Source organism: Streptomyces sp. NPDC004629, from assembly GCF_042873595.1.
GTDB lineage: Bacteria > Actinomycetota > Actinomycetes > Streptomycetales > Streptomycetaceae > Streptomyces.
On record NZ_JBIALO010000019.1, the window covers coordinates 1 to 56,778 of the forward strand.

General features: G+C 70.4%; 51 protein-coding genes, 1 tRNA gene and 1 pseudogene. 43 read left to right on the forward strand and 10 right to left on the reverse strand.

Annotated elements, in window-relative coordinates; genetic code table 11:
* The first annotated feature begins 835 nt into the window (after positions 1 to 835).
* Together ACFYTE_RS26660 and ACFYTE_RS26665 are read left to right on the forward strand one after the other, a co-directional pair.
* Positions 836 to 2,008: a DNA cytosine methyltransferase gene (locus ACFYTE_RS26660; RefSeq protein ID WP_388715305.1), complete on the forward strand. Its 1,173-nt coding sequence runs from the start codon at positions 836 to 838 to the stop codon at positions 2,006 to 2,008.
* Positions 2,009 to 2,031: 23 nt separating this feature from the next.
* Complete coding sequence (locus ACFYTE_RS26665) at positions 2,032 to 3,114, forward strand: restriction endonuclease, SacI family (protein ID WP_388715308.1); 1,083 nt, start codon at positions 2,032 to 2,034, stop codon at positions 3,112 to 3,114.
* A gap of 210 nt (positions 3,115 to 3,324) precedes the next feature.
* Here ACFYTE_RS26665 and ACFYTE_RS26670 read toward each other — a convergent pair whose 3' ends face one another.
* Positions 3,325 to 4,422 carry a DUF1152 domain-containing protein gene (locus tag ACFYTE_RS26670; RefSeq protein WP_388715311.1) on the reverse strand — a complete coding sequence of 366 codons (1,098 nt, stop codon included), beginning with the start codon at positions 4,420 to 4,422 and terminating at the stop codon, positions 3,325 to 3,327.
* 80 nt (positions 4,423 to 4,502) lie between these two features.
* On the opposite strand from ACFYTE_RS26670, the gene ACFYTE_RS26675 reads away from it, so the two are divergent.
* From ACFYTE_RS26675 to ACFYTE_RS26740, 14 genes are all read left to right on the forward strand, one after another.
* Positions 4,503 to 5,243, forward strand: coding sequence for a GntR family transcriptional regulator (locus tag ACFYTE_RS26675; protein WP_388715314.1), 741 nt, complete (start codon positions 4,503 to 4,505; stop codon positions 5,241 to 5,243).
* Between the two features lie 276 nt (positions 5,244 to 5,519).
* On the forward strand, positions 5,520 to 5,957 hold the full coding sequence (locus ACFYTE_RS26680) for an ATP-binding protein (RefSeq protein WP_388715316.1): 438 nt from the start codon (positions 5,520 to 5,522) through the stop codon (positions 5,955 to 5,957).
* Positions 5,958 to 6,046: 89 nt separating this feature from the next.
* Complete coding sequence (locus ACFYTE_RS26685; RefSeq protein WP_388715319.1) at positions 6,047 to 6,775, forward strand: GntR family transcriptional regulator; 729 nt, start codon at positions 6,047 to 6,049, stop codon at positions 6,773 to 6,775.
* A 125-nt stretch (positions 6,776 to 6,900) separates the two neighbouring features.
* On the forward strand, positions 6,901 to 7,251 hold the full coding sequence (locus ACFYTE_RS26690) for a hypothetical protein (RefSeq protein WP_388715322.1): 351 nt from the start codon (positions 6,901 to 6,903) through the stop codon (positions 7,249 to 7,251).
* A 5-nt stretch (positions 7,252 to 7,256) separates the two neighbouring features.
* Complete coding sequence (locus ACFYTE_RS26695; protein WP_388715324.1) at positions 7,257 to 8,630, forward strand: FtsK/SpoIIIE domain-containing protein; 1,374 nt, start codon at positions 7,257 to 7,259, stop codon at positions 8,628 to 8,630.
* Between the two features lie 84 nt (positions 8,631 to 8,714).
* Entirely contained in the window at positions 8,715 to 8,921 is a 207-nt protein-coding gene (locus ACFYTE_RS26700; protein WP_388715327.1) for a hypothetical protein, read from the forward strand.
* Positions 8,921 to 9,556, forward strand: coding sequence for a DUF2637 domain-containing protein (locus ACFYTE_RS26705; RefSeq protein ID WP_388715330.1), 636 nt, complete (start codon positions 8,921 to 8,923; stop codon positions 9,554 to 9,556). Before ACFYTE_RS26700 ends, ACFYTE_RS26705 begins: the two co-directional genes overlap by 1 nt.
* A gap of 20 nt (positions 9,557 to 9,576) precedes the next feature.
* Positions 9,577 to 9,771 carry a hypothetical protein gene (locus ACFYTE_RS26710; RefSeq protein WP_388715333.1) on the forward strand — a complete coding sequence of 65 codons (195 nt, stop codon included), beginning with the start codon at positions 9,577 to 9,579 and terminating at the stop codon, positions 9,769 to 9,771.
* Positions 9,771 to 9,962: a mobile element transfer protein gene (locus ACFYTE_RS26715; RefSeq protein ID WP_388715336.1), complete on the forward strand. Its 192-nt coding sequence runs from the start codon at positions 9,771 to 9,773 to the stop codon at positions 9,960 to 9,962. The genes ACFYTE_RS26710 and ACFYTE_RS26715 overlap by 1 nt, the downstream gene beginning before the upstream one ends.
* 9 nt (positions 9,963 to 9,971) lie before the next feature.
* Positions 9,972 to 10,166, forward strand: coding sequence for a hypothetical protein (locus ACFYTE_RS26720; RefSeq protein ID WP_388715339.1), 195 nt, complete (start codon positions 9,972 to 9,974; stop codon positions 10,164 to 10,166).
* A gap of 14 nt (positions 10,167 to 10,180) precedes the next feature.
* The gene (locus ACFYTE_RS26725; protein WP_388715342.1) at positions 10,181 to 10,426 is read left to right on the forward strand and encodes a SpdD protein; all 246 of its coding nucleotides are present in this window, start codon (positions 10,181 to 10,183) and stop codon (positions 10,424 to 10,426) included.
* Positions 10,427 to 10,556: 130 nt separating this feature from the next.
* Entirely contained in the window at positions 10,557 to 11,858 is a 1,302-nt protein-coding gene (locus ACFYTE_RS26730; RefSeq protein ID WP_388715344.1) for a replication initiator, read from the forward strand.
* Entirely contained in the window at positions 11,855 to 12,070 is a 216-nt protein-coding gene (locus ACFYTE_RS26735; RefSeq protein WP_388715346.1) for an excisionase family DNA-binding protein, read from the forward strand. Before ACFYTE_RS26730 ends, ACFYTE_RS26735 begins: the two co-directional genes overlap by 4 nt.
* Complete coding sequence (locus ACFYTE_RS26740; protein ID WP_388715349.1) at positions 12,070 to 13,236, forward strand: tyrosine-type recombinase/integrase; 1,167 nt, start codon at positions 12,070 to 12,072, stop codon at positions 13,234 to 13,236. The genes ACFYTE_RS26735 and ACFYTE_RS26740 overlap by 1 nt, the downstream gene beginning before the upstream one ends.
* A gap of 89 nt (positions 13,237 to 13,325) precedes the next feature.
* Here the strand turns inward: ACFYTE_RS26740 and ACFYTE_RS26745 are convergent.
* Positions 13,326 to 13,399: transfer RNA gene (locus ACFYTE_RS26745), tRNA-Gly, on the reverse strand.
* A gap of 636 nt (positions 13,400 to 14,035) precedes the next feature.
* On the opposite strand from ACFYTE_RS26745, the gene dcd reads away from it, so the two are divergent.
* Positions 14,036 to 14,611: a dCTP deaminase gene (dcd, locus tag ACFYTE_RS26750; RefSeq protein WP_388715351.1), complete on the forward strand. Its 576-nt coding sequence runs from the start codon at positions 14,036 to 14,038 to the stop codon at positions 14,609 to 14,611.
* Positions 14,612 to 14,616: 5 nt separating this feature from the next.
* Entirely contained in the window at positions 14,617 to 15,114 is a 498-nt protein-coding gene (locus ACFYTE_RS26755) for a phosphoribosyltransferase (RefSeq protein WP_388715354.1), read from the forward strand.
* 98 nt (positions 15,115 to 15,212) lie between these two features.
* Here the strand turns inward: ACFYTE_RS26755 and ACFYTE_RS26760 are convergent, their stop codons facing one another.
* From ACFYTE_RS26760 to ACFYTE_RS26770, 3 genes are all read right to left on the reverse strand, one after another.
* A complete protein-coding gene (locus tag ACFYTE_RS26760) occupies positions 15,213 to 16,238 on the reverse strand; it encodes a Yip1 family protein (RefSeq protein ID WP_388715357.1) in 1,026 nt (341 codons plus the stop codon).
* Between the two features lie 162 nt (positions 16,239 to 16,400).
* Positions 16,401 to 17,699, reverse strand: a complete 1,299-nt coding sequence (locus ACFYTE_RS26765; RefSeq protein WP_388715360.1) for an FG-GAP repeat domain-containing protein — start codon at positions 17,697 to 17,699, stop codon at positions 16,401 to 16,403.
* Positions 17,700 to 17,830: 131 nt separating this feature from the next.
* A complete protein-coding gene (locus tag ACFYTE_RS26770) occupies positions 17,831 to 20,098 on the reverse strand; it encodes a (Fe-S)-binding protein (RefSeq protein WP_388715363.1) in 2,268 nt (755 codons plus the stop codon).
* Between the two features lie 393 nt (positions 20,099 to 20,491).
* Here ACFYTE_RS26770 and ACFYTE_RS26775 point away from each other — a divergent pair, with 393 nt between their 5' ends.
* The 7 genes from ACFYTE_RS26775 (at position 20,492) to ACFYTE_RS26805 (ending at position 28,662) form a co-directional block, all read left to right on the forward strand.
* Positions 20,492 to 21,511, forward strand: a complete 1,020-nt coding sequence (locus tag ACFYTE_RS26775; RefSeq protein ID WP_388715692.1) for an MraY family glycosyltransferase — start codon at positions 20,492 to 20,494, stop codon at positions 21,509 to 21,511.
* A 94-nt stretch (positions 21,512 to 21,605) separates the two neighbouring features.
* Complete coding sequence (gene dnaK / locus ACFYTE_RS26780) at positions 21,606 to 23,462, forward strand: molecular chaperone DnaK (protein ID WP_388715365.1); 1,857 nt, start codon at positions 21,606 to 21,608, stop codon at positions 23,460 to 23,462.
* Positions 23,459 to 24,148, forward strand: coding sequence for a nucleotide exchange factor GrpE (grpE, locus tag ACFYTE_RS26785; protein ID WP_388715368.1), 690 nt, complete (start codon positions 23,459 to 23,461; stop codon positions 24,146 to 24,148). Before dnaK ends, grpE begins: the two co-directional genes overlap by 4 nt.
* A gap of 33 nt (positions 24,149 to 24,181) precedes the next feature.
* Positions 24,182 to 25,351 carry a molecular chaperone DnaJ gene (gene dnaJ / locus ACFYTE_RS26790; RefSeq protein ID WP_388715370.1) on the forward strand — a complete coding sequence of 390 codons (1,170 nt, stop codon included), beginning with the start codon at positions 24,182 to 24,184 and terminating at the stop codon, positions 25,349 to 25,351.
* A gap of 5 nt (positions 25,352 to 25,356) precedes the next feature.
* Positions 25,357 to 25,806 (forward strand): heat shock protein transcriptional repressor HspR, encoded by a 450-nt coding sequence (locus tag ACFYTE_RS26795; RefSeq protein ID WP_121891550.1) that lies wholly within the window; start codon positions 25,357 to 25,359, stop codon positions 25,804 to 25,806.
* Positions 25,807 to 26,015: 209 nt separating this feature from the next.
* Positions 26,016 to 27,122, forward strand: a complete 1,107-nt coding sequence (locus ACFYTE_RS26800) for a sugar ABC transporter substrate-binding protein (RefSeq protein ID WP_388715695.1) — start codon at positions 26,016 to 26,018, stop codon at positions 27,120 to 27,122.
* Positions 27,123 to 27,615: 493 nt separating this feature from the next.
* Entirely contained in the window at positions 27,616 to 28,662 is a 1,047-nt protein-coding gene (locus ACFYTE_RS26805) for a LuxR C-terminal-related transcriptional regulator (RefSeq protein WP_388715374.1), read from the forward strand.
* Here the strand turns inward: ACFYTE_RS26805 and ACFYTE_RS26810 are convergent.
* Positions 28,625 to 29,635: a helix-turn-helix transcriptional regulator gene (locus ACFYTE_RS26810; RefSeq protein WP_388715377.1), complete on the reverse strand. Its 1,011-nt coding sequence runs from the start codon at positions 29,633 to 29,635 to the stop codon at positions 28,625 to 28,627. The two genes, ACFYTE_RS26805 and ACFYTE_RS26810, sit on opposite strands and share 38 nt — an antisense overlap.
* Positions 29,636 to 29,739: 104 nt before the next feature.
* Here ACFYTE_RS26810 and ACFYTE_RS26815 point away from each other — a divergent pair, with 104 nt between their 5' ends.
* Both ACFYTE_RS26815 and ACFYTE_RS26820 read left to right on the forward strand, forming a co-directional pair.
* On the forward strand, positions 29,740 to 29,925 hold the full coding sequence (locus ACFYTE_RS26815; RefSeq protein ID WP_388715380.1) for a hypothetical protein: 186 nt from the start codon (positions 29,740 to 29,742) through the stop codon (positions 29,923 to 29,925).
* A gap of 40 nt (positions 29,926 to 29,965) precedes the next feature.
* Positions 29,966 to 30,262, forward strand: a complete 297-nt coding sequence (locus ACFYTE_RS26820) for a (2Fe-2S)-binding protein (RefSeq protein WP_388715698.1) — start codon at positions 29,966 to 29,968, stop codon at positions 30,260 to 30,262.
* Positions 30,263 to 30,872: 610 nt separating this feature from the next.
* Here the strand turns inward: ACFYTE_RS26820 and ACFYTE_RS26825 are convergent.
* On the reverse strand, positions 30,873 to 31,298 hold the full coding sequence (locus ACFYTE_RS26825) for a pyridoxamine 5'-phosphate oxidase family protein (RefSeq protein ID WP_388715383.1): 426 nt from the start codon (positions 31,296 to 31,298) through the stop codon (positions 30,873 to 30,875).
* Positions 31,299 to 31,428: 130 nt separating this feature from the next.
* On the opposite strand from ACFYTE_RS26825, the gene clpB reads away from it, so the two are divergent.
* From clpB to ACFYTE_RS26840, 3 genes are all read left to right on the forward strand, one after another.
* On the forward strand, positions 31,429 to 34,026 hold the full coding sequence (clpB, locus tag ACFYTE_RS26830) for an ATP-dependent chaperone ClpB (RefSeq protein ID WP_388715386.1): 2,598 nt from the start codon (positions 31,429 to 31,431) through the stop codon (positions 34,024 to 34,026).
* 136 nt (positions 34,027 to 34,162) lie between these two features.
* The gene (locus tag ACFYTE_RS26835) at positions 34,163 to 35,824 is read left to right on the forward strand and encodes an IS1182 family transposase (protein ID WP_388715389.1); all 1,662 of its coding nucleotides are present in this window, start codon (positions 34,163 to 34,165) and stop codon (positions 35,822 to 35,824) included.
* 483 nt (positions 35,825 to 36,307) lie between these two features.
* A complete protein-coding gene (locus ACFYTE_RS26840) occupies positions 36,308 to 36,835 on the forward strand; it encodes a YbjN domain-containing protein (RefSeq protein WP_351731306.1) in 528 nt (175 codons plus the stop codon).
* 39 nt (positions 36,836 to 36,874) lie between these two features.
* Here ACFYTE_RS26840 and ACFYTE_RS26845 read toward each other — a convergent pair whose 3' ends face one another.
* Complete coding sequence (locus tag ACFYTE_RS26845; RefSeq protein WP_388715392.1) at positions 36,875 to 38,089, reverse strand: hypothetical protein; 1,215 nt, start codon at positions 38,087 to 38,089, stop codon at positions 36,875 to 36,877.
* A gap of 130 nt (positions 38,090 to 38,219) precedes the next feature.
* On the reverse strand, positions 38,220 to 39,404 hold the full coding sequence (locus ACFYTE_RS26850; RefSeq protein ID WP_388715395.1) for a pyridoxal phosphate-dependent aminotransferase: 1,185 nt from the start codon (positions 39,402 to 39,404) through the stop codon (positions 38,220 to 38,222).
* 922 nt (positions 39,405 to 40,326) lie between these two features.
* Between ACFYTE_RS26850 and ACFYTE_RS26855 the strand changes: the two genes are divergently transcribed.
* From ACFYTE_RS26855 to ACFYTE_RS26885, 7 genes are all read left to right on the forward strand, one after another.
* Positions 40,327 to 40,884: a DUF2617 family protein gene (locus ACFYTE_RS26855; protein WP_388715398.1), complete on the forward strand. Its 558-nt coding sequence runs from the start codon at positions 40,327 to 40,329 to the stop codon at positions 40,882 to 40,884.
* Positions 40,885 to 40,963: 79 nt separating this feature from the next.
* Entirely contained in the window at positions 40,964 to 42,604 is a 1,641-nt protein-coding gene (locus ACFYTE_RS26860; RefSeq protein ID WP_388715401.1) for a polyamine aminopropyltransferase, read from the forward strand.
* 58 nt (positions 42,605 to 42,662) lie between these two features.
* Positions 42,663 to 43,571, forward strand: a complete 909-nt coding sequence (locus ACFYTE_RS26865) for an SRPBCC domain-containing protein (protein ID WP_388715404.1) — start codon at positions 42,663 to 42,665, stop codon at positions 43,569 to 43,571.
* A 306-nt stretch (positions 43,572 to 43,877) separates the two neighbouring features.
* A complete protein-coding gene (locus ACFYTE_RS26870) occupies positions 43,878 to 44,666 on the forward strand; it encodes an aldose 1-epimerase (RefSeq protein ID WP_388715407.1) in 789 nt (262 codons plus the stop codon).
* A gap of 10 nt (positions 44,667 to 44,676) precedes the next feature.
* Positions 44,677 to 45,225 carry an orotate phosphoribosyltransferase gene (gene pyrE, locus ACFYTE_RS26875; RefSeq protein ID WP_388715410.1) on the forward strand — a complete coding sequence of 183 codons (549 nt, stop codon included), beginning with the start codon at positions 44,677 to 44,679 and terminating at the stop codon, positions 45,223 to 45,225.
* A gap of 156 nt (positions 45,226 to 45,381) precedes the next feature.
* The gene (gene fbaA / locus ACFYTE_RS26880; protein WP_388715413.1) at positions 45,382 to 46,413 is read left to right on the forward strand and encodes a class II fructose-bisphosphate aldolase; all 1,032 of its coding nucleotides are present in this window, start codon (positions 45,382 to 45,384) and stop codon (positions 46,411 to 46,413) included.
* A gap of 102 nt (positions 46,414 to 46,515) precedes the next feature.
* The gene (locus tag ACFYTE_RS26885; protein WP_388715416.1) at positions 46,516 to 48,156 is read left to right on the forward strand and encodes an MFS transporter; all 1,641 of its coding nucleotides are present in this window, start codon (positions 46,516 to 46,518) and stop codon (positions 48,154 to 48,156) included.
* Between the two features lie 242 nt (positions 48,157 to 48,398).
* On the opposite strand, the gene ACFYTE_RS26890 is transcribed toward ACFYTE_RS26885, so the two are convergent.
* Entirely contained in the window at positions 48,399 to 48,818 is a 420-nt protein-coding gene (locus ACFYTE_RS26890; protein WP_388715419.1) for a DUF3151 domain-containing protein, read from the reverse strand.
* 1,114 nt (positions 48,819 to 49,932) lie between these two features.
* Between ACFYTE_RS26890 and ACFYTE_RS26895 the strand changes: the two genes are divergently transcribed.
* From ACFYTE_RS26895 to ACFYTE_RS26920, 6 genes and pseudogenes are all read left to right on the forward strand, one after another.
* On the forward strand, positions 49,933 to 50,781 hold the full coding sequence (locus ACFYTE_RS26895; protein WP_388715421.1) for a tryptophan 2,3-dioxygenase family protein: 849 nt from the start codon (positions 49,933 to 49,935) through the stop codon (positions 50,779 to 50,781).
* Positions 50,774 to 51,994, forward strand: coding sequence for a kynureninase (gene kynU, locus ACFYTE_RS26900; RefSeq protein ID WP_388715424.1), 1,221 nt, complete (start codon positions 50,774 to 50,776; stop codon positions 51,992 to 51,994). The genes ACFYTE_RS26895 and kynU overlap by 8 nt, the downstream gene beginning before the upstream one ends.
* 603 nt (positions 51,995 to 52,597) lie before the next feature.
* Complete coding sequence (locus ACFYTE_RS26905; RefSeq protein WP_388715428.1) at positions 52,598 to 53,509, forward strand: alpha/beta hydrolase; 912 nt, start codon at positions 52,598 to 52,600, stop codon at positions 53,507 to 53,509.
* A 593-nt stretch (positions 53,510 to 54,102) separates the two neighbouring features.
* Positions 54,103 to 55,008 carry an alpha/beta hydrolase gene (locus ACFYTE_RS26910; protein WP_388715701.1) on the forward strand — a complete coding sequence of 302 codons (906 nt, stop codon included), beginning with the start codon at positions 54,103 to 54,105 and terminating at the stop codon, positions 55,006 to 55,008.
* Positions 55,001 to 56,215: an acyltransferase gene (locus ACFYTE_RS26915; RefSeq protein ID WP_388715431.1), complete on the forward strand. Its 1,215-nt coding sequence runs from the start codon at positions 55,001 to 55,003 to the stop codon at positions 56,213 to 56,215. The genes ACFYTE_RS26910 and ACFYTE_RS26915 overlap by 8 nt, the downstream gene beginning before the upstream one ends.
* Positions 56,216 to 56,303: 88 nt before the next feature.
* Positions 56,304 to 56,681: pseudogene (locus ACFYTE_RS26920) on the forward strand (LuxR C-terminal-related transcriptional regulator); the annotation flags it as partial.
* Positions 56,682 to 56,778 lie beyond the last annotated feature (97 nt).

Genomic DNA, 56,778 nt, shown 5'->3' on the forward strand with positions numbered 1-56,778 from the left:
CCGCCGCTGCCTCAAGCGCTACCTCGCCCGACGCCTCTACCGCCACCTCAACGCCGCCGCGGCTGAGTTGGGGGTTGACGGGACATAGAAGCTTCATTTGATCCGTAGCTTTGTAGAGATCGGTCAACGAGGGTCATACAGGCGGGAATTCGGTCTCTCAGGGTGGCTGCCGGTCATGGTCGGTTGCTGGGGTTGCTGTACTTCACTGCTGTACGCGACCCCGGCCTGCTCGCCTGTAGGGATGCCGCACACGGAAGCGCGTGACAGACGGCGGGCACCTTCGATGTGACCCATCCGAACCTCAGCCGACGACAGTCAGCCACGACGGCGGGTGCGCCGCCCGATCAGGCGCGCGTATGTCTCGCTGCACCCTCGCTGGCCTCAGCCACGCTGCCATGTCGTCGACCAGAGAAAGTTGCGTCGGCGGAAGCGCGGCGGTGAGACCTTGGGCGATGACCTCTTCGTCCCAAAGCAACTTGTGCAGGGCTACGGCCTTGGGCTGGTGTGCCTCTCACCTGTGCTGACGTCCATGCTCGTCCGCCGTTGTTCGTCGGTGTTGTCACGCAGTTAGACACTCACCTGGTGTGGATCTCGGTGAGCCGGATCAGCGCACGTCAGCTCAGTTCTCCGGGCGCAGCCGTAACCCTCCCAGTGTCACAGATCAACTCCAGTAGCCCAGGTCACAGCGGGGTGGGGGTGGTCACCTGTGGGTGCCGACCGTCAGCGTTGGTCAGATTCGCACGGCCCAGGGATGGCCCAAGCCCCACCTGGCTGATGCATTCCAAGCATCCCCACAGCCTCGGGACACGCAACAAGGTTGCGCTACTGTGGCGCGGTGAATCTCGAGTTGCCTGTGATCAGTCTCTTCTCCGGTGCGGGTGGCTTGGACTGCGCCGTGGAGCGCTGCGCCGAGCCGCCACTAACCCATGATGGCAGCGGATCACCACTTCGTGTTGCCGTGGCAACGGACTACGACGAGACAGCTCTGCAAACGCTCGCCCGAAACTTTCCTCACACTAAGGCGTTGTGCGGAGACATCCAGACCATGCCAACTCAAGAGATCTTGGAAGCAGGCGGACTGCAGCGTGGCGATGCCGCCCTGCTGATTGGCGGCCCTCCATGCACACCGTTCAGCAAGTCTGGCTTCTGGATTGAAGAGAAGCGGAACAGTGCCGACCCAAACGCCTCCCTGCTTGACGAATACGTTCGGGTGGTTCGTGAGAGTAAGCCTGAAGCGTTCATTCTAGAGAATGTTCAAGGGCTCACCTACAAGACACATAAAGCTCAGTTTGATCGCCTCATTGAGGGGTTGCGAGACGCAGGCTACAACCCTGCGTACAAGATCCTTCTTGCCGCAGAGCATGGCGTCCCTCAGCTCCGTCGAAGGGTTTTTGTCGTAGGGCGCAGGGATGGAAAAGAATTCCGCTTTCCTCAACCCACGCATTCCGGCGAATCAGAACGCGATCGTGTCGTCGATCATTCGAAGATCCCATTCGTCGGACTAAGGCAAGCATTCCAAGGGCTACCGAAAGAGCCAATCGACCTGAGCGATATCGTGGAAGGCACGTACGCCGATCTGGCTGCCGAAGTACCGCCGGGACAGAATTACCTATGGCACACTGACCGCTACGATGGACACAATGTCTTCAAGTGGCGGAGTCGGTACTGGACTTTTCTCCTGCGCGCAGAACCCGACCGTCCTTCCACAACACTTCAAGCGCAGCCGGGCCCCTGGGTAGGCCCCTTCCATTGGGAAAACATCCAGAACGGAAATGGCGAATCCCGCGCTCGCCGATTCACCGTTTCCGAGATGAAGCGCATCATGACTTTCCCTGACGAGTTTAAATTCGCAGGCGGGCGACGCGAAGTGCAGAGGCAAATCGGCAATGCCGTCCCAGTGGAGCTAGGGAAGGTTGTCGTTCGTGCCCTCATGGAGCAGATGGGGCATGTAGAACCCATGCTCGATACGGAAGAGCAAGCCTATAGTGGACAGCTTTCCCTGATCTAGCGCCTCCCGGGGGTGGGGTAAAAATGGGAATTCGAATCGACAAGCGAACAGCCGATTATGTACTGAGGGCAGCATTCGCTGAAGCCACGGAGGCGAGCGACCTTCCAGAGTACTGGATTCACCTCGCGCAGACCTTGCGCGAGGAGCAGGCCCCTCGGACCTACACGCCGGCCTTGTGCGTCGCCCTGCTGGCGAGATCATGCAACGAAGCCGTGGATCCGCTATCCATCAAGGATTCGTACAGCGATCGCACGTACTCCCAGAGGACTCTGGCACATGGCGTTCTGGTGCCCCTATCCGTGGAATTGGGCTTCGATCTTAAAGCTACAGGGCGGGAGCCGCTAAACAACCAGCCGTTCTTCCGTTACGATCACTACTCCGAAATTGAGCGAATTCTTCCAAGCGCTCGACCATATTTTGAGCGCCTCCAATCTGCTTTGCATATGGTGGACATCGAAAAGTACACACGTCAGCAGGCTCAGTCCGCCCTAGCTGCTGTCCTGGTGGTATGCATCGAAGCGAACCGTAAGAAGCGGCAGGTTGTGGGCGGTAGTGCAATTGTCGAAGCGAGCCTGATCACTCAGACGGAAGCCTTCGTAACATCCGGCGTCGACATGCCGCGGAAGCTCCAGGCATGCGTAGCGGCTGCGCTCGACATGACTTATCCCGAAGTGGCTTCACGGAGGCTAAACGACCCTTCAAGGGATTTCCCTGGAGACGTACACGCACTCCGTGAGGACGGCTCGCCGCTGCTCGCCGTAGAGGTGCGCGGAAAGCCGGTAACCTCCGAAGAACTTGAGCAATTCGTCCGCAGCGTCACCGATGCGGATATACCTAGGGCTGCTCTCGTGGTTCACGCCGCTGGTCACAGGTCTCTCATTTTGAATGAAATGACGGCCATAAGACTTGAGCAGAAATATGGCCGAGTAGTTAAAATCAGCGAAAGCGTCTCTTCCTTCATGCGGGATCTCTTCGTCTGGTCAAGTCGCGACACAATCCAAATCCTGTCCTCTTTCCCGGATGGCATGTATAAGCGCATGGCCGAAATTGAAGTCGCCCAACGGGAATTGGATCGCTGGGCGGACCTATTTCCGGACGAAGGATAATTATTCCCCGCGCTACGCGGTAAACGCCGTGCCCTCAGAGGTCCGTGGAGCCGACCGCCCCAGCCACAGAGGATGTTTCCGCCTCGTGCCCGCAGTCGCCGAGCGCGCCGCCGGGCGCGGCCAGCCGGGGCGCAGACAGGAGGCAGGCCGCGCCGCAGAGGCGGCGCGCGCCCGCGCCGTGCGCGGGCCTTGAACCCGTGAAGAAGGTTGTTACTCAGGTCGTGTTGTGATGCGCCACAGGGGCGCTTCGTACTGTTCCGGGTGGCTGTTGATGAGCAGCTCGCGCAGGTCTTCGCGCTGATGGCCGTTGAGGTTCAGGACCTCGGTGAGGTGCCGGAACGTGGTGTGGGTGATTCCGCGGCTGCGGGCCTCGGTCTCGAAGTTGTCCAGCTTGCTCAAGATCGCTTCGGGGTCCAACTCCGAAGGGGGCTGCTCGCTCAGCCATGCGGCCTTGTTGCGCTCGTAGTCGATTTCGGAGTAGCCGCAGATCTCGCGGCTGTGAGTCTCGACCTCGCTCAGGTCGATCGTCGTCATGATGGCGCGGGCCAGTTGGTTTCGGCTCAGCGCGTCGTCGATGTCCACCTCATGGATCACCGGGCCCTCATCTGTGAGTGCCACAGGGAGCCCAGCATCCCGCACCTCACAGGTGCCGCGTACCCCTCGCGCAGTGGCTGCGAGCATCCCCGTTGCCTCGGACGGGTGCCACTCCAGGACCGAGCTGGCCGACTCTGTGTCCTTCGCTGTGAAGGTGTGGACGATCGGGCCGAGAAGGTCACGCAAGTCGTCTAGCGGGAGTTCGCCGTCCAGGCCGGGACCGGCCACCAATAGGCGGATGGGCGCATTTATCTGGCAGCACGCCGCCAACACCAGGGCATCGGCAAGCGGGCTCTTGAGCGTCGGTTCGTCGCCTCGGGCCAGGATGTCGCCGCCGACGTCCAGGAGATCGATGGACTCGGGCTCCAAAAGGCTGACCAGCTCTTCGAGTTGCCGGGTGACGCCTTCAACGCCCTGGTGCGGGTCGAGCAGCGCGAACGTATGCGGGAGCCCCGCCGCGAGTCGCGGGAGCGTGGAACCTGCCGGGGCGATCGGCCGGGCCTCGGCCGGCACAGCCGACACGGATGGGGTGAGCTGTTCCAGGCCGGTGAAGTCGTGGGCGCCTCGGGGTCCCGGTACTGGGTCGATCAGCAGGCGGTCCCACGCGTAGGTGAGGATCACCGCCCGGTCCTCGTCGCCGTACAGGGCGGCGTCAAGCATTGTGGCGGCGACAGCGTCGCCCCCTCCTCCTGCTGCGACGATCAACCGCGTCATGGTGACAGCGTACGGGGTCGGTCATTTGCCACTCACTCTATAGTGGCTAGAGGCCATAGCCACTTGGACAAGGAGGGGGCATGCCTCAGATCGAGGAGGCTCAGCCGAAGTATCTCCAGATCGCGCACTTCATCCGGGATCAGATCCTGCGGGGAGATCTGAGGCCCGGCGATGAGGTGCCGTCGGAACGGCAACTCGCCGCCGACTGGAAGGTATCGAGGCCGACGGCAGCCCGCTCGCTCGAAGCGCTGAGTCATCAGGGCCTGGTCGAGAAGCGGCAGGGGTCGGGCACCTACGTTCGGAGCCTCGAAGTGAACCGCCGCGCTCGGGAGCTGTACGGTCGCGCTCGCCAGACGGGGAAGATCTACACCCCTGGGGAGTACGCGGTCATCACGTCGGCGGGCTGGCTGGAGGCGCCGGATCACGTTGCTGAGGCGCTGGGCCTGGCGAAAGATCGGCGGACCGCGCACCGCCGGCGCATCACGAACAACCAGGACGGGCCCATCACCCTGTCTACCTCGTGGTTCGCTCCAGACGTCGGCCAGAAGGCTCCCAAGCTCCTCGATCCCGAGCGGATCCAGGAGGGCACTCTGATGTACGTCGAGAACGTGACTGGTCGGCAGGGGAGTTACGCCGAGGATCGCATGTGCGCGCGGGCTGCCACCGACGCGGAGGCGGCGGATCTGAAACTGGCCCCTGGTACAGCGGTGTTGATCGTCCACCACGTCGTCTTCGATCTCCAGGACAGGCCGTTGGAGTTCGCCGAAGCGACTTACCCGCCTCATCGCTGGGCGTTCGAGCAGGGCTACCCCCTGACCTGACGGAGCGTCAGTTGTGCTGAACCGCTTGCACATTCAAGTGGCTAATGCCACTATCCAGTAAGTGGCTAAGGCCACTCACTGGGAAGGGGGCACGGCGTGACGAGTCAGCGGCCGGATCAGGGCGCGCACTTAGCCTGCCGGGGATGCCGGGGACGTGGCTGGAAGCGTGTCAGCTCGCGTACTGCGCTGGCGCTCTCCGCCGTCAATGACCGTGCCCGTGCCACATCGAAGCGGCGGTGCCTCGACTGCGACGGCACCGGCAAGGAGTGAGCACGGATGGGCGACAGCATCCACGGGCGTAACCGACCTGGTCCGGAGTCCCTCGGAGCGATGACCTTGCACCCGCTTCCGGACTCGGTGCCGATGGCACGGCGCTGGTTCCGGAAGTTCATCGCACCGTACGGTCCGGCCTGTTCGGTCGATGACTGCGTACTGATGATCTCCGAGCTGGTCACGAACGCCATCCGCTACGGGCGGTCGGATGACACCTGGGTTGTTCGCGTGGAGTGGTTCCGAGACGGATCCGCGCTCCGCGTAGAGGTGCACAACCCCGGGTTCCCGGCGAGTGTGCGGATGCGCCGGCCGGATGCCAACGATGCGCACGGGCGGGGCCTCCTCCTGGTCGACTCCATCGCCGACTCGTGGCACTCGGGCCCGAGTCGCCACGGCGGTACGGTCGTGGCCTTCGTGATGGCCGATGCCTGGCGGTCCTGAGGGCGCTCCGGGCCTCGTCTACTCCTGCGGCCGAACACTCGCTAGTCTGGTTGACCAGTTGACTTGGCCAATCTCGACGGGCGGCGTTCATGGCGTATGAAGTGGAGCCACCGAAGTACGTGCGCCTCGCGCAGACGATTCAGCGCCGCATCGAGGACGGCACGTACGCGCCCGGCACCCGGGTTCCCAGTGAGAACCAGTTGGTGCAGTCCTTCGGGATGTCCCGCCCGACCGTCGTGCGGGCGCTGGAGCTGCTGAAGCGGGATGGCTGGCTGGAGTCCCGGCAGGGGTACGGCACGATCGTGCGCGGGCGGCCGGCGGTCGTCGCCGAGAAGGACCGCCGAGGGCGTGAGGCTCTGGAGCGTGACGAGACGCTCACCGCGGGGCGCCTGATCGGGGTCGGCGAAGAGTCCGTCCCTCCCCGGATCGCCTCGGCGCTCGGGTTGCCCAAGGGGGCCAAGGCGCTGGTGCGACGGTTCCTTGTAGAGGACGACGGCGAACCGGCCGAACTGGTCACCTCGTACTTTCCCGCCGCCCTGGTCGACGGCACGGAGCTGGCTGTCGGCGAACCCTTGAGCGGCAGCGGCCGTGAGCACCTGGAAGCGCGGAAGAAGATTCGCTTCGACCACGTGACAGAGCGCGTGTCCGCTCGGCTGCCTGAGGCCGAGGTGGCTCGGCTGCTGGGGCTGCCGGACGGCGTGCCCGTTCTGGGGGTCCTCGTGATCGCCCGTGACGCCTCAGGGCAGGCGCTCCAAGTCTCTGACGTGCTCCTTCCGGCGGACCGGCAGGAACTCGAAGACACCTACCGTCTGAACTGAGCCCCGTGCGGGGTGAGTTGATTTCGAAGCTCACTTGACAAGTCAACCTGGCAACTCTAACTTCGAACTTGCTAAGTCAACTTGTCAGGTGATGGGTTGACCGACTCTTTGAAGGAGAAATCTCTGTGCGTGTGATCCGTATCGACACCTCGTCCGCGACGATCCTGCTGACCGAAGCGCCGGCGCCGAAGGTGCGCGACCGGCAGACCGGCGAGATCGCCAAGGATGCGATCACAGGTGAGGGGCTGATGACGGTCGGCGTCGTCTTCATCGACGAGGGTGAATCGTCGCTGATCCAGGTCACCGTGCCCGAGAGCGGTGTCACGGACGGCCTGACCGTCGGCGCTCCCGTCTCGCTCCCGGGCCTGATTGCCCGGCCCTGGGAGAGCGTGTTCAACGGCCAGCAGCGGCACGGCATCGCCTACCGGGCGTCCGCTCTTGCTCCGGGCGCCTTCCCGCTGGCTGAGGCGGTCTGATCGACGTGACCGACCTGACGACGGTGGCCGAGCTGGGCGGGGTCCTCGCCGCGATAAGCGGTGCGGCCTACGCCCGGCACGCCCACCCGGCGGCGTATTGGTCCACGATCGGCCTGCCTGCCTCGGTGGTCCGGCTGCTGGCCTCGTACTCCTCGACCATGGACGCGTGCGGCCTGACGGTCGAACCGTCCCGCTGGCGGGCACTGGCCCTCAAGGCGACCACTCGCCGCGAGATCCGGCCGGTCCCGCCCCGCCGGGGCCTGATCCGCCCCACCTCGACCGGCCTGCGGATACGGCTTCGGCTGGCCTCCGGCCAGGAACCTGCGGACATCGCGGCCTCGGCCGAACGGCTCCGTCACGCCTGGGGCGTGCACGCCGTGTACGTGCGGGACGTCAAGCCCGGCGTGGTCGAACTGCGCTTGGTCGGCTTCAACGTCCTGCGCAAGGTGCGGATGCCGCGCCGGTCCCGCGGTGGCTTCCTCCGGGTACCGGTGGCGCTGCGGGAGGACGCGACGGCGTTCTTACGCGACTACCGCGCCGTACCTCATGAACTGGTCCTCGGCGCCACGTTGTCCGGCAAGTCCATGTACCTGCGGAACCTGCTCACCGGTCTCGCTGCTCAGCCGGTGGTCCTGGTCGGCGTCGACTGCAAGCGCGGTGTCGAACTGGCACCCTTCGCGCCCCGCCTCTCCGCGCTCGCGACCGACCCGGCACAGGCGGCTGAGCTGCTTCCCGTGCTCGTGAAGGAAATGGAGGACCGCTACGACCTGATCAAAGCCCGGCAGGGCATCGCACTCGGCACCCCGGATGAACTGATCACCTCGGACGTCTGGGGCCTGCCGGAAGACGAACGCCCCGCCCCCATCGTGCTGTTCATCGACGAGGTGGCCGAACTCTTCCTCGTCGCCTCACGGAACGACGAGGAACGGCGGGACGAGATGGTCACTCACCTGATCCGACTCGCCCAGCTCGGCCGCGCCGCCGGAATCTACCTGGAGGTGTGCGGGCAGCGGTTCGGCGCCGAACTGGGCAAGGGAGCGACCATGCTCCGGGCCCAGCTCACCGGCCGCGTCTGCCGCCGCGTCAACGACGAAGCCTCCGCGAAGATGGCACTCGGCGACATCGCCCCCGAGTCGGTGTACGCGGCTTGTTCCATCGCCGCCGAGCTGCCCGGCCTGGCCGTGGCGGGGGATACCTCCGGGGGCTGGTCCCGTATGCGCACCCCGTACCTCTCCCTCGCCGACGCTGCGGCCGTCTGCCGCGAGACGGCTGATCTCGCCCCGGACGTACCGGTGCTCGCCCCGTTCCGCCCGTACGTGCCGCCCGTGTCTCCTGGCGACTCGGGGACGGCCCCCGCCCCGCTCCTTGTGACCGAGTAGCCACCGCCGTTCCACCGGCCGGCGCGGCCGGTACCGCGCCAAGTCCCTACCCCCGCCATGCCTGAAGAAGGGACGGCATCTGTCATGTGTTCCGCATACGAGGACTTCACCCGGACCGTCGTCATGCTCGGCCGCCTCGCCCTGTACGCACACACCGTGGACGCGGACGCCGACTTCATCGCCGCCGTGGGCTCGTCCCTGGCCGCGTCCTTGCCCGAACCGCCGCCCGGTGTCCTCCCGCCCGGCTACGACCCCAGCGCCGGACCCGAATACCCGGGTGAGGTGTCCTGATGTCCCACACCGTCCTCCGCCCGGATGCGGTCCTGGTCCAGGCCGTCATCGCCGGTGCCCTGTCTTTCGCTCACCTGCACGACCTTGCCGCCGCTGCCGGACAGGACGGCTGGAAGGCATGGGCCTACCCGATCAGCGTGGATCTGCTCCTGGTCGCCGCGTGGCGGCGGCTCCGTTCCGGCGGGGCCAAGGCGGGCGCCTGGTGCTGGTTCCTCGTCGCGTTGACCGCGTCGCTCGGCGCAAACATCGCCACGGCCGGACTGCTCGACCTGGACGCCGTACCGGCCTGGCTGCGCATCCTCGTCGCCGGATGGCCGGCCGTCGCCTTCCTCGGCGGAACCCTGCTGGTCCACGGGGCACCGAAGACGGACACCGCGCCGACCCCGGAGGTGCGTCGGACAGTCCGGGACGACGCTCCGACGGCGGCCCCCTCTGCTCCCCAACTCCCTACCACCGCAACGGCATCGCCTCCGTCCGCGACAACCGCCGTGCCGCCCGCCCTGGTCGCCCATGCACGCAAAGTCGCCGACGACCACCGCACGCGGACCGGAACCCCCATCGACACCACGACACTTCGCGCCCGGCTCGGCGTCCCGTTGCCGCTCGCCGAAGCCATCGCCGCCCAACTCACCTGACCTCTGGAGAACTTCCGCCCATGCGTCCCTCCACGCTCCGCGTGCTCAACCGTGCCGCCGAGCTGACCCGACAGAACCGCTTCACCGAAGCCGTGCTCATCGCCGAACCGGTGATCCTCGCCGCCGACAGCGACGAGGGCGCCGAGATCCGCCGCTGGCTCATCGACCACGCCACCGACTTCACCGACAAGCCCTCACGAAAGGAGATCGGCTGATGCCCGCCAACCGCCGCTTCCGCCGAGTCGTCCGCGTCGGCCCCGTCCAGGTCGGCACGTCGTACGACGGCCGGGGCCGGGAGAAGCACACCGCCGCCTGCACGGCGCCGCGCTGCGGTTTCTCCACGGACTACGACAGCCGCGCCGCCGCCGAGCTGGCCGCTCGTACCCACCGCTGCGCCGCCCGCTGAGTAGGGCCTGTGACCGTCTCGCTCCCGCTCGTCCTCGTCCTGGGCGTCATCGCCTGGCTTGCGATCCGGTTCCTCGGCGTCCGCCTCTGGGTCGCCGTCGTGATCGCCCTGTTCGGCTTCTGGCTCTCCCACACCTTCCTCGCCCCCGCCATCGAGTCCGGCACTCGCTCCGGGGTCGGCGTGGTCAACGGCACCGACAAGTGACAAGGAGATCAGCCATGTTCCGCCCCAAACTGCCCGACGTCCCCACGCTGCCGACGACCCCCGTCGTCCCGCAGCAGACGCAGGCCCCGGCCCCCTTCGCCGGCCGGTCGCTCACGCCCTACGCGGGCGCGGTCGCCGCCGTGGTCGTCGTGGGTGTCGTCCTGACGGCGCTCCTGGCGGCCGTCGCCATCACGGCCGTGTCCGTGGCCATCGCCGCCGTGGTCCTGCGCTCGCTCCTCAACGGCGCCAATAGGCGCTGACCGGCCGCCGGGGCGGCAACACGCCGCCAAGCATCCCGCCGCCCCGGGGCCGTCCCTCGCAACCGCCGAAACAGCCGAAAGGAACCCCATCATCACCCGGCAGACTTCGCCCCCACTGGCGGAACTCTCCATGTTGGCCTCTCTCGGCACCATGCCCGAGCTGGCCCGCCAACTCTCCGGCCTGGGCGGCTGCACCCATCCCGTCCGCCTCGACGGCCACCGCACGGAGTACGCGGTCGACAGGACGACCGGCGAGATCGGCAACGTCCTGCACCACCTCGACTCCGCCACGCTCCCCGCGGGGCAGCTCCTGGTCCGCTGCAACAACCGCCGTGCGACCCGTTGCGCCGCTTGCGCCGAGACCTACCGCCGCGACACGTACCACCTGATCACCGCCGGACTGCGCGGCGGAAAGGGCGCTTCGGAACAGGTCGCTACTCACCCTCGTGTCTTCGCCACCCTGACTGCTCCGAGCTTCGGCCTGGTCCACAACCGCCCCAACGGCGGCCGAAACTGCCGCTGCGGCACCCGCCACGACGAACACGATCCTGCCCTGGGCACCCCCCTCGACCCCGACACCTACGACTACGAATCCGCGGTCCTCTGGAACGCGCACGCCGGTGCCCTGTGGCGGCGCTTCTCGATCTACCTCCGCCGAGAGGTGGCCAAGCGCACCGGCCTCACTCAACGGGCCTTCCGCGAGCACGCTCGCATCTCCTTCGCGAAGGTGGCCGAGTACCAGAAGCGCGGTGCGGTCCATTTCCACGCGGTCATCCGCCTCGACGGCCCGGAAGGAGGAGAGACGGCACCCCCGGCGTGGGCCTCGACCACGCTCCTCACCGACGCCATCCAAGCCGCCGCCACCGCCGCCCGCATCGCCGGACCCGAAGTCGACGGCCGTTCGTACCGCTTCGTCTTCGGCCGCCAACTCGACGTGCGCCCGATCCGTTCCGCCGACTTCGACGGCGGCCAAGAGCTGACCGAGCGGGCCGTAGCGGCGTACATCGCCAAGTACGCGACCAAGGGCGCGGAGACGGCCACGGGCACCCTGGACCGCCCGATCCGCTTCCTCGCCGAACTCGCCCAAGCCCGGATCACCGACCACGCCCGGCGCATGATCCGAACAGCCTGGTCTCTCGGCGCACGGGCCGACTTGGCAGACCTCCGCCTACGTGCCTGGGCGCACATGCTGGGCTTCCGCGGCCACTTCTCCACCAAGTCCCGCCGCTACTCGACCACGCTCGGCGCCCTCCGCGACGCCCGTGCCGAATGGCGCCGCGCCCAAGCCGCACCGCCTGTCCCGCAGGACTGCGAAACCACGCTCGTCCTCGCCCACTGGGTGTTCGCCGGAACCGGCCTCAGCACCGCCGAGACCTGGCTAGCGGCCTCTCTCGAACCCGCCCCGGGAACGGAAGGAGAACCGACCACATGAACATCGACCGTCATCTCTCAGTGGACCAGGTCGCCGAGCTGCTCGGCACGACCGCTCGCTTCCCCCGGCGGCTGATCGAGGAGCGGCGCATCCGGTACGTGAAGGTGGGGCGGCACGTCCGCATACCTGAGAGCGCCGTTCAGGAGTACATCGACGCCCGGACCGTCCAGCCGTTCAGGCTCCGCCGTACGAGCCTCCGGAGGGCTGCCTGATGGCCAACAAGAAGGGGAGACGTAGGCGCTTCGGTGCCGTGCGGCAGTACCGCTCCGGCAAGTGGACGGCGTCCTATCTCGGCCCGGACGGTGAGCGTATCCGGGCGGAAGGGACCTTCGAGACCAAGAAGGACGCAGAGATCTGGCTGTCCCAGGTCGAAGCCGACCTCAGCCGCGGTGACTGGCGTGCGCCCGACGCCGGGGCGGTCGGCTTCCGCGAGTACGCCGAGAAGTGGGTGGAGGAAAGGGAATTGGCCGTGCGTACGGTCGACCTCTACAAGCACCTGTTGCGGCTCTACCTCCTCCCGACTTTCGGGCCGCTCGACCTGGACGAGATCACCGCGCCTCGCATCCGGGAATGGCGGGCTGAGCGGCTGCGCGTGACGGCGGCCAAGACAACCGTCGCCAAGTCGTATCGGCTGCTGAAAGCCATCCTCGAAACCGCTGTCGATGACGACCTGATCACACGCAATCCCTGCCGGATCAAGGGTGGCGGCAAGGAGACGGCTGCCGAACGGCGCATCGCCACCGTGGCCCAGGTGGACGCCCTCGCGGACGCTGTCGGGATTCGCTGGCGGCTCATGGTCTACCTCGGCGCCTACGGCCCGATGCGGCCCGAGGAACTGGCTGGCCTCCGCCGCCGGGACGTCGACCTGGAACGTCTCGTGATCCGGGTCCGTGTCGCCGAGCCGGAGCGGACGAACGGGCGACGGGCCCCGGGGGAGACCAAGAGTGACGCGGGTGCTCGGTCCGTCGTCCTTCCGGGCTTCCTCCACAAGGAGGTGCGGCAGCACCTTGCCTGGTACGCCGAGAAGGGGCCGGACGGCTTGGTCTTCGTCGGGGAGAAGGGGGCGCCGTTCCGTCGGACGTCCTTCGGGCGGAAGTGGCGGCGGGCTCGCACGGTCGCTGGTCTTCCGGACGGCTTCCGGTTCTACGACCTTCGTCACACCGGGCACACCCTCTCGACCCGGTCCGGCGCCACCCTCAAGGACACGATGGTGCGCGCCGGCCAGTCGTCCGAGAAGGCGGCGCTGATCTATCAGCATTCGGACAACGAGCGGCAGCGGGACGTGGCGGCCGGGCTGGATGAGATGGTGCGGGCCGCGCGGGCGAAGCGTCAGAGCGACAACTCCGCGCACCACAAGGAGGGGCCCGCCGGAAGTTAGTCAGCCTTTGTGGTGCGGATGTGGTGCGCGCACCGCACACCGGTCTAGACAACAAAGAACCCCCGGGTCCATGACCTGGGGGTCTCCACTGGAGCGGGTGACGAGAATCGAACTCGCGCTCTCAGCTTGGGAAGCTGATGTTCTACCATTAAACTACACCCGCGTAAGACGCCGACCGGAGTCGGTGTCCGAACGCTCGGTTACTCTACCTCATCGCAGGCCCCCGGTGCTGACGCCGTGGGCCTGAGCGCGTTTCAGGGGGTGGGATCCGGGTGCGGGGGGCCGGAGTTGGGGCGTACGGTGGGGGCGTGGAAGAGGGGCCGGGTGGGCCGGAGCGCCGCCTGGAGAGTCGTCTCTTTGATCCCGTAATGTGGCTTTTGTCGTCAGGGTAGTTGGCCAGACGCGGCTCTTGGGGAAGGGACTCTTGGACTTGATGGAACGTACCGTCGTCCGCTGTGCCGATGGGCACGTGTTCAGCACCGCTTCGTTCCCGATGCAGCAGGCCGAGCGGCTCGGACCCGGCCGGCTCGTCCGGTGTCCGCGGTGTGCCCGGCTCCGCAGCGTGGTGCCGGTCGCGCTTGAGAAGCAGTGATGCAGAGAAGCAGCAGGACAGTGCAGTAGGCAGTAGCGGCAGTGGCAGGGGTTGGCGAGAGCTTGTGGCTGTCGTCGAAGTGAGAGGTGGTAGCCGGTAGCGCGGCTGCCGCCGAACGGGGCGTACCGGCGCTTCGCCGGTCGTTCCGTCCGCGCGCGGAGTCGTCGCGATTGTCACGGCTCCGCGCGCCTTGCGTATCCTCGGGACGTGCTTCTCTCAGACAAGGACATCCGGGCCGAGATCGACGCCGGGCGGGTGCGGATCGATCCCTACGACGAATCCATGGTGCAGCCGTCGAGCGTCGACGTGCGGCTGGATCGGTTCTTCCGGGTGTTCGAGAATCACCGGTACCCGCACATCGACCCCTCCGTCGAGCAGACCGATCTGACCCGGCTCGTGGAGCCGGACGGCGACGAGCCGTTCATCCTGCACCCCGGGGAGTTCGTGCTCGCCAGCACGTACGAGGTCATCACGCTGCCCGACGACCTCGCCTCGCGGCTGGAGGGCAAGAGTTCCCTCGGGCGGCTCGGGCTCGTCACGCACTCCACCGCGGGCTTCATCGACCCCGGGTTCTCCGGGCACGTCACGCTGGAGCTGTCCAACCTCGCCACCCTGCCGATCAAGCTCTGGCCGGGCATGAAGATCGGGCAGCTGTGCATGTTCCGGCTGACCTCGCCGGCCGAGTTCCCGTACGGCAGCGAGCGGTACGGGTCGCGGTACCAGGGGCAGCGCGGGCCCACCGCCTCCCGCTCCTACCTCAACTTCCACCGGACGCAGGTGTGAGCGGCGTGACCGACATACGCGAGAACCTGACCTACGAGCGGTTCGGCGTCGCCGTGCGCGAGATGGCGCAGGCCGTCGCGGACGACGGTTACGAGCCGGACATCGTGCTCAGCATCGCGCGGGGCGGGGTGTTCGTCGCGGGTGGGCTCGCCTACGCCCTGGACTGCAAGAACCTCCACCTGGTGAACGTGGAGTTCTACACCGGTGTGAGCACCACGCTGGAGATGCCGGTGATGTTGGCGCCCGTCCCGAACCTGATCGACTTCTCCGAGAAGAAGATCCTGATCACCGATGACGTCGCCGACACCGGCAAGACGCTCAAGCTGGTGCGCGACTTCTGCCTGGACACGGTCGCCGAGGTGCGGTCCGCCGTGATCTACGAGAAGTCGCAGAGCCTCGTGAAGTGCGAGTACGTCTGGAAACGCACCGACGCCTGGATCAACTTCCCGTGGTCTGTGTTGCCGCCCGTGGTGCGGCGGGCGGGGCAGGTGCTCGACGCCTGAGAAGGCGCGGAAAGGCGCGGAGAGGCACGGATGGGCCGGGCGAAGGGCCCCGGTGGTCGGGGCGGGTGCCTGGGGCCCTTCGGGGGTGTCGTGGTGGGCTAGACCGTGCCCAGCTTCACGATCGACAGCAGGGCGATCAGCTGGATCGCCGACGCGCCGAGCGCCCTCGGCCACGGCAGGTCGTGGGAGCGGCTGACCATCAGGGTCAGCAGGGCGCCGCCCGCGAGCCAGGTGGCCCAGCCGAGGAGCTGGACGAAGCCCGCGTCGCCGCCGAAGAACATGGCGACGACCAGGCGGGGCGCGTCCGTGACGGACATGATCAGCATGGACAGGCCCACCGTGGGCTGCCATGCGCCGTCGCCGCCGAGCTGACGGGCCAGGGTGTGGGTGACCACGCCCAGGACGAACGCGCTCAGCACCATCGCGACGGCGGTGATCAGGACGATCGGGACGGCGTTGGAGAGCGTCGCGTTGATCGCCTCCTCACGGGCCCCGTCGAAGCCGAAGACGGCGAGGAGGCCGTAGAGGAAGGTCACGATGAGGGCCGGGCCCCACATCGTGTAGTCCCGCATCCGCAGGAACGTCTGGTTGGGTGCGACGACGATGCCGCGCAGCAGCTCCTTCCAGTGCAGGCGCGGGCCGATCGGTCCGGCCGGGGCCGAGCCCGCCCGGTAGGTCTCGCCCTGCTGGTACGGGTCCTCGTCGATCGAGAACGCCTGGGTGTGGCCCGGCTGGTTGGCCGCGTACGGGTCGTGGCCGCCCTGCGGGTAGCCGCCCTGGTGGCCGTAGCCGTCGCCGAAGTACTCCGGGCCGTCGCCGCCCTGGCCCGGGTGTCCGCCGCCCCCCTGCCGCCACTGGCCGCCGTCGCCGTACCGCGGCCGCTGCTGCGGGTGCGGGTGCGGCGCGGGGGGATAGCCGTACGACGGGCCGTACGACTGTCCCTGCCGGCCCTGCGGGGCCTGCTGTCCGTACGGGGGGTTCTGCGGGCGCGCTTGCGGGGCCCGGTCGTCCCGGCCGCCGCGTCCGATCCTGAATCCAGCCACGGCATCGAACGTACCTGGTCCCGCCGAGTGGCGTGCCGGGCCCGGGCGTTCGGGGCCGGCTTTGCGGCCGAGCTGTGACATCCCCTAGGGGAGCCCCGGGGGGAGGTGTAGGGGGCCCTTCCCCGGGGTCCCCGGGGAAGGGCCGTGGGGGAGCGCCCCCGAAGGGGTGCGGGGAACTGCGCGACCAGCCACGATGGTGCCGCAGACGGCCGACGGCACGGCGCCGCGCATCCAGCGGAGCGCTCAGCGGGCCAGGAACTCCGAGCTGGAGAAGGTGACCGCCGGCTTCGGCTCGACCAGGCCCCTTCCGGCGCCCCGGTACACGGTGATGGTGTCCTTCGTCTCGCCGCGGTACGTCCGCAGCGCCAGGTCGGCCCGTCCGTCGCCGTCGAAGTCGCCCACGGTCAGGACGCGGGTGGTGCCGCGGGCGGGCGGGGTGACGGTGACGGTGTCCCGGGCCGCGAGGCCCGCCGTGCTGCCGGGGACGATCCGCAGCCGGGAGCCGCTGGAGACGAGGTCGTCGTGGCCGTCATCGTCGAAGTCGGCGGTGTCGAGCACCGAGCCGGGAGCGGCCAGGGTGGCGCGCAGGGGAGTGGGCAGGTCGTAGCGCAGGGCCGTCTCCGCCATGCCGCCGATCGCCGCGTCCAGGGCCGGGCCGCGGCCGAAGCGGCCGATCGCCACGTCGCTGCCGGTGGGCAGTCGGACGCCGGTGCGCGTCGGACCGTCGGGGCCGCCGTGCACCACCGCCGAGACGGCGGGGCCGGTGGCGGCGCGGACGACCAGGTCGTCGTAGCCGTCGCGGTCGATGTCGGCGGCGGGCCCGGTGGGCGCCTCGCCCGGGGCGGGGATCGGCGCGCCGGCCGCGTGCGGGGCGCCGGCCCGGCTGAACGGGCCCCGCAGGTACGACAGCCGGCCACCGGAGGCGTGCACCACGAGGTCGGCCCTGCCGTCCCCGTCGAAGTCGCCGCACACCGGCTGGTCGGGCCAGTCGTCGCCGAAGCGGGCGCGGGCCGGGACGGTGAGCGGCACGGCCCGGCCGGTCAGGCCCGCGGGGGAGCCGAACAGGATCTGCAGCGGCACCGGGGGCGCGCCCTGGCCGTCGTAGGGCGGGTCGGTCGACACGACGAGGTCGGTGAAGCCGTCGCCGTCCAGGTCGCAGCCTGCCTCCGGGTCGAAGACGGCGGGGAGCCGGCCCTTCGTCGGCGCGGCCTGCTTGCGCGGGCTGAGCAACTGCCGTGCGCCGGGCCGGAGTCCGCGTGCGCTGCCGTACACGATGCCGATACCCGCGTCGTCCTCGTGGCTCCGCGCCTTCACCAGGTCGCCGAGGACGAGGTCGGTGAAGCCGTCGCCGTTGAAGTCGTCGGGGACCTCGCTGCCGGTGCCGCGCGGTACGGGGAGCAGGGCGGGGGCGTCGGCGACGGTGACCGGGCCGCGGTCGGCGGGGCCGGCGTCGGGGGTGCCGGGGCCGCAGGCGGCGAGGAGCAGACTGCCGCAGCCGAGCGCCGCCACCGCTGCCGCTGTCCGTCTCCCGTTCGTTCGCACGCGCACCGCTCACCCCGCCAGCCCCGTCGACAACGATCCGGCCATGATGCACGTGTGCGGGAGACGGCGACACCCCCGCGGCCCGGCGGGGCGCGAGGGTGTCGGTACGTCCGGGGGCCGGCTCCGCCGGGTCACTTCACCGGTTCGGGCTCCGGGGCGCCGTGCGTCTCCGGCTCGCCCGCCGGGTCGATGGGCGTCTTGACGGAGTCGAGGAGGAGTTGGGCGACGTCCACGACCTGGATGGATTCCTTGGCTTTGCCTTCGTTCTTCTTGCCGTTGACGGAGTCGGTGAGCATGACGAGGCAGAAGGGGCAGGCGGTGGAGACGATGTCCGGGTTCAGGGAGAGGGCTTCGTCGACGCGTTCGTTGTTGATGCGTTTGCCGATCCGTTCCTCCATCCACATGCGGGCGCCGCCGGCGCCGCAGCAGAAGCCGCGTTCCTTGTGGCGGTGCATCTCCTCGTTCCTGAGGCCCGGGACGTTGGCGATGATCTCGCGCGGGGGTGTGTAGATCTTGTTGTGGCGGCCCAGGTAGCAGGGGTCGTGGTAGGTGATGATGCCCTCGACCGGGGTGACGGGGATCAGTTTGCCCTCGTCGACGAGGTGCTGGAGCAGCTGGGTGTGGTGGATGACCTCGTAGTCGCCGCCGAGTTGCGGGTATTCGTTGCCGAGGGTGTTGAGGCAGTGCGGGCAGGTGGCGACGATCTTCTTCGCGGACTTCGGCTTCTTGGTCGACTCGTCCTCGTCGTCCTCGCCGAAGGCCATGTTCAGCGCGGCGACGTTCTCCATGCCCAGTTCCTGGAAGAGGGGTTCGTTGCCGAGGCGGCGGGCGGAGTCGCCGGTGCATTTCTCGTCGCCGCCCATGATCGCGAAGGTGACGCCTGCGATGTGCAGGAGTTCCGCGAAGGCCTTGGTGGTCTTCTTGGCGCGGTCCTCCAGGGCGCCGGCGCAGCCGACCCAGTACAGGTACTCGACGTCGGTGAGGTCCTCGATGTCCTGGCCGACGACGGGGACGTCGAAGTCGACCTCCTTGGTCCATGCCAGGCGCTGCTTCTTGGCCAGACCCCAGGGGTTGCCCTTCTTCTCCAGGTTCTTGAGCATCGTGCCCGCCTCGGAGGGGAACGCGGACTCGATCATCACCTGGTAGCGGCGCATGTCGACGATGTGGTCGATGTGTTCGATGTCGACCGGGCACTGTTCGACGCAGGCGCCGCAGGTGGTGCAGGACCACAGGACGTCGGGGTCGATGACGCCGTTGGCCTCGGCGGTGCCGATCAGCGGGCGTTCGGCCTCCGCGAGGGCCGTGGCGGGGACGTCCTTGAGCTGTTCGGCGGTGGCCTTCTCCTCGCCCTCCGTGGTCTTGCCGCCGCCGGCCAGCAGGTAGGGGGCCTTGGCGTGGGCGTGGTCCCGCAGGGACATGATCAGCAGCTTCGGGGAGAGCGGCTTGCCGGTGTTCCAGGCCGGGCACTGCGACTGGCAGCGGCCGCACTCGGTGCAGGTGGAGAAGTCCAGCAGGCCCTTCCAGGAGAACTGCTCGACCTGCGAGACACCGAAGACATCGTCGTCGCCGGGGTCGGCGAAGTCGATCGGCTTGCCGCCGGAGGTCATCGGCAGGAGTGCGCCGAGGGAGGTCTCGCCGGTGGCGTTGCGCTTGAAGAAGATGTTCGGGAACGCGAGGAAACGGTGCCAGGCCACACCCATGTCGGTCTTCAGGGCGACCGTGATCATCCAGATGAAGGACGTGGCGATCTTCAGGCCGGCGAAGAAGTAGGTGAGGTTCTGCAGCGTGGAGACGTCCATGCCACTCAGCGCGGAGACGACCGGGTACGACACGAAGAAGGACGCCTCGTAGCCGTCCACGTGGTGCTGGGCGCCCTCCAGGGCGTGCAGCACGAAGATGCAGACGCCGACGATCAGGATGACGGCCTCGACGAAGTACGCCTGGCCGAAGTTGGAGCCCGCGAAGCGGGACTTGCGGCCCGGCCGGCGCGGGTGGCTGAGCTGCCGGACGGCGATCAGCACCAGGATGCCGATGACCGTCATGGTGCCGATGAACTCGACGAAGACGTTGTACGGGGCCCAGTCGCCGATGACCGGCAGGAGCCAGTCCGCCTGGAACAGCTGGCCGATCGCGTTGACGATCGTCAGCAGCAGGGTGAAGAAGCCCACCGCCACGAACCAGTGCGCCACGCCGACGACACCCCAGCGGTTCATCCGGGTGTGGCCGAGGAACTCCTTGACCACGGTGATGGTGCGCTGTGTGGGGTCGTTGGTCCGGGTCCCGGCCGGCACCGGCTGGCCCAGGCGCATGAAGGCGTAGAGCTGGAGGAGGGCGCGGCCGAACAGTGCCACGCCGACCACGATCAGGACCAGCGACACGATGATCGCGACGAGTTGCATTGGGGCTCCTGAGGCGGCCTCGAAATTACTAAGCGGTAACTTATGCAGTTCGTCTGAGACTACCCCCATCTTCCTTCGCACTGTAGCCGGGCGCGGAGTGATCTGAGTCGCCTGACCACCACCTGAGCAACCAGCGGGCCGCCGGGCTCGACCGGGGCCGGGCTGGGCAGTTGGGTGCGGGCCCGGCGGGCTGGATGGGGGTTCGGTCGGGGGCCGTGGTCGGGTGCGGGCTGGACGGAGCGCGGGGGCGGCCCCCGGAGAGGGCGCGGGGAACTGCGCGCTCTCCGCCGTCGGGGGAGTTCCTCGGGGCTGAGGGCCCGGCAGGCGGTGGGATTGTGTTATTCGATCGTGTTATTCATGGGTAATTGCACCGTTCACGCCTACTTTGGAGCCGTGCTCTACGGGATTCTCGCCGCCTCCACCGCCCTCCTGCTCACCGCCGTGCTCGCGGCGCTGCTCCGTGCGCCCGCGCTGCGGGCCGGTGTCGTCGACCGGCGCTGCCGGCGGCCCGTGCCGCTGTTCGGCGGCGCGGCCGTCGTCCTCGTCACCTGTCTCGTCGCCGGCGCGGGCCAGTGGACGCGGGTCGCGCCGCTCGGCGACGGCGTCGGCCGGCTGCTCCTCGCGGGCGCCGGGGTCGCCCTGCTCGGGCTGGTCGCCGACGTGTGGCGGCTACGGGCCCGGGTGCTGGTGGCCGGTACGGCGGTGGCGGCCGCCGCGGTCGTACCGTACGAGGAGATGGGGGTGGCGGCCGGGCTGCCTGCCGTGGCGTGGATCGTGTTCGTGGCGCTCGCCTTCCGGGCCCTGGACCACGCCGACGGGCTCGCGGGAACCGTGGGCGTGGTGACCGCCTTCGGCGTGGGGGCCTGCGCCGCCGCCGAGGTGATGGACGGGCTGGCCGTGCTGCTCAGTGTGCTCGCCGCCGCGCTCACCGGGTTCCTCATGCACAACTGGCATCCCGCGCGGATCGGGCTCGGCGCCTGCGGCTCACTGTTCACGGGGTTCCTGCTGGCCGCGGCAGGCGTGTTCACCCGGGCCGGATACGGGATCGGGTCCAGCGCGGGGGTGCTGTTCTCGCTGACCGCCCTCGCCGGCGTCGACGTGCTGCTCGTCGCGGTGTCGCGGCGGATGGCCCGCAGGCCGCTGCTGCGCGAGGGCCCCGACCATGTGGCGCACCGGTTGCGGCGGCTCGGGCTCACCCCGCAGGGGGCCACCGTGCTGGCGGCGCTGGTGGCGTTCTCCGGAGTGCTCGTCGGGGTGCTCGCGCACACCGGGTGGGCGGGCGAGGAGAGCGTGCTGTGGGTGGCGGGTGGGGCGCTGATCGTCGTCCTCCTGCTGTTGCGCGTTCCGGCGTACGGGCCCCGCCGTATGGCGTCTTCGCAGGTCAGCGCCCAGTTGCGTGTAAGGAGCGGATAAGAGTTGAGTCCGGCTGACTCAGGTCTGTTGACCCAGCGGGCCGCCTCGTGCACACTTGAGTCCGTTCCACTCAAGTCAGCTGGAGGAAATCACCATGGCACGTGCGGTCGGCATCGACCTGGGCACGACTAACTCCGTCGTCAGCGTTCTGGAGGGCGGCGAGCCCACCGTCATCACCAACGCAGAGGGCGCCAGGACCACGCCGTCCGTCGTCGCCTTCGCCAAGAACGGCGAGGTGCTCGTCGGCGAGGTCGCCAAGCGCCAGGCGGTCACCAACGTGGACCGGACCATCCGTTCCGTGAAGCGCCACATGGGCACCGACTGGAAGATCCAGCTGGACGGGAAGGACTTCAACCCGCAGCAGATCTCCGCGTTCATCCTGCAGAAGCTGAAGCGGGACGCCGAGGCCTACCTGGGCGAGAAGGTGACCGACGCGGTCATCACCGTCCCCGCGTACTTCAACGACTCCGAGCGCCAGGCCACCAAGGAGGCCGGCGAGATCGCGGGCCTCAACGTCCTGCGCATCGTCAACGAGCCCACCGCGGCCGCGCTCGCCTACGGCCTCGACAAGGACGACCAGACGATCCTCGTCTTCGACCTCGGTGGCGGCACCTTCGACGTGTCCCTCCTGGAGATCGGCGACGGCGTCGTCGAGGTGAAGGCCACCAACGGCGACAACCACCTCGGCGGTGACGACTGGGACCAGCGCGTCGTCGACTACCTGGTCAAGCAGTTCCAGTCCGGCCACGGCGTGGACCTGTCCAAGGACAAGATGGCCCTCCAGCGTCTGCGTGAGGCCGCGGAGAAGGCCAAGATCGAGCTGTCCTCGTCCACCGAGACCTCGATCAACCTGCCCTACATCACCGCGTCCGCCGAGGGCCCGCTGCACCTGGACGAGAAGCTGACCCGCGCCCAGTTCCAGCAGCTGACCGCGGACCTGCTGGAGCGCTGCAAGACCCCGTTCCACAACGTCATCAAGGACGCCGGCATCCAGCTCGGCGAGATCGACCACGTAGTCCTCGTCGGCGGCTCCACCCGTATGCCCGCCGTCGCCGAACTGGTCAAGGAGCTGACCGGCGGCAAGGAGGCCAACAAGGGCGTCAACCCGGACGAGGTCGTCGCCATCGGCGCCTCGCTCCAGGCCGGTGTCCTCAAGGGTGAGGTCAAGGACGTCCTGCTCCTCGACGTGACCCCGCTGTCCCTCGGTATCGAGACCAAGGGCGGCATCATGACCAAGCTGATCGAGCGCAACACGACGATCCCGACGAAGCGTTCGGAGATCTTCACCACGGCCGAGGACAACCAGCCGTCGGTGCAGATCCAGGTCTACCAGGGCGAGCGGGAGATCGCGGCCTACAACAAGAAGCTCGGCATGTTCGAGCTGACCGGTCTGCCGCCGGCGCCGCGCGGCGTGCCGCAGATCGAGGTCTCCTTCGACATCGACGCCAACGGCATCATGCACGTCACGGCGAAGGACCTCGGCACCGGCAAGGAGCAGAAGATGACCGTCACCGGCGGCTCCTCGCTGCCGAAGGACGAGGTCGACCGCATGCGCGAGGAGGCCGAGCGCTACGCGGAGGAGGACCACAAGCGCCGCGAGGCCGCCGAGACCCGTAACCAGGGCGAGCAGCTGGTCTACCAGACGGAGAAGTTCCTCAAGGACAACGAGGACAAGGTCCCGGGCGAGATCAGGACCGAGGTCGAGGCCGCCGTCGCCGAGCTGAAGGAGAAGCTCAAGGGCGAGTCCGCGGACGGCGACAACACGGCCGAGATCCGCAGCGCGACGGAGAAGGTCGCGGCCGTCTCCCAGAAGCTGGGCCAGGCCATGTACGCCGACGCCCAGACCGGGCAGGCCGCCGCCGGCACCCCGGGTGCGGCCGGGGCCAAGGCCGACGACGATGTCGTCGACGCCGAGATCGTGGACGACGAGCGCAAGGACGGTGCCGCGTGACGGAGGAGACCCCGGGCTTCGACGAGAAGCCCGACGTCCCCTCAGGCGCCACCCCCGAAGACGCCGAGCCGCAGGCCGCCTCTCCCTCTCCGGAGGAGGCGGCGGCCCCGGCAGGGGACGCGAATCAGAACGCCGGCCTGGTGGCTCAGCTGGACCAGGTCCGTATGGCGCTGGGCGAGCGCACGACGGACCTCCAGCGCCTCCAGGCCGAGTACCAGAACTACCGCCGCCGCGTCGAGCGCGACCGGGTCGCGGTCCGGGAGGTCGCCATCGCGAACCTCCTGACCGAACTCCTGCCCGTGCTCGACGACATCGGCCGCGCCCGGGAACACGGCGAACTCGTCGGCGGTTTCAAGTCCGTCGCCGAGTCGCTGGAGACCGTCGCGGCGAAGATGGGCCTCCAGCAGTTCGGCAAGGAGGGCGAGCCCTTCGACCCGACGATCCACGAGGCCCTGATGCACTCGTACGCGCCGGACGTCAGCGAGACGACGTGCGTGGCGATTCTGCAGCCCGGGTATCGGATCGGCGAGCGCACCATCCGCCCCGCGCGGGTGGCCGTGGCCGAACCCCAGCCCGGGGCGCAGCCGGCCAAGGCGGAGGGCGGCGACGAGAGTGCGGCGGGCGGTTCCGGCGGCTCGGCCGGCTCCGCTGACGACAAGGAGAACGGTGGCCCGGAGGAGGGCTGACGTAAGCATCGAGCGGAAGGAGGGACGTCGGGGATGAGCACCAAGGACTTCATCGAGAAGGACTACTACAAGGTCCTCGGCGTCCCCAAGGACGCCACCGAGGCGGAGATCAAGAAGGCGTACCGGAAGCTCGCCCGCGAGTACCACCCGGACGCCAACAAGGGCAACGCCAAGGCAGAGGAGCGCTTCAAGGAGATCTCCGAGGCGAACGACATCCTCGGTGACCCCAAGAAGCGCAAGGAGTACGACGAGGCGCGCACCCTCTTCGGCAACGGCGGCTACCGTCCGGGGCCGGGTGCGGGCGGCGGCAACTTCAACTTCGACCTGGGCGACCTCTTCGGGGGCAACGCCCAGGGCGGAGGCGGCTTCGGCGGCGGCCTCGGCGACGTCTTCGGGGGCCTGTTCAACCGGGGCGGCACGGGCACCACGCGCACCCAGCCGCGGCGCGGCCAGGACATCGAGTCCGAGGTCACGCTGAGCTTCACGGAGGCCATCGAGGGGGCCACGGTGCCGCTGAGGATGTCCTCGCAGGCCCCGTGCAAGGCCTGCTCCGGCACCGGCGACAAGAACGGCACACCGCGCGTGTGCCCGACCTGCGTCGGCACCGGGCAGGTGGCGCGGGGTTCGGGCGGCGGTTTCTCGCTGACCGACCCCTGCCCCGACTGCAAGGGCCGCGGTCTGATCGCCGAGCACCCCTGCCTGGAGTGCAAGGGCAGCGGCCGGGCCAAGTCGTCCCGGACCATGCAGGTCCGCATCCCCGCGGGGGTGACGGACGGGCAGCGGATCCGGCTGCGCGGCAAGGGCGCACCCGGCGAGCGGGGCGGCCCGGCGGGCGACCTGTATGTGGTCGTGCACGTCGGCGAGCATCCGGTGTTCGGCCGCAAGGGCGACAACCTCACGGTGACCGTCCCGGTGACGTTCACCGAGGCGGCCCTCGGCGGCGAGGTCCGGGTGCCGACCCTGGGCGGTCCCGCCGTCACGCTGAAACTGCCGCCGGGCACGCCCAACGGCCGCACCATGCGGGCCCGGGGCAAGGGCGCGGTCCGCAAGGACGGCACCCGCGGGGACCTGCTGGTCACCGTCGAGGTGAGTGTTCCCAAGGACCTGACGGGGAAGGCTCGTGACGCGCTGGAGGCGTATCGCGAGGCGACCGTGGGCGAGGATCCGCGGGCGGAGCTGTTCGAGGCCGCGAAGGGAGCTTGAGGGTGATGGACGGCCGTCGACGTAACCCGTATGAACTGACCGAGGAGACCCCGGTCTACGTCATCTCGGTGGCGGCCCAGCTCTCCGGACTCCACCCGCAGACGCTGCGCCAGTACGACCGGCTCGGTCTGGTCTCCCCGGACCGCACCGCGGGACGGGGCCGCCGTTACTCGGCCCGCGACATCGAACTGCTCCGTCAGGTGCAGCAGTTGTCGCAGGACGAGGGCATCAACCTGGCCGGTATCAAGCGCATCATCGAGCTGGAGAACCAGGTCGCCGCGCTCCAGTCCCGGGTCGCGGAACTGGAGGCGGCCCTGGACGGCGCGGCGGCGACCATGCGGCAGCGCGAGGCCGCCGTCCACGCCTCCTACCGCCGGGACCTGGTGCCGTATCAGGAGGTCCAGCAGACCAGCGCGCTCGTGGTGTGGCGGCCGAAGCGGCAGCAGAACGACTGACGGCCTTCACCCGAACTCCCTTGGGTGGAGGGCCGGTAAAGAGTGTTTGGCATAGATTCCGCCAGACCTTCACAAGGTCTTCGGGCGTGGTGTTGCGTACTCGTTAAGCGGTTCCGCTTGACGCGGGTGGTGTCGGCGCGTTGGCTTTTCAGTCATCTGCGCCGCAATGCAGCCTCCACGTCCCGAACGCACCTGAAGTGAGCACCCGAATGCGTCGTATCGCCATATCCGTGGCCGCATCCTCGATGGTCCTGTCGCTCGCCGGCTGTGGCGTTCTGCACGCGACGGGGGACTCCGGCGACGCGAGCCCGACCAAGGGCAACGACATCACCGTGGGCCTGCTGCTGCCGGAGACGGCGAACACGCGGTACGAGAAGTTCGACCACCCCATCATCAAGGAGAAGGTCGCCTCGCTGACCAAGCAGCAGGGCAAGGTCGAATACGCCAACGCCGGGGCCAACGCGGCGAAGCAGGCCGCGCAGATGCAGAAGATGATCGACGACAGGGTCGATGTCATCCTGCTGGACGCGGTCGACGCGCACGCCATCGCGGCACAGGTGAAGAAGGCCAAGGGGGCGGGCATCCCGGTCATCGCGTACGACCGGCTGGCCGAGGGGCCGATCGACGCGTACATCTCCTTCGACAACGAACTCGTCGGTGAGGCGCAGGGGCGGTCCCTGCTGGAGGCGCTGGGCACGGACATCGACTCCTCCGACAAGGTCGTCATGATGAATGGCTCGCCGACCGACCCGAACGCGAAGCAGTTCAAGCAGGGCGCGCTGTCCGAGCTGAACGGCAAGGTGACGATCGCGGCATCCTTCGACACGAAGGACTGGAAGGCGGAGAACGCCGAGGCCAACATGGTTCGCGCGATCAACGACATCGGCAAGGACAACATCGCGGCCATCTACTCCGCCAACGACGGTATGGCGGGCGGCGTCATCAAGGCGCTCCAGGCCGCCGGGGTGGCCGATCTGCCGCCGATCACCGGGCAGGACGCGGAGCTTTCGGCGGTGCAGCGGATCGTCGCCGGTGAGCAGTACATGAGCGTCTACAAGCCCTACCCGGACGAGGCCGAATCGGCCGCCGAGATGGCGGTCGCGAAGGTCCAGGGCAAGGGCATCCAGTTCGACGCGCTCACCCGCGACACGGTGGACAGCCCCACCACCAAGGGCATCCCGGCCCAGCTGGTCCAGGTGAGCGCGATGACCAAGAAGAACATCGACGACACGGTCGTCGCGGACGGCATCTACAAGATCTCCGACATCTGTACCCCCAAGTACAAGACGGCCTGCGACGCCCTCGGCCTGAAGTAGCGCCAACGGCTGCGCCGACCTCACCGGGGCGGGCCAAGTCCAAGGATCCTGGGGTCTGTTGTGGGGCTCCCGAGGGGCGCAGGGGGTTTGCTGCCGTTGCTGAGCCTCGGGTGTGGGCCCGGCTGTGTCGGGCGGCGACTGTCCGCCGCGCTTTGCTTGGGCAACTCCCGTTGTGTGGGCCGTGGTCGGTTGTTGGGCGGTGGGCTGCGGGGTGGTTGGTCCGTGGGGGCGGGTGGGGTTGGGGATTGGTCAATGTGGGGGTGACGGGGTGGGTGCGGGGCGTGAGGGGTGATCACTCACGGGTTCTCGCAGGTGGTTGGGGTGGTGGGGGTGGGGCTCAGATGGGTGTGGAGGGGGTCGGGGAGCCCTGGGAGGAAGCGGGAGATACCGGTGTTTTTCCCGGGGTACGGCGGGAAGAGCCGTGTTGCGGAGCCGGTCGGCGCCGCGCATAGTTGCGCTGCGGAAGTGGCAGCAACCGGGGGTGGAATGGGCGATGGCCGGGTGCGGAACGGAGGAGCATCCACATGGTGCCGACCGCCTGTGCGAAGCCGGGGATCGCGTGTATTCCCGGGCCGTACGGCGCGGCCGCGTGCCGCGCGCGGAGGCCGAGCCGGTGCCCTGTCTGCTGGAACTCGCCCTGCTGCACCCGGACCCGGACGACATGGACTGGCTGGTGCCGACCTCGCCGCAGGAGGTCATGAGCCGACTGCTGCGCGGGGTGTACGAGGAGGTCAAGGAGAGCCAGCGGCGGGTGGGCTCGGCGGTGGCCGCCTTCGAGCGGTACGCCGGTCTCGGCCGCCAGCTCCAGGCCCCCTCGTACGCCCCGGCCGAGGGCACCGCGATCCGGGTGCTGGACGGGCTGTCCCGGATCCAGGCGGCGATGGACGAGGCGACCGACGCCTGCACCACCGAGGTGCTGACGGTGCAGCCCGGCGGCATCCGGCGGGAGGCCGAGCTGACCGAGGGACTGCACCGGGCGCTGGCGCTGCGCGGCCGGGGTGTGCGCATGCGCGACCTGTACACGCATGTGGCGCGGCACGGCCAGGGACTGCTCAACTACCTGGAGCTGATGGGCGGCACGGTGGAGGCCCGCACGCTGGACGAGGTCATCGACCGGCTGATCCTGTTCGACCGCACGGTCGCCTTCATCCCGGCCAACACCGACCGCACGATGGCGCTGGAGCTGCGTCACCCGGCGCTGGTCGACTACCTGGTGACGGTGTTCGAGCGGCTGTGGCGGCTGGCGATCCCGCTGACCGCCCCGCTCCCCGACACCGGCATCGAGGGCATCTCGCACCGTGAGCAGTCCATCGCCGCGCTGCTCGCGGAGGGCCACCAGGACGCGGTCATCGCGGAGCGCCTCGGCATCAGCGTCCGTACCTGCCGTGCCCATATCGCCCGGCTGTCGGAGACCCTCGGCGCGGCCAGCCGTACCCAGTTGGGCGTGCGCATCGCCCAGGTGGGCCTGGACGGTCCGCCGCGCACCGCGGGCGAAAGCGCGCTCAGCCTTCCTGATCAAGGATCCCCGAGCGTGCGATGAGATAGCCGAGCTGGGCCCGGCTGCCGCTGCCCAGGGCCTGGGCCAGCTTGGCGATATGGGCGCGGCAGGTGCGCACGTTCATGCCGAGGCGGCGGGCGATGGCCTCGTCGACATGGCCCTCGACGAGGAGCTTGGCGATGGAGTGCTGGATGTCCGTGATGCCGTCGGGGGCCGGCTCGTAGGGTCCGTCCGTGCCCAGCGGGACGGCGCGGCTCCACATGAACTCGAAGACCTTGACGAGGTAGCGGACCAGTCCCGGCTGGCGCAGTTCCAGGGCGACCTGCTGGTCGTCGCGGATGGGGATGAAGGCGACCGTGTCGTCGCAGATGATCAGGCGCTCCACCAGTTCGTCGATGGTGCGGTACTCCGCCTTGCCGTCGGCGAGGTGTGCGGCGTAGGCCAGCTTCTCCGGGTTGTGGCGGGCGGTGTGCTGGTACAGGGTGCGGATCCGGACGCCGCGTTCGATCAGCGGCCGGTCGCGCTCCAGGCCCTTGAGCACGCTGCGTTCGGAGATGCGGTCGCTGGGCTGGACCGTGAGTACTTCGGTGCGGCACTGCTCGGTGGCCAGGTTGAGCGCGGCGTTGATCCGTTCGCTGCCCTCCAGCAGGGTCACCGAGTCGCTGCTGGTCGTGGCCTGTGTGCTGAGCGCCATGAACGGCTCGAAGGCGCCGGCCAGTTCGATGGTCAGCCGCCGGCGCTCGGTTATCTCGCGTTCGATGGGGCTCAGACGCTGCGCCAGGGCGACCGCGGGGGATACCGGACGCAACTGGTCCGGGTCGTCCGGGTCCGGCTGGAGCAGGCCGAACTCCACGAGACAGGGGGCGGTTTCCACATCTGTGCGCGCGACGCGTCCGGTGCGTAGAGCTGCGGCGTAGATGCGGCCACCGTCCTCACACAGTTCCGTCACAGCATGGGGATGTGTCGCTTTTATGTGATTCGTTGCCAAATCTCCACCCCCCAGGGTCCTGAACATGCAGGAACATGATGCACCGATTGTGTGGCCATGACGTGCCCGAATGAGCCATCGTCATACCCGACGGGGGAAAAGGGGACCTTCGAGTGAGGACGAAGCCGACTATGCGTAAGAAAATGCTTGGCTCGGTGCTTGTCGTTGCCTTCTCCGCCCTCGTGGCCGTCGGCGTGTTGGGCGGCTTCTCCGGCGAGCAGAGCGATGTTCGGGCAAACACCAGCTGGCCGATCGTCGCGCAGGGCGAGGACAACACCTCGTGGCCGCTCCCGCCGGCAGATGGAGCCGGAGGCTGACGTGACCACTCCACCCGACGACCGATCCTTCCGCCGTGAGATGGCGACCGCCTATCGCTCCGGCTGGCACTTCATCGACCTGGTCACCGCCATCCCCCACAGCGGTGACTCGCTGATGGTGACCGTGTTCGGCGAGCCGGTCGTCGTCACGCGGGACGAGGAAGAGGACGTGCGGGCGTACCGGTGTCTGAGGAAGCCCCGAGGGGCGCCGCAGCCTGTGCGATGTGCCATCCGGTACGGAATGATCTTTGTGAACCTGGACCAACGGGACCACCGGCTCGCGGAGCCGGAGGTCTCGGATCTGAGGACCATCTCGGCCACCCCCCGCAGTGCCTGACGCGATTCCCCCGTCGTAAAAGATCGCTCAGGCGCTTCCCCCCGCAGCGGCGTCACCGTGACCTGAACACGGTGACGCCGCTGTAGTTTCCGGGGATATTTCGTGACATCCACGCGTTCTCACGCTGGCCGAAACTGTGTACGGCCCAATGCGGACTCGGCCGGGAATGAGGCTTGACCCCGGCGCGACCCGTCCTCCTCCGGCCCGCGGCGACCCCGGGGACGATGGCCGCCCCGTGACGGAAGGCCCCGAAGACCACCTGCCCGAAGAGGCCCCCACCCGGCCCACCTCGACTTCACATACGTCCGGCGTCCCCGCATCCGACGTCAGGCGCGTCGGTGTCACCTGGGCCCGGCGTCTCACGCTTGGGCGTCGCCCGCTTCCGGTGCCAAGCGCATCCGGCGTCGTGTGCGTCCGGCGTCTCGCGCTTCGGTGTCGCCGGCGTTCAGTTACCGCGTCCAGGGTCGGTCCGACTTGCTTCGGCGTCGGGCGCGTCCGGTGTCGTCTGCTTCCGGTGTCAGGTCCGTCCGGTGTCGCTCGCGTCCGTGTCTCGCGCTTGGGCGTCGCCCGCTTCCGGTGTTGTGCGCGTCCGGCGTCTCGCGCTTCGGTGTCACCCGCGGCCCAGGGCGCGTTCCACCTGGATCTCGATCACCACGCGGGACGGATTGGGGGACGGCGTCCGCTCGTACCGTTCGGTGTGGCGGCGCTCCGCCTCCGCGACCCGCTCCCGGTCGGTGCGGACGAAGGCGCGGCCCTCCAGGGTGGCCCAGCGGCGGCCGTCCACCTGGCAGACCGCGACCCGGGCGCCGGCCGGGCCGGCCGCGACGACATGCCCCGCCTTGGCGCTCGCCCCGTTCGTGATCACCCGGGCCAGCCGGGCCGCGGGGTCGAAGGTCACGGAGACGGGCACCACATGCGGGCTGCCGTCGGGCCGCAGGGTGGTCAGCGTGCACAGGTGGCGCTCTTGCCAGAAGGCGAGGTACGACGCGTGCGGGGCGTCGAGGTCCACGGCGTATTCCACGGCGGGTCGGCTCATGTTCGCACGGTAGTCACCGAAGGCTCCCGCGCATCGCCTTGAGTGGAATAGACTCAACTTTGTGTACGTTAGTTAAGTCAGCACTGGGAGACGTGGCCGACAAGCCGACGCCGAGGAGGAGAACGCGAACGTGGACGCCGAGCTGACCAACAGGAGCCGGGACGCGATCAACGCGGCCAGCAACAAGGCCGTGACCGAGGGGCACCCGGACCTCACACCTGCTCATCTGCTGCTGGCTCTGCTCCAGGGGCAGGAGAACGAGAACATCACCGATCTGCTCGCCGCCGTCGACGCCGACCAGGCCGCCGTGCGCTCCGGGGTCGAGCGAGTGCTCGCCGGACTGCCCAGCGTGACCGGGTCCACCGTCGCGCCCCCGCAGCCCAACCGCGAACTGCTCGCCGTCCTCGCCGACGCCGGTGAGCGCGCGAAGGAACTCGGCGACGACTACCTCTCCACCGAGCACCTGCTCATCGGCATCGCCGCGAAGGGCGGCGCGGCCGGCGAGGTGCTGACGCGGCAGGGCGCCGACGCCAAGAAGCTCCAGGCGGCCTTCCAGAAGGCGAGGGGAGGGCGCCGTGTGACCACCGCCGACCCCGAGGGCCAGTACAAGGCCCTGGAGAAGTTCGGCACCGACTTCACCGCGGCGGCCCGCGACGGCAAGCTCGACCCGGTCATCGGGCGGGACCACGAGATCCGGCGGGTCGTCCAGGTGCTGTCCCGCCGTACCAAGAACAACCCCGTGCTCATCGGCGAGCCCGGCGTCGGCAAGACCGCGGTCGTCGAGGGCCTCGCGCAGCGGATCGTGAAGGGCGACGTGCCCGAGTCGCTGAAGGACAAGCGGCTGGTGGCGCTCGACCTCGGCGCGATGGTCGCGGGCGCGAAGTACCGGGGCGAGTTCGAGGAGCGGCTGAAGACCGTCCTCGCCGAGATCAAGGACTCCGACGGGCAGATCATCACGTTCATCGACGAACTGCACACCGTCGTCGGCGCCGGGGCGGGCGGCGACTCCGCCATGGACGCCGGCAACATGCTCAAGCCGATGCTCGCCCGCGGCGAGCTGCGCATGGTCGGCGCCACCACCCTCGACGAGTACCGCGAGCGGATCGAGAAGGACGCGGCGCTGGAGCGGCGCTTCCAGCAGGTGCTGGTCGCCGAGCCGACCGTCGAGGACAGCATCGCCATCCTGCGCGGTCTCAAGGGCCGTTACGAGGCGCACCACAAGGTGCAGATCGCGGACAGCGCGCTGGTGGCCGCCGCCACGCTCTCCGACCGTTACATCACCTCCCGCTTCCTGCCCGACAAGGCCATCGACCTGGTGGACGAGGCCGCCTCCCGGCTGCGCATGGAGATCGACTCCTCGCCCGTCGAGATCGACGAACTCCAGCGTGCCGTCGACCGGTTGAAGATGGAGGAGCTGGCGCTGAGCAAGGAGACCGACCCGGCCTCCCGCGAACGCCTGGAGAAGCTGCGCCGCGACCTCGCCGACAAGGAGGAGGAGTTGCGCGGCCTGACCGCCCGCTGGGAGAAGGAGAAGCAGTCCCTCAACCGGGTCGGCGAACTGAAGGAACGGCTGGACGACCTGCGCGGCCAGGCCGAACGCGCCCAGCGCGACGGCGACTTCGACACCGCCTCCAAGCTGCTGTACGGGGAGATCCCCCAGTTGGAGAAGGAGCTGGAGGCCGCCTCGGAGGCCGAGGAAGAGGCCGCCAGGGACACCATGGTGAAGGACGAGGTCGGCGCCGACGACATCGCCGACGTCGTCGCCGCCTGGACCGGCATCCCCGCCGGGCGGCTGATGGAGGGCGAGACGCAGAAACTGCTGCGCATGGAGGACGAACTGGGCCACCGGCTCATCGGCCAGGCCGAGGCCGTGCGCGCGGTCTCCGACGCGGTGCGCCGCAGCCGGGCCGGCATCGCCGACCCCGACCGGCCCACCGGCTCCTTCCTGTTCCTCGGCCCGACCGGCGTCGGCAAGACCGAACTGGCCAAGGCGCTCGCCGACTTCCTCTTCGACGACGAGCGGGCCATGGTCCGCATCGACATGTCGGAGTACGGCGAGAAGCACAGCGTGGCCCGGCTGGTGGGCGCGCCCCCCGGGTACGTCGGCTACGAGGAGGGTGGGCAGCTGACCGAGGCGGTGCGCCGCCGCCCGTACAGCGTGGTGCTGCTCGACGAGGTGGAGAAGGCACACCCCGAGGTCTTCGACATCCTCCTGCAGGTGCTGGACGACGGCCGGCTGACCGACGGGCAGGGCCGTACGGTCGACTTCCGCAACACGATCCTGGTGCTGACCTCGAACCTGGGCAGCCAGTTCCTGGTCGAGCCGACCACCAGCGAGCTGGAGAAGAAGGAGCAGGTGCTGGAGGTGGTCCGCGCCTCCTTCAAGCCCGAGTTCCTCAACCGGCTGGACGACGTGGTCGTCTTCTCGGCCCTGAACAGGGACGAACTGGCCCGGATCGCCCGGCTCCAGATCGACCGCCTGGCGGCCCGCCTGGCCGAACGCCGGCTCACCCTGGAGGTCACCCCCGGGGCGCTGGCCTGGCTCGCGGACGAGGGCAACGACCCGGCCTACGGTGCCCGGCCGCTGCGCCGCCTCGTCCAGACCGCCATCGGCGACCGCCTCGCCAAGGAGATCCTGGCCGGGGAGGTCAAGGACGGCGACACGGTCCGGGTGGACGCCTTCGGCGACGGCCTCCTGGTCGGCCCGGCCACCGGCAAGACCCTCTGACCGCCCCACGGGAACGACGGCCCGCCCCACGCCTTCGGGACGCTGTTGGCGAATTGCTGGGCTCGTGTGTGACGTCGGTCTCCAAGACCTGGTTGTGGTCTTGGAGACCGACGTTTGTGTTTGGGGTGGGGTTCGAGTGTCGATGAAACCGCTGATGCCGGGAGCAGTTCCTGCGGAAACGGTGCGGGTAGCGCGGGCGGCGTTCCCGAAAGGCAGTCTGGCGATCAGGGTTCGCGACGAGCTGGGCGTGTTGTTCACGGACGAGCAGTTTGCGGGCCTGTTCCCTGCGCGGGGCAAACGTGCCTGGTCACCGGGGAAGCTGGCTCTGGTGGTGTTGCAGTTCGTGGAGAACCTCACCGACCGGCAGGCCGCCGAGGCGGTGCGGGCCCGGATCGACTGGAAGTACGCGCTCGGGCTGGAACTGACCGATCCCGGCTTCGACTGCTCGGTGCTCTGCGAGTTCCGGGACCGGCTGATCGGCGCCGAGGGTGGACGCGAGGTCCTGGACGGCGTCCTGGCCGCGGCTCGGGAACGCGGGCTGGTGGCCGGTGGCGGCAGAGCACGGACCGATTCGACCCATGTACTTTCGGCGGTACGTGAGCTGAATCAGCTGGAGCTGGTGTCCGAGTGCCTGCGATCAGCCCTCAACGCGGTGGCACGTGTGGAACCGGACTGGCTGCGGGCACGGGCCTTGCCGGACTGGTTCAGGCGTTACGCCACCCGGGCCGACGAGACGCGGTTTCCCAGGGACCGCACCAGGCGCACACAGCTCTACGAGCGGATCGGCACCGACGGCATGCACCTGTTGCGGCTGGTCTGGGCAGCCGACGCACCGCCGGGGCTGCGGAAGCTGTCCGAGGCGGAGACTCTGCGGCAGGCGTGGGTTCAGCACTTCCACTTCGTCGAGGGCGAGGTGAGGCGGCGGGGCCCAAAAGACCGGCCGCCGGGCGCCACACGCCTGGCCAGCCCGTATGACGTCCAGGCCCGCAACGGAGTGAAGGGAGAGATCCGCTGGGACGGCTACAAGGTCCACCTCACAGAGACCTGCGAGCCGGACACCGCCCACCTGATCACCAACGTGGTAACCACCCACGGCGCGGTCAGCGACGACCACATGGCCGCCACGGCCCATGCCGGCCTTGCCGCACGGGACCTGCTGCCCGCAGAGCACTGGGTCGACGCCGGCTACGCCAACGCCGCTGCCCTGACCGCCGCCCACCAAGATCACGGCGTTGCTCTTCACGGCCCGCTCAAATCTGTCACGTCCGCCCAGTCCAAAGGCGCGGCCACCTTCGGGCAAGAGGCGTTCACCATCGATTGGGACCGGCAGCAGGCAGGCTGCCCGGATGGGCATACCAGCAGTTACTGGCGCCAGGCACGCAGTCAGCACGGTGCACCCGTCATCCGCGTTCAGTTCTCGCCCCGCGACTGCAAACCGTGTCCCCGGCAGCCGGAGTGCATCAACTCCAAGCCCGGAAGCCGCAGGCTCGTGCGTCGCGAACTCACTTTGCGGCCGCGTGCTGAACACGAAACCCTCCAGCAGGCCCGCGCACTCCAGCAGACAGACGAGTGGAAAGACCGCTACAAGATCCGCGCCGGTGTCGAGGGGACCATCTCTCAAGGTGTCATCGCCCACGGCCTGCGCAGATCCCGCTACCGCGGCCTGGCCAAAGCAAGCCTCCAGCACCAGCTCACTGCGGCAGCGATCAACATTGCCCGTATCGACGCACACCTGACCGGCAAACCCCACGCTCCTACCCGCATCAGCCCCTTAGCAGCACTGCGCCCCACCGGGTGATCCAGTGGGGCGCAGTAGTGGCCCGGCAATTCGCCAACAGCGTCACGCCTTCGGGTGCGGGCCGCCGGACCGTTTACGCGCGTGGACTACCGGCTCACCGAGGCGGGCCAGGCGCTGCGCGACACGGTCAACGGCAGGTGCGCCCGTACCCCGAAGACGCGGGGCGGGCGGACTCGATCTCGTCCGGGTGGCGGCCCGTGCAGCACCGTGGCGCCGTGCGGTGAGGTGCGGCCCCGTCATGGGCCTGCGTCCCGCATCGGCGCGGCGTACGGACCGGCGCGGACCTGATCGGCGTACGGATCCGGGCGGCCCGGTCGGCCGCTGCCGCGGTCCGCACGCCCGCCGTCGTCCCCCGTCCGCTCACCGCGGCGTCACCCAGCGGCCAGATCCTGTCAGCCGAGCGCCGACAGGCCACGTCTGGGCTTGCCACCCCCCTCCCTGCATGGGGGAGGATGGCGGAATCCGCACGAAGGGAAAATCACGGTGAGCATCGACCCGTCCTCGATTCCGAACTTCGGGGGCCAGCCCGAGCCGCAGCCCCAAGGACCGGCGGGCCCCGTCGTCCCGGATCAGGACCTCGTGAAGCAGCTCCTCGACCAGATGGAGCTCAAGTACGTCGTCGACGACGAGGGTGACCTCGCGGCGCCGTGGGAGCAGTTCCGTACGTACTTCATGTTCCGTGGGGAGGCCGAACAGGCGGTCTTCTCCGTGCGGACCTTCTACGACCGGCCCCACAAGATCGACGAGAAGCCGCAGCTCCTGGAGTCCGTGGACGACTGGAACCGCAGGACGCTGTGGCCCAAGGTGTACACGCACACCCACGACGACGGCACCGTCCGTCTCATCGGCGAGGCGCAGATGCTGATCGGCACCGGCGTCGACCTCAACCACTTCGTCTCCTCGACGGTCAGCTGGGTGCGGGCCGCGATCGAGTTCGACCGGTGGCTGGTGGAACAGCTCGGCCTCGAAGAGGAGGTCAACGAGGCGGACAAGCCCGAGGGCGAGGAGTGACCTCTCGCCCCGCACGGTGACATACGGCGGCACGGCGGTCTACAACGGTGTGCGAGCGAGCACGACGAGGTAGGCGCCGTACCCCAAGGAGAGCCCGGCCAGGCCGCAGACCACCACGGTGGCGTGCCAGGGCCGGGCTCTCGCTGTCCGCACCAGCGCCCGGGCCACCGGCACCAGCAGCGGGAACGCGGGCAGCAGGAAGCGTGGCTTGGACTCGAAGAAGCCGGAGCCGCCGAGCGCGATCAGCAGAAGGACGCCGCTGTACACGAGGAGCGGGAGCGGGGCGCGGTCCACGACGAGCAGCGCGTACAGCAGGACCGCCACCGCCAGGATCGACAGCGCCATGGGGAAGACCAGCCGGTTGTCCTGCACCAGCAGCCCCCGGACGAAGTGCAGCGCGCCGCGCCCGAGGTCGAACCTCGATCCCCACAGCCGCTGCACCTCGAAGTAGCCGCCGAACAGGTCACCCTTGCGCAGGCCCACCCACAGCACGTACGCCACCCAGCCCAGGGGCGCGAGCGCCGCGCCCGTCCACAGCCTGTGGGAAAACCGGCCGCGGTGCCGGCGGATCCGGTACGCCTCGCCGGCCGCCGCGGCGAGTACGGCCGCGGCGACCGCGATGCCATTGGGCCGGGACAGCCCGGCGAGCGCGGCCAGGCCGCCCGCCCACATCCAGTTCCCGGCCAGCACGGCGTACAGGGACCAGGCCGCGAACGCCGTGAGCACGGGTTCCGTGTACGCCATCGACAGCACGACGGAGTGCGGCAGCAGCCCCCACAGCACCACCAGCGCCGTGCCCACGCCCGGCCCGTACAGGCGGGCCCCCACCGCGTGGATGCCGCAGGCGGCGATCCCGGCCGCGGTCCAGGACACCAGCAGTCCCGCGGCGCCACCGCCGAACGGCGTCAAGGCGGTCACGACCCGCACCAGCGCCGGGTACAGCGGGAAGAACGCCAGGTCGCTGTGGATGACCGTCGGCTCGAAGAACAGGGTGCGGCCGTAGCCGTGGGCGGCGATGCCCAGGTACCAGACGGAGTCCCAGGAACGGCCGAGCAGCGCCAGCGGCTGCTGGTCCCTGGCCCAGGCGGCCACGGCGAGCACGGCGATCCCGGCGAGCCGGGCGAGGGCGAACACCCCGAGCGCGACCCCGCTCGCCGTCAGGAGGGACAGCCGGGTCCGGGCGCGCTCCCGGGGACCGGGCTCCTGGGACGCCGCGGCAGCGGCAGGGACGAAGGTGGAACTGGCGTGGCTCACATTTCCGCAGCTTGCAGCGGTGCGCCCGGGGACGCGAGCAGTGTGCGCCCGAGCGGGTACGCCCCACCGACCACCGGCGCGGCGACATGACAGGCCGCGGCCCGCCCGCGGTCGTACGTCGGGCCCGCGGTCACAGGCGGCGCAGGCGGTTTGCGGCTTCCTGGAGGACCTCCTGCCGTTTGCAGAAGGCGAAGCGGACGAAGGGGGCGCCGGCCTCGCGGTCGTCGTAGAAGACGGCGTTGGGGATGGCGACGACGCCCGCGCGCTCCGGCAGGGCGCGGCAGAAGGCGAAGCCGTCCTTCTCGCCCAGCGGGCGGATGTCGGTGGTGATGAAATACGTGCCGGCGGGCCGGAAGACCTGGAAGCCGGCCTCCGTCAGGCCCGCCGCCAGCAGGTCCCGTTTGGCCAGCAGGTCGGCGCGCAGGGCCGCGAAGTAGGAGTCCGGGAGGGCCAGCGCCTCGGCCACCGCGTACTGGAAGGGCCCCGACGCCACGTACGTCAGGAACTGCTTCACCGCACGCACGGCCCCGACCAGCTCGGGCGTGGCCGTCACCCAGCCGACCTTCCAGCCGGTGAACGAGAAGGTCTTTCCGGCGGAGCCGATGGTGAGTGTGCGCTCGCGCATGCCGGGGAACGTGGCCAGCGGCAGATGCTCCGCGTCGTCGAACACCAGGTGCTCGTACACCTCGTCCGTCACCACCAGCAGGTCCCGCTCGACCGCGAGCGCGGCGATCGCGGACAGCTCCTCCCGGGTGAGCACCGCCCCGGTCGGGTTGTGCGGGGTGTTGACCAGCAGCAGCCGGGTGCGGTCCGTCACCGCGGCGCGCAGCTCGTCGAGGTCGAGGCGGAAGCCGCCCTCGTGCGGGCGGAGCGTCACCGGCACCCGGGTGCCGCCCGCCATCGCGATGCTCGCCGCGTAGGAGTCGTAGTACGGCTCGAACGCGATGACCTCGTCGCCGGGTTCCAGCAGCGCGAGCAGCGCCGCCGCGATCGCCTCCGTCGCGCCCGCCGTCACCAGCACCTCGGTGTCGGGGTCGTGGACCAGGCCGTAGCGGCGCTCCTGGTGCGCGGCGATCGCCGTCCGCAGCTCGGGGACGCCCGGTCCCGGCGGGTACTGGTTGCCGCGGCCCTCGCGCAGCGCCCGCACGGCCGCCTCCCGCACCTCGTCGGGGCCGTCCGTGTCGGGGAAGCCCTGGCCCAGGTTGATCGAGCCGGTCCGCACCGCCAGGGCGGACATCTCGGCGAAGATCGTCGTCCCGAACTCGGCGAGCCGGCGGTTGAGCAGTGGGCGTGCGCTGGAGGTCATGCCGGCCATCCTGCGCCGAAGCTCTGGACTTCCTCAACTCTGCTTTCGGCTTGCGGACGGCCGGGCATCCCCCGTGCACACAGCAGTCACGCACCAGGCGAGGCGCCCACGGGGGGTCGCTTCGGGGGAACGAAAGGAGGGTGGCGCCATGGTCTTCGGCATCATCCTGGCGGTGATCGTGATCCTGGTCATCGGGTCTGTGACAGGTGGATCGCGCCGACGCACGAAGAAGGGGGCGCAGACGAAGAACGGTGCGCCGGCGCAGAAGGGTGCACCGGTGAGGAAGGGGGCGCAGGCGAGGAAGGGGGCGCAGGCCGGGAAGCGTCGCGGCCGGGTGTCCCGTTCGTCGTCGTCTTCGTCTTCGTCTTCGTCTTCGTCGTCGTCTTCGTCCTCGGCCGGTGCCGGCGGGACGAGTTGGTGGGCCGGTGACTCGGGCGGCTCGTCGGGCGATTCGTCCTCGGGCGGGCACGGCGGGCACGGCGGGCACGGCGGGCACTCCTGTGGCGGCGGGTCGTCGTGCGGCGGCGGGGGCGGGTGCGGCGGAGGCAGCTGACACGGGGCAGCCGAGCTTCACCGCACACCAGGAACCGCGGTCCGGGCCGCGCACCGGGCGCCCGTCGGGCGAAGGCATCCGACGGGCGCTCAGCCATATGGAGAACGCACCCGGCGTACGCCGTGGTTGAACAGTTGAGCTGTGGAGCCCTCTGAGGGATGGAAACCGCACGAAGTTGGGTAAAAACGCTGTGGCGACAGCACAGTTCGTGATTCCCTCTAAAACACCGACGCAGCCCCTCGGTCGTCCGGCAGACACCCCGCTCCCCGGCTGGGCCGGCCGGGCCGACCGGGCTGATGTGGCCGATCACCCGGTGCCGACCGAGGCGTGCCGGACCACACTCCCTCTTTCTTCTTTGTGTGTTAGCGGAGCCGACCCATGCTCACGACCCTCACCACCTCCTACACCGACACGCGCGCGGCCGACCTAGCCTGGGCGCTGGGGCGCGAGCCGCTTCCCGCCCTCGCCACGCTCGATCTCGAACTGACCGGGGCAAAGCTCCAGATGAGACTGCTCGGCGCGTCCCACCAGGTACTCCTGGAGGAGGAGCGGGGCGGCTGCTCGGAGACGGTGGCGTGCATTCCGGGATCCAGCACGCCGCTGCCGCTGGGCGTCGCCAAGCGCGTCGGCGACTGGGAATACGAGTTCGCGGCCCGCGTGGAGTTTCTGCCGCCCGGCTCCTTCGCGGGCCGCGCCCAGGAACTGCTCGCCCTGGTCTCCGACCACCCCCAGGGGCTGGCCGGCGTCTTCCCCGGCAGCCCGTACGCCTTCACGGCGATGCTCGCCCAGCGCCGCGAGGGCCAGGTGCACTGGCGCACCTGGCACGCGTATCCGCAGGACGGTCAACTGGTGGCCACGCGAACCCGGGTGGGTGTGCGGGTGCCGGTGCCCGCGGCGGAGACCGGCCAGGGCTCCGCACCGATCGCGGCGGGATAAACGCCCCATGCGTGATTCGCGGGAAGTTCCACACGTGTGGGTGACGAAGCGTGCGCGTCATGTGACGTAACGTCGCAGAGTGATCGAATCGCACGCCCCCGCCCCTCCGAGTGCCCCGCCGTTCCGGGGCGGACCCGCGCGGCTGTCCGTAAGGCCGGCGACCGGACGGTTCCTGGTCCTCGCGGGCGTCTTCGTCTGCGCGGCCTGCGGACTCGTGTACGAGCTCGAACTCGTCGCCCTCGCCTCGTACTTGATGGGCGACTCGGTCACCCAGGCGTCCGTCGTGCTGTCCGTCATGGTCTTCGCGATGGGCCTCGGCTCGCTCGCCGCGAAGGGCCTGCGCCGGCACGCGGCCGCCGCCTTCGGCGCCGTCGAGGCGGGCCTCGCCCTGGTCGGCGGCTGCAGCGCGATGGCGCTGTACGCGATGTTCGCCTGGACCGGCGACTGGGGCGGCCTGTGGGTCAACGGCCCCCGCTGTCTGCTCGTCGCCTTCTCGCTCGCCATCGGCCTGCTGATCGGCGCCGAGGTGCCGCTGCTGATGGAGCTGATCCAGCGCATCCGACGGCAGGACGCGGGCGGTGCGGTGGCCGACCTGTTCGCGGCGGACTACGTCGGCGCGCTCGTCGGCGGCCTCGCCTTCCCGTTCCTACTGCTGCCGTTCCTCGGCCAGTTGACCGGTGCGCTGCTCACCGGAGCGGTCAACGCCCTTGCGGGCGGCGCCCTGATCCTCGGCCTGTTCCGCCACGACCTGACCCGCCGCGCCCGCTGGCTGCTGCTGCTCGCCAACCTCACCGTCCTCGGCGTCCTCGCCTTCGCCGCCGTCCTCGTCGACGACTTCGAACGCCTCGCCCGGCAGGCGGTGTACGGCGGGGACGTACGCGTCGCCGTCCAGACCGACGTCCAGGAGGTGGTGCTCACCGGCGGCACCCGCGGCCACCCGCTCGGTCTGTACCTGGACGGCCGGCTGCGGGTCGACGGCCGGGACGAGGGCCGCTATCACGAGGCGCTGGTCCATCCGGCCATGGCGGGCCCGCACGCGCGCGTACTCGTCCTCGGCGGCGGAGACGGGCTGGCCGCGCGGGAAGCGCTGCGCTACCCGGACGTGCGGCGGGTCGACGTCGTGGAACCAGACGCGGGCGTCGTCCGGCTCGCGCGCCAGGACCCGGGGCTGTCCGCACTGAACGGCCACGCGTACCGCGACCGTCGCGTTCACGTCATGACACAGGACGTGTTCCGCTGGCTGCGCGGGGCTCCCACGGAGGCGTACGACGTCGTGATCGCGGATCTGCCCGACCCCGGCATCACGGCCAGTACGAAGCTGTACTCGGAGGAGTTCTACGGGCTGACCCGCCGGGTGCTGGCCAAGGACGGCCGGCTGGCGGTGCACGCAGGACCGGTGGCGGCCGGGGCCCGGGTCTTCTGGACGGTGGAGGCGACGATGCGGGCGGCCGGCCTCGGCACCTCGCCGTACCGCGTGCTCGGCCGCGACAACGGTTTCACGACGGGGCCCGACCGCCCCGCGGGCGCCTCCCGCACCCCGTACGACTGGGGTTTCGTGCTGGCCTTGCCGGGCGCCGCGCCGCCGCCGCTGCGTTTGGACCCGTCCGGGCCGCGGCTGCGCACGCTGACCGCGCAGGGGCTTGCGGCGGACGCCCGCGCGGCGGCCGGTACGCGGATCTCCGGGGTGCCGCCGTCGACGCTGGTGCATCCGCGCTATTGACGACCGGACCGCGCGCAGGAGGGTACGTATCGTCCGCTCGTGGGTAGGCTCAGCCGACATGGAGCATGAGGTCTTGGTTCCGGTTCCGGTCGAGCGGTTGAGGCGGGCGCTCGCCGAGCCCGCGCGCATCGCCCGGGCGGTTCCCGGGCTCCAGCAGGACGCCGGTGCCGATCCGGTCGCCGGGCGGCTGAAGCTGCGCGTCGGCGGCCGCTCCATCACCTACCGAGGGTCGCTGCGCGTCTCGCCGCGTGAGGACGGGTCGTACGCCGTCGAGGGCGAGGCGACCGAGGCCCGCGGCAGCGGCGCGGTCAAGCTCGCCCTCACCTTCCGCCTCCGGGACACCGACGGCGGCACCGCGGTCACCGTCGACGGCACGGCCACCGCGGACGGACGCATCGCCGAACTGCCCCAGGACACGGTGAGTTCGGCGGCGACCCGGCTGCTGAACCGCTTTGTGGAGTCCCTCGCGCCGCCGCCACCGGCCCACCCCGACACTGCGGAGCCCCTGCGGGAGCCCGGGCCGGGGGAGGACAGCGGGTCGGCGGAAGGGACCGGGTCCCGGGAAGCGGCCGGGCCTGCGGCGGAGGCCGAAGGCGCGGGCGGAACCGAGCCGAGGCCCGAGCCGGGGACCGAAGCCGAGGCCGACGGCGGGGCCGAGGAGGAGGGCGCGGCCTCCGCGTTCGAGACCGAGGTGCCGCCGCCCTCGCTCGCCCCCGAGGCCGACGAGGAAGGCTCCGCGGGCTTCGCCACCGACGGCCCGTCGGTCGAGGCGGCGCATGCGCGCCGGACGATGATCGGCCGCAGCGCGGAGGAAGTGGACCATGCCCCGCCGCGCGGTCGCTATGCCCCCGTACCGGCTCCGGAGACGGTTGCCGGACACTCGGCGCTGCGGTGGGCTGCGCCGGCGGCGGCGCTCGCGTTGGCGTCTGCGATCGTGGTGGGCCGCGCACTACGCAGACGCCGCTGACCGGGCCCCGCCGCTGCGGCGGAACGCGCGCGCCCCGGCGCCGCCGTCCGCGGTGCCGGACCGCCGTGGCGGAATGCGCACGCGTCCGGCGTCGGACCGCCGCTGGACACTGCGCCTGGGGCCCGAGGAGGCCGGGCGGTCGTCGCCACGGTGACCGGCGGGGCCGCACTGCGGTGCATGCGTGTGGTGAGTGGTCGTAGTGCGTAGGAGGCGGATCACGCGCCGCCGCGCGGTCGCTGTAGCCCCGTACCGGCTCCGGAGACGGTCGGCGGACCGCGGGCTTGGTCGGCCCAGTAGGGTCGTGCCGTGAGTAACGAACCCATCACGTTGACCGCGGGTGACGCGGAAGTGAGACTGCAGCCGGGCAACGGCGGCCGGGTCGCAGGGCTCCGGATCGCCGGTACCGAACTCCTCCGGCAGGGCGACCGGTTCGGTTGCTTCCCGATGGTCCCCTGGTGCGGCCGGATCAGGGACGGCCGCTTCCTGAACGGCGCCACCGAGTACCAGATGCCGCTCAACTCCCCGCCGCACGCCATCCACGGCACCGCCCGAGACGGCGCCTGGCACACCGCCCGCGTCGGCACCGACGAGGCGGTCATGACGTACGACCTGGTCGAGCCCTGGCCCTACTCCGGCCGTGTCACCCAGATGGTCGCCCTGGCCGAGGACGCCCTGACGCTCACCATGTCCGTCGAGACGTACGACTCGTCCTTCCCGGCGCAGATCGGCTGGCATCCCTGGTTCAACCGGAACCTGGACGGCGAGGACGTAACGCTCGACTTCAGCCCCGCCTGGCAGGAGGAGCGGGGCGCCGACCACCTGCCCACCGGCAACCGCGTCGCCCCCCGCCCCGGCCCCTGGGACGACTGTTTCGGCATGCCCGACGGCGTCGACGTCACGCTCACCTGGCCCGGACGGCTGGAGCTGACGGTGGCCAGCCCGGAGCAGTGGGTCGTCGTCTACGACGAGCAGGAGGCCGCCGTGTGCGTCGAACCGCAGACCGGCCCGCCCAACGGCCTCAACACCCGGCCGCACCTGGTCACGCCGCTGGAGCCGCTGGAGGCCACGACCACCTGGCGCTGGCGCCGCCTCTAAGCTGGTCGGCATGACGGACGTACGCGGCGCGCTGCTGCAGCAGATCAAGGACAAGGCCGTGGTGTACGGCAAGGTGACGCTGTCGTCGGGTCTGGAGGCCGACTACTACGTCGACCTGCGCCGCGTCACCCTCGACGGGGAGGCCGCGCCACTGGTCGGGCAGGTGCTCCTGGACCTCACCGCGGACCTCGACTTCGACGCCGTGGGCGGCCTGACCATGGGCGCCGACCCGGTCGCCGCCGCGCTGCTGCACGCCGCCGCCGCGCGGGGCCGCCGGCTGGACGCGTTCGTCGTACGCAAGGCCGCCAAGGCGCACGGCCTCCAGCGGCGCGTCGAGGGACCCGAGATCAAGGGCCGCCGGGTGCTGGTCGTCGAGGACACCTCCACCACGGGCGGCTCGCCGCTCACCGCCGTGGAGGCGGTGCGCGAGGCCGGTGCCGAGGTCGTCGCCGTCGCGACCATCGTGGACCGGGCGACGGGCGCCGCCGAGAAGATCAGGGAGGGCGCGGGCGTGCCCTACCTGTTCGCCTATTCGAAGGACGAGTTGGGGCTGGACTGACGCACGCAGCCGGCCACGACCCGGTGACCGCGCGGCCGGGGCGCCGAGCAGGGGTTCATGTCTGGAAAGATGGGGACGACGATGACGTCACCCTCAAGGTCTAGGTCAGGGCCGTAGTACGCAGATCGCCGACCCGCACACTCAAGGAGCGGACAGATGCCCATCGCAACCCCCGAGGTCTACAACGAGATGCTCGACCGGGCGAAGGCAGGCAAGTTCGCCTACCCGGCCATCAACGTCACCTCCAGCCAGACCCTGAACGCGGCTCTGCGCGGCTTCGCCGAGGCGGAGAGCGACGGCATCATCCAGATCTCCACGGGTGGCGCCGAGTTCCTGGGCGGCCAGTACAGCAAGGACATGGTGACCGGCGCGGTGGCCCTCGCCGAGTACGCGCACATCATCGCCGAGAAGTACCCGGTGACGGTCGCCCTGCACACGGACCACTGCCCGAAGGACAAGCTCGACGGGTATGTGCGTCCGCTGCTCGCGATCTCCGCCGAGCGCGTGAAGGCCGGGCAGAACCCGCTGTTCCAGTCCCACATGTGGGACGGCTCCGCCGAGACCCTGGCCGACAACCTCGCCATCGCACAGGAACTCCTTGAGCGCGCCCGCGCCGCCAAGATCATCCTTGAGGTGGAGATCACCCCGACCGGCGGCGAGGAGGACGGCGTCTCGCACGAGATCAACGACTCCCTGTACACGACGGTCGACGACGCGATCCGCACGGCGGAGGCGCTCGGTCTCGGCGAGAAGGGCCGCTACCTGCTGGCCGCGTCCTTCGGCAACGTGCACGGCGTGTACAAGCCGGGCAACGTGGTGCTCCGTCCCGAGCTGCTGAAGGAGCTGAACGACGGCGTCGCCGCGAAGTACGGCAAGGCCGCCTCTCCCGGCCCGTTCGACTTCGTCTTCCACGGCGGCTCCGGCTCCAGCGAGCAGGAGATCCTGACGGCGCTGGAGAACGGCGTCGTCAAGATGAACATCGACACGGACACCCAGTACGCCTTCACGCGTCCGGTCGCCGACCACATGTTCAAGAACTACGACGGCGTCCTGAAGGTCGACGGCGAGGTCGGCTCCAAGAAGACCTACGACCCGCGCACCTGGGGCAAGCTGGCCGAGGCGTCGATGGCCCGGCGCGTCGTCGAGGCCACGCAGCACCTGCGGTCGGCCGGCACGAAGATCAAGTAGTTCGGGCGGTCCGCACGGCGGCCGTCGGTGAGACGGCCTCCGGCACGTCCGTTCGGTGAGCCCGGCCCGCCATGGGGGCCGGGCTCGCTGTATACCTGGGACATGCCCGACGTCCGGCTGTCCTCATCGCAGGGCAAGTGGATCCTGCTCACCACGGTGCTCGGATCCAGCATGGCCATGCTGGACTCGACCGTCGTCAATGTGGCGCTGCCGCGCATCGGCCGCGACCTGAATGTGGACCTGGCGGCCCTCCAGTGGACGGTCAACGCGTACATGGTGACGCTGGCCGGGCTGATCCTGCTCGGCGGGTCGCTGGGCGACCGCTACGGCCGGCGCAAGATCTTCGTGATCGGGGTCGTCTGGTTCGCATTGGCCTCCCTGCTGTGCGGGCTCGCTCCCAGCGCCGGTGTCCTCGTCGGTGCCCGCGCCCTCCAGGGCATCGGCGGCGCCCTGCTGACCCCGGGTTCCCTCGCGCTCATCCAGGCGTCCTTCCATCCCGACGACCGGGCCAGGGCGGTCGGCCTGTGGTCCGGGTTCGGCGGCATCGGCGCGGCCGTCGGGCCCTTCCTGGGCGGCTGGCTGGTGGACGGCCCCGGCTGGCGCTGGGTGTTCCTGCTCAACGTTCCGCTGGCGCTGCTGTGCGCCCCCATCGCCGTGCGACACGTCCCCGAGTCCGGGGGACGCGAGTTCCGGCCGGGTGGGGCGGTGGCCGGTGGGGCGGTTGCGGTGGCCGGTGGGGCGGTGGCCGGGGGCCGCGGCACGGCGGGGGATGCCGTGGGCGTCGAGGACGGCGGCCCCGGGGGTGGTCCGGGAGGTGGCTCCGGGGGTGCTCTCGGCCGTTTCGACGTGCTGGGCGCGGCCCTCGGTGCGCTCGCCCTGGCCCTGGTGACGTACGCCCTGATCGAGGCCCGCCAGGGCTCGCTCGTCGTCGCCCTCACGGCGGTGGCGGGAATCGCGGCCGGTGTCGCCTTCGTGTACGTCGAGAAACGCCACCCCGACCCGATGATGCCGCTCGACATCTTCGCGTCCCGGCAGTTCACGGTGGTCAACCTGGTCACGCTGTGCGTCTACGCGGCCTTCGGCGGCTTCTTCTTCCTGACCGCGCTGCAACTCCAGGTCGTGGCGGGCTATTCGCCGCTGCGGGCCGGTACGGCGCTGCTGCCGACCACCGTCCTGATGCTGCTGTTCTCGGCCCGCTCGGGCGCGCTGGCCGACCGTATCGGGCCGCGCATCCCGCTCACCGTCGGGCCGCTGCTCTGCGCGGTCGCGATGCTGCTGATGCTGCGGGTGGGCAAGGGCGCCGACTACCTCACGGACGTGCTGCCCGCGCTGCTGGTCATGGGCGCGGGCATGGTCACCCTGGTGGCCCCGCTCACCGCGACGGTGCTCGCCTCCGTCGACACGATGCGGGCGGGGCTGGCCAGCGGCATCAACAACGCGGCGGCCCGCGCGGCCGGGCTGATCGCCGTGGCCGCGCTGCCGTTGCTGGCCGGGATGGGTCCCGAGGCGTACCGCTCGGCGGACGCCTTCGACGCCTCGTTCCGGCGGGCGATGCCGCTGTGCGCGGCGGTCCTGGTGGTCGGCGCGGTCCTCGCCTTCGCCGCGGTCCGCCGCCCGCCCCCGGACTGCAACCGCCCGCAATGCCGCACCCACGGCAACGTCACGTCCCCACCCCTGGAGACGGGACGGACGCGCGGGGGCGAGATTCCCGGGGACGGGGGGCGGGGGACGGGGATGGGGTGAGGCGGGGGCGTTGGGGGTGGCGGTGAGGCCTGGTGGCCTTGGGTGGTGCGGCGGTGAGATGAGTGGTGGGGGTTGCCGGTGAGGTTGGAGGCGTTGGGGGTGCCGTGAGCCTGGGTCGGCTGTCGTTCACCGGACCTGTGGGGGCGCCGTTCCCGGCGAGCCGGTCGGGCGTGCGTATCCGGGGGGGCGTGGAGGTGGCGGGCCCGTCCGGCGGGGTGCGGCGGGCCCGGTTGGTGGTGCGGTCAGCCGAGGAGTTCCGCGTAGGCCTCGGGGTCGCTGTCGCGCAGGAACTGGCGGCAGCGTTCGGCCTCGTCCTTCTCGCCGATCGCCTCGGCCGCCCGCGCGAGGACGGCCAGGCAGCGCAGGAAGCCCTGGTTGGCGCGGTGACTCCAGGGGATCGGTCCGTGGCCCTTCCAGCCGTTGCGGCGCAGGGCGTCGAGTCCGCGGTGGTAGCCGGTACGGGCGTAGGCGTACGACTCGATCACCCGGCCCGCCGAGAACGCTTCCTCGGCGAGCGCAGCCCACGCCGGTGAGAACGTCGGGTGCTGTGCGGCGACCTCGGCCGCCGGCACGGACTCCGTGACCAGCAGCCGGAAGGCCGCCTCGTTCTCCGGGAGGTAGGTCGGGTCGGGGCCGCCGAGCAGGTTCGTGTGGGTCGTCATGGATGCAGTGTGCCACCGGCGGCCCGGCCCCCGTCCGCCGAGGGCAACCCCACGAACCGCTCCGCGCAGCCGGCCTCGTAGGCGTTCCCCCGCGGGCGGAGTCGCAGGCCGTCCGGCGGGCTGCCCTGGCGGGCGGAGTCGCAGGCCGTCCGGCGGGCTGCCCTGGCGGGCGGAGTCGCAGGCCGTCCCGCGGACAGCCCCGGCCGACGGAGTCGCAGGCGGCCACGCGAAGCCCCCTGCCCAGACGGCCCCGCGGACAGCCCTGTACAGACCTTCTTGCAGACCGCCCGGCGTAGACGGCTTCGTGTAGACGATCCCGCGAACCGCGCCGCGCCGGCGCTCCGCGACGACGGCTCTGGGTAGAGGCCTAGCGACCGGCTCGGTCAGATGGTCCCGCGGATTGCCCTGTGTGGAGGCTTCGCGGGTGGTCCTGCGAGGACGGCTCTGCGTAGGTGGCTTCGTGTGGGAGGTGCCCCGGGTCGTCCTGGCCAGGTGGTCTCGCGGACTGCGCCCCGCTGGCGGCCTAACGAAGGTGGCCTCGTGATCCGGCCCTGGGGAGGGTGCCGACCGCCCTGCCCAAACGGTCCCGCGGACATCCCCGCGTAAACGGCCTGACAGACGGCCCCGCGACCTTGCGTAGACGGCCTTGCAGGCGGTCCCGTATTGACGTCCCGCGGACCGCGCCGCGCTGGTGGCCCCGCGACGACGGCCCTGCGCTGACGGCCTCGCGATTGGCCCAGGCAGACGGTCCCGTAGACGGCGTCGTACAGACGGCTCCGTGCAGCCGGCTCCGTGCAGCCGGCTTCGTACAGACGGCTCCGCAGACCGGTCCGCGACGACGCCCTGCGCAGACGGCCCCGTACAGATCACCCCCGTACAAACAGCCCCGTACGGCCCCCCGTAGACGGCCTCGTGATCGCCTGGGCAGACGGTTCTGTGGGCACCCCTGTGTACACGGCCGCCGGGCCGCCCCCGCGCACGGCCCCCAGACCCCCCGGGTCGGTCGGGCTTGCCGTGGTGTGGGGGATTGCGGAGGATGCCGGTGGGGACCGGGGCCCCCGTGCCGGCATCGGCAGGGGCGGACCGCTACCCGGAGTACAAGCAGGAGACAGCGATGTCCCAACCGGCTCACCCCCTTCCCGAGGCCGCTGAGCCCGAGACCCCGCATCTCGACTTCGCGGGCACGACGCCGTACGAGGACTACGTCAAGGCGGACGTGCTCACCCATCTCCAGCACACCCTCTCCGACGACCCCGGAGAGATGGTCTTCCTGGTCACCACCCAGGTGATGGAGCTGTGGTTCACGGTCGTCGTCCACGAGTGGGAGACGGCGGCCCGGGCGCTGCGCGAGGACCGCGTGCCGGTCGCGATCGACGCGCTGAAGCGGTCCGTACGCGAGCTGGCGGCGCTGAACGCCTCCTGGAAGCCGCTCGCCGCGCTGACCCCGGCCCAGTTCAACGCGTACCGCTCCGCCCTGGGCGAGGGCTCCGGCTTCCAGTCGGCGATGTACCGGCGCATGGAGTTCCTGCTCGGCGAGAAGTCCGCGTCGATGCTCGTCCCGCACCGGGGCGCGCCCCGTGTCCACGCCGAGCTGGAGAAGGCCCTGCACGAGCCGAGCCTGTACGACGAGGTGGTACGGCTCCTCGCGCGCCGCGGCCACGCCATCCCGCGGGAGGTGCTGCAACGGGACGTGTCCGTGCGCCACGAGCCGTCGGAGGCCGTCGAGGCGGCCTGGACGGCGGTCTACTCCGGCGACCAGAACGCCGAACTCGCCCGCCTGGGCGAGGCGTTGACGGACGTGGCCGAACTGGTCTGGCGCTGGCGCAACGACCACCTGGTCGCCACCCGCCGTGCGATGGGCGCCAAGTCCGGCACGGGCGGCTCCGCCGGGGTCGCCTGGCTGGAGAAGCGCGCGCAGAAGAACGTGTTCCCCGAGCTGTGGACGGCGAGGTCCCATGTCTGACACCACCGAACCGGCCGTCACCGCGAAACGGTTGGACGCGGCGGACGAACTCGCCCCGCTGCGCTCCCGTTTCGTCCTCGACGACGTCGTGTACCTGGACGGCAACTCGCTGGGCGCGCTGCCCGCGAACGTCCCGGACCGGGTCGCCGACGTGGTACGCAGGCAGTGGGGTGAACTGCGCATCCGCTCCTGGGAGGAGAGCGGATGGTGGACGGCGCCCGAGCGGATCGGCGACCGGATCGCTCCGCTGGTCGGTGCGGCGCCCGGGCAGATCGTGCTGGGCGACTCGACAAGTGTCAACGTTTTCAAGGCACTTGTGGGCGCCGTCCGGCTGGCCGGTCAGGGGCGGGACGAGATCCTGGTCGACGCGACGACGTTCCCCACGGACGGCTATATCGCCGCGTCCGCGGCCCGGTTGACCGGCCGCACCCTGCGCCCGGTGACCCCGGCGGAGGTGCCGGCGGCCCTGAGCGACCGTACGGCCGCGGTGCTGCTCAACCACGTCGACTACCGCACCGGCCGGCTGCACGACCTGCCCTCGCTCACGGCGGCGGTGCACGCGGCGGGCGCACTGGCGGTGTGGGACCTGTGCCACAGCGCGGGCGCGCTGCCGGTGGGCCTGGACGAGCACGGCGTCGACCTGGCGGTCGGCTGCACGTACAAGTACCTGAACGGCGGCCCGGGCGCACCGGCGTACCTGTATGTGCGCCGCTCCCTCCAGGACCGCTTCGACTCGCCGCTGCCCGGCTGGAACTCCCACGCCGAACCGTTCGGCATGCGCCCGGACTACGAAGCCGCGCCGGGCGCGCTGCGGGGGCGGGTGGGCACCCCGGACGTCCTGTCCATGCTGGCCCTGGAGGCCGCGCTGGACGTGTGGGAGGGGGTGTCGGTGGCGGCGGTGCGGGCCAAGTCCCTGGCCCTGACCGACTTCTTCCTGGAGTGTGTGACGGCGTATGTGCCCCGGGGGCTGGTCGAGTCCCTGACGCCGGCGGCCCATGAGGAGCGGGGCAGCCAGGTGGCCCTGCGCTGCCCGGCCGCCGGGGACGTGATGCAGCGGCTGATCGCTCGCGGGGTGGTGGGGGATTTCCGGCACCCCGACGTCCTCCGTTTCGGCTTCACGCCGTTGTACGTGGGGTTCGCGGACGCGGAGCGGGCGGCCCGGGCGCTGGGGGATGTATTGCGGGAGGTGCGGGGGGAGGCGGCGGCCGGGTAGCGTCCGGGGGCCGGGCACTCATCAACTGGGGTCCCACGTACCAAGGGGCTCAAGCGGAGCCAGCTACCACGAGCCTCAAGCGCAGCCCGGCCACCAAAGGGGCTCAAGCGGAGCCCGGCTACCAAAGGGGCTCACGTGGAGCTTGGCTACCAGGAGGCTCAAGCGCAGCCCGGCTACCAAAGGGGCTCACGGGGAGCTTGGCTACCAGGAGACTCAACCAGGGCCCGGCCATCACGGGGACTTGGCCGAGCCTTGCGCACGACGGGACCCGGTCGAGTCTTGCGCACGACGGGACTAGGTCGAGCCTCGCTTACCACGTGGCTCAACCGGAGCCCCGCGCACCACGGGAACCCGCGCCTTTGGCCCATGGTGTTCGAGGGGCGTGCGGGCCGGGCGGGCGGCGGGGTCGGTGCGCACCGGACTCGGCTTCCGGGCAACCGGTTCGCACCGGTTGCCCGGCTCACGCCATACGGCACCGCTTTGCCCCTCACCGAGCGTGACATCCCCGTGTCCGCGCACGTCACCGGCCTGATACCGTCCCCGCCAACGGCTGCCCAACTCCCCTGGTCCGCCAAATCCGTTACGTCGCTGAGAGGTTGGAGCATGCCGGACGACGCCGCCGCAGCCCGGGCCGCTGCCGAAGAGGAGTCGGCCTTCTCGCACCCGCCCGTCGATCCCGACGCCACAGCCGCGTACGGCGACCACCCCGACCAGGTGATCGACTTCTACGCCCCGCGCGGCACGGAGCCCTCGTCGCCGGGCGTCGGCGCCCCGCTGGTCGTCGTCCTGCACGGAGGGGCCTGGCGCGCGCCGTACGACCGGCGGCATATCACGCCGTTCGCGGACTTCCTGGCCCGCCGCGGCTTCGCCGTCGCCAACGTGGAGTACCGGCGCGGCAACGTGGAATACCGGCGGGGCGGCCCCGCACCGGCCGGGGGCGGCGCGGGTCCGGTCGCGGGTCGCTGGCCGGATACCTTCGACGACGTCGCCGCCGCACTGGACGCCCTGCCCGTGCTGGCCCGCGGGGCGCTTCCGCAGGGCGACCTGCGCCGCACGGTGCTCACCGGCCATTCGGCGGGCGGCCACCTGGCCCTGTGGGCGGCGGCCCGCCATGTGCTGCCGGCGGACTCCCCCTGGCACACGGACCGGCCCGCCGCGCTGCGCGGAGTGGTCGCCCTCGCCCCGATCGCGGACTTCGAGGTGGCGGAGAAGCTGGCCGTCTGCGACAACGCGGTGCGGCAACTGCTGGGCGGGAAGGACGAGTTCACCGCGCGCAGGCCGTACGCCGATCCGGCCCTGCTGCTGCCCACGGGCATCGCGACGACGCTCGTCCAGGGCCGTGCGGACGTGGACGTGCCGCAAGCGGTCGCCGAGGCGTACGCGGATGCGGCGGCCAAGGCGGGCGAGGTGGTGGGCCTGACGCTCCTGGAGGACGTGGGGCACTTCCCGCTGATCGACCCCTCGGCGGACGCGTGCGCGGTGGTGGCGGAGGAGATCGCGCAGCTGGCGTGGTGACATGGGTCCTGGTCCCTCAGGAGAGCCCCTGTCATACCTGTAGTACCTGAGAGCTACAGCGGAGAAGAGCTCTCTGGCGGGACGCGAACGACGGGCCCCGATTTCTAACTTCCTTGTCAGAACGCCCGATGGCCGGGCGGACGGGGAGGAAGACGATGACGGGGCATGGGCCGGGACCGGCCGTGGACCAACGGGAGCGGACCGCCCCGGACGCCGCCGCGTCGGGCGTCGCCGCGCAGGGCGTCGCCGTACCGGACGTTGTTGTGCGGGGCGTTGCTGTGTCGGGCGGTGCCGCGTCGGGCCTTGCTGTTCCGGACCTTGTTGTGTCGGACGCCGCCGTACCTGACGTTGCTGTGCGGGGCGTTGCTGTGTCGGGCGGTGCCGCGTCGGACGTTGCCGCGTCGGGCCTTGCTGTTCCGGACCTTGTTGTGTCGGACGCCGCCGTGCCAGGTGCCGTCGGGCGGGGCGTCGAGGCGTCGGGCGGAGCCGAACCGGGTGCCGACGCGCCGGGCGGAGCCGGGTGGCGGAAGGCAGGGCGATATCGCGGGGCCAGATGGGTACGGGCCCTGCTCGCCGCGCTGATCACCGCCGCCATGGTGGTCCCGCTCTCGGCCGCCGCCCGACCGGAGGTCCCCGCACCGGTCCCGGCCCCGCTCGCCCCGCCGACGGCACGGACGCTGTCCGAGGCGTACGCGGCGAACCGGGCCAACGCCGCGCGGGCCGCCCGCATGGCCGCTGCCCACGGCGACCACCGCCGCGCCGCCGCGGACCGCGCGATAGCCGCTCCCGCCCGCCGGTTCCTCGTCTTCGACGGCCGCGGCTCCGGCCGGGCCACAGAGGTCTTCGGGGATCTCGCCCACGCCGACCGCGTGGCGGTCCTGGTCCCCGGCTCCGACACCTCGATAGACACCTACGACCGCTTCCACCGGGCCGCCGCGGCCCTGTACGGCGCGCTGGCCCGCGGGGCACCTCCGGGCAGCCACCCGGCCGTCCTCGCCTGGCTGGGCTACGACACTCCGGGCACGGTCAGCACCACGGTCCTGACCACCGGCCGCGCCGAACAGGCCGCACCCCGGCTGCGCGCGCTGGTCGGGGACGTGCGGCGTGTCACCGGCGGGCGGGCGCACCTCACCCTGGTGTGCCACTCGTACGGCTCGGTGGTCTGCGGCCGGGCCGCCGCGGGCCTGGACGTCGACGCGCTCGCGCTCGTCGGCAGCCCCGGCACGGGCGCCGACTCGGCCGCGGCGCTGCACACGCCCGCCCGGGTCTGGGCGGCGCGCGGCTCCGGCGACTGGGTGGCCGACGTGCCGCACGTCAGGGCGGAACTGTTCGGCACCACCGTCGGCTTCGGCACCGATCCGGTCTCCCCGGGCTTCGGCGCCCGTGTCTTCGACGCCGCCGACGCCGACCACAGCGGCTACTTCACACCGGGCTCGACCGCGCTGGTCAACCTGGCCCGGATCGCCCTCGGCGAGACGCCGGAGGTGACCCGTGCGTGACGGTCTCCTGCCGACCGCGCTCAAGGGCCTGCGCGAGGGCGCCCTCCGCGTGGACGCGGCCACGCCCGCCACCCGGGACCGCGCGGTCGACGCCCTGCGGGCCTTCGCGATCCTCGGTGTCGTCCTGGGCCACTGGCTGGTCACGGCCCTGGTGGCGGACGGCGGCGCGCTGCACGCGGCGAGCCCGTTGCAGCACATGCCGTGGCTCGCCCCCATTTCCTGGGCCTGCCAGAGCCTCGCCGTCTTCTTCCTGGTGGGCGGTCATGTGGCCACCAGAAGCCACGCGCTGGCCCGGGCCCGCGGCACGACATACGGCCGGTGGCTGCGCGGCCGGCTGTCCCGGCTGTTCCGGCCGGTGATCGCGGTCATAGTGCTCTGGGCGGTCGCGGCGACGGCCCTGCTCCTGCTGGACGCGCCGCTCGACACGGTCCGCACGCTGGTGAAGCTGGCCCTGTCCCCGCTGTGGTTTCTGCTGGTCTTCGCCGCCTTGACGGCGGCGACGCCGCTCGTGGCCCGGCTCAGTCCGCTGTGGCCGCTGGCCGTCGTCCTCCATGTGGACCTGTTCCGCTTCGGCCTGGACGGCGCCCCGTCCTGGCTCGGCTGGGTGAATCTGGCGGCCGGCTGGCTGGTGCCCTACACCCTGGGCGCGGCCTGGACGCGCGGCGAACTGGACGGCCGCCGCGCGGGGCTGGTGCTGTTCGCCGGCGGCGCGGCGGCCACGGCCGCACTGGTCGCGTGGGCCGGATACCCGGCGTCGATGGTGGGCGTCCCCGGCGAGCCGGTCTCCAACCTGGACCCGCCGACCCTGGCGGCGGTCACCTTCGGCCTCGCCCAGTGCGGGCTCGCCCTGCTGCTGCGTGACCCGTTGCGCCGTGCGCTGCGCCGCCCCGTCGCGTGGGCGGCCGTGGCCGTGGTCAACCTCTCCGCGATGACGATCTTCCTCTGGCACCAGACGGCGCTCATGGCGACGACGGCCGTGCTGCTGCCGGCGGGCCGACTGCCCGGTCTGCACACCGCCCCCGACGACCTGGCCTGGGTCGCGGCCCGCCTCGGCTGGCTCCCGGTCTTCGCCCTGGTCATGGCCGTGTGCTGGACGGCCTTCCGGTCCCACGAACAGGGGAGTCACCGATCCCCGCCGCGCCCCTCCCGGGTGATCCGCCGCCACCGTCCCCGCCGCCCCGAATCCGAGGCGGCGCGCGGTGCCTAGGGTGGGTCGGGTGAATCCCGCGTACGCCGACGGCGACAACGCCCCGCAGGGGCCACCCGCAGCCGGCGGCAAGGGCGGCGCCGGGACCGCGGGCGCCTCCGGCTTTCTACTGAAGGACGCCTCCGCGGACAAGCTCGCCGAGGCGGTTAGGGTGGTGGCCGCCGGGGACGCGCTGCTCGCGCCCGGGATCACCCGCCGTCTGATCGCCGAGTTCTCCCGGCTGCGCGGCACCCGTCGTGCCCCGCTGAAACAGCGGGTGGGTGCTCTGACGGAACGGGAGACGGAGGTGTTGGCCCTGATCGCCCAGGGCCTGTCGAACGCGGAGATCGCCGAGCATCTGGTGGTGGCCGAGCAGACCGTGAAGACCCACGTGAGCCGGATCCTGGTGAAGCTGGGCCTGCGCGACCGCACCCAGGCGGCGGTGTTCGCCTACGAGTCGGGCCTGGTCCGTCCCGGAGCCCACTGAAGCGGCTCCCGCTTCAGTGGGCTCCGGGATCCGCCCCGCCGTCGGCCGCAGGAGTGCCCGTAGTACCTGAGACGGATCCCGAATGACCCCTCTCACA

Bases quoted from the DNA above. Each gene is read 5' to 3' on its own strand.
- ACFYTE_RS26820 (WP_388715698.1), top strand. From the start codon at position 29,966: ATGGCGACCGCCTATCGCTCCGGCTGGCACTTCATCGACCTGGTCACC.
- ACFYTE_RS26800 (WP_388715695.1), top strand. From the start codon at position 26,016: ATGCGTCGTATCGCCATATCCGTGGCCGCATCCTCGATGGTCCTGTCG.
- ACFYTE_RS26855 (WP_388715398.1), top strand. From the start codon at position 40,327: ATGCTCACGACCCTCACCACCTCCTACACCGACACGCGCGCGGCCGAC.
- ACFYTE_RS26735 (WP_388715346.1), top strand. From the start codon at position 11,855: ATGAACATCGACCGTCATCTCTCAGTGGACCAGGTCGCCGAGCTGCTC.
- fbaA (WP_388715413.1), top strand. From the start codon at position 45,382: ATGCCCATCGCAACCCCCGAGGTCTACAACGAGATGCTCGACCGGGCG.
- ACFYTE_RS26675 (WP_388715314.1), top strand. From the start codon at position 4,503: ATGCCTCAGATCGAGGAGGCTCAGCCGAAGTATCTCCAGATCGCGCAC.
- ACFYTE_RS26665 (WP_388715308.1), top strand. From the start codon at position 2,032: ATGGGAATTCGAATCGACAAGCGAACAGCCGATTATGTACTGAGGGCA.
- ACFYTE_RS26885 (WP_388715416.1), top strand. From the start codon at position 46,516: ATGCCCGACGTCCGGCTGTCCTCATCGCAGGGCAAGTGGATCCTGCTC.
- ACFYTE_RS26705 (WP_388715330.1), top strand. From the start codon at position 8,921: ATGTCCCACACCGTCCTCCGCCCGGATGCGGTCCTGGTCCAGGCCGTC.
- ACFYTE_RS26770 (WP_388715363.1), bottom strand. From the start codon at position 20,098: ATGCAACTCGTCGCGATCATCGTGTCGCTGGTCCTGATCGTGGTCGGC.
- ACFYTE_RS26895 (WP_388715421.1), top strand. From the start codon at position 49,933: ATGTCCCAACCGGCTCACCCCCTTCCCGAGGCCGCTGAGCCCGAGACC.
- ACFYTE_RS26890 (WP_388715419.1), bottom strand. From the start codon at position 48,818: ATGACGACCCACACGAACCTGCTCGGCGGCCCCGACCCGACCTACCTC.
- dnaK (WP_388715365.1), top strand. From the start codon at position 21,606: ATGGCACGTGCGGTCGGCATCGACCTGGGCACGACTAACTCCGTCGTC.
- ACFYTE_RS26815 (WP_388715380.1), top strand. From the start codon at position 29,740: ATGCGTAAGAAAATGCTTGGCTCGGTGCTTGTCGTTGCCTTCTCCGCC.
- ACFYTE_RS26850 (WP_388715395.1), bottom strand. From the start codon at position 39,404: ATGGCCGGCATGACCTCCAGCGCACGCCCACTGCTCAACCGCCGGCTC.
- ACFYTE_RS26905 (WP_388715428.1), top strand. From the start codon at position 52,598: ATGCCGGACGACGCCGCCGCAGCCCGGGCCGCTGCCGAAGAGGAGTCG.
- ACFYTE_RS26700 (WP_388715327.1), top strand. From the start codon at position 8,715: ATGTGTTCCGCATACGAGGACTTCACCCGGACCGTCGTCATGCTCGGC.
- ACFYTE_RS26760 (WP_388715357.1), bottom strand. From the start codon at position 16,238: ATGTCACAGCTCGGCCGCAAAGCCGGCCCCGAACGCCCGGGCCCGGCA.
- ACFYTE_RS26715 (WP_388715336.1), top strand. From the start codon at position 9,771: ATGCCCGCCAACCGCCGCTTCCGCCGAGTCGTCCGCGTCGGCCCCGTC.
- ACFYTE_RS26825 (WP_388715383.1), bottom strand. From the start codon at position 31,298: ATGAGCCGACCCGCCGTGGAATACGCCGTGGACCTCGACGCCCCGCAC.
- ACFYTE_RS26910 (WP_388715701.1), top strand. From the start codon at position 54,103: ATGGTGGTCCCGCTCTCGGCCGCCGCCCGACCGGAGGTCCCCGCACCG.
- ACFYTE_RS26795 (WP_121891550.1), top strand. From the start codon at position 25,357: ATGGACGGCCGTCGACGTAACCCGTATGAACTGACCGAGGAGACCCCG.
- ACFYTE_RS26680 (WP_388715316.1), top strand. From the start codon at position 5,520: ATGGGCGACAGCATCCACGGGCGTAACCGACCTGGTCCGGAGTCCCTC.
- ACFYTE_RS26710 (WP_388715333.1), top strand. From the start codon at position 9,577: ATGCGTCCCTCCACGCTCCGCGTGCTCAACCGTGCCGCCGAGCTGACC.
- ACFYTE_RS26865 (WP_388715404.1), top strand. From the start codon at position 42,663: ATGGAGCATGAGGTCTTGGTTCCGGTTCCGGTCGAGCGGTTGAGGCGG.
- kynU (WP_388715424.1), top strand. From the start codon at position 50,774: ATGTCTGACACCACCGAACCGGCCGTCACCGCGAAACGGTTGGACGCG.
- ACFYTE_RS26670 (WP_388715311.1), bottom strand. From the start codon at position 4,422: ATGACGCGGTTGATCGTCGCAGCAGGAGGAGGGGGCGACGCTGTCGCC.
- dnaJ (WP_388715370.1), top strand. From the start codon at position 24,182: ATGAGCACCAAGGACTTCATCGAGAAGGACTACTACAAGGTCCTCGGC.
- ACFYTE_RS26740 (WP_388715349.1), top strand. From the start codon at position 12,070: ATGGCCAACAAGAAGGGGAGACGTAGGCGCTTCGGTGCCGTGCGGCAG.
- ACFYTE_RS26685 (WP_388715319.1), top strand. From the start codon at position 6,047: ATGGCGTATGAAGTGGAGCCACCGAAGTACGTGCGCCTCGCGCAGACG.
- ACFYTE_RS26725 (WP_388715342.1), top strand. From the start codon at position 10,181: ATGTTCCGCCCCAAACTGCCCGACGTCCCCACGCTGCCGACGACCCCC.
- ACFYTE_RS26810 (WP_388715377.1), bottom strand. From the start codon at position 29,635: ATGTTCAGGACCCTGGGGGGTGGAGATTTGGCAACGAATCACATAAAA.
- pyrE (WP_388715410.1), top strand. From the start codon at position 44,677: ATGACGGACGTACGCGGCGCGCTGCTGCAGCAGATCAAGGACAAGGCC.
- ACFYTE_RS26730 (WP_388715344.1), top strand. From the start codon at position 10,557: ATGTTGGCCTCTCTCGGCACCATGCCCGAGCTGGCCCGCCAACTCTCC.
- ACFYTE_RS26805 (WP_388715374.1), top strand. From the start codon at position 27,616: ATGGCCGGGTGCGGAACGGAGGAGCATCCACATGGTGCCGACCGCCTG.